The following is a 49,954-nucleotide window of genomic DNA, read 5'->3' as shown; positions in this document are numbered from 1 at the left end:
CCGCCTGGGCTTCAAGACGCCGAGCGAAGTCTTTGCTCGGTCCTAGCGGTGTTGCACTTCAAAGTTGACTTCAAGCAGCACGTTCGCCCCGCCGATAGATTTGGGCTACAAGCCAAGCGCCTAGAAGAAGTACACCAGGGTAGACGAGTGCCTCGAACCAAGACATGACCATGATGCGTGGCTCGTTCCTCCCCGCGTAGTGCAAGAGATCGCCGATGCGGATGACGATGAACGGGGCTGCAACGGCCAATGCTGACGGCCAGGCGCGACTGCCATAGAGCTTAACCATTGGCCATGAGGAGACAGCAGACCGAAGGCAGCCCTGCGACGAACACTTGTCTTGAGGTAGCCAACCCTCGCATATCAGCATGAGCAACCGTCGCGTTTGCATCCACATCGGATGGCATTCATCGGGCTCCGTCGCGTTCCCCGTCCGGCCACGGGTTCTACTCATTCATCATCTGCGGCGCAGAGGGTCAGGCCTTGTCTCCCGACAGAGAGAAGCCATATCCACGGGTGGACTCATGGCTTGGCGGCCGGGCCGCGAAGTGCGGCGAGCTGACGGGTAAGCCATAACCGGCTCTCGGCGGGGGCCTCACTGCCGCACTTGACTTGATAGGGCCTGCCCGACGAACTGCTTCTGGATGCCGCAAGCTCAATGAATTGCTCGGTGCTTCCGACGCCACTTTTGCCATCGAAATACTCGAGCTTGCGAAGCAGATGGTCTTTGGCTTCTGACCCGGTAAACCAGGAGCCATTGCGGTTGAACTGGCACCCGGAAGCCTGCAACTTGGTTAGCAAGGCATCGATTTCGGCTCGGACCGGCGCGGCGGTGGGGCCTGCCGGCGATAGGGTGCACCAAGCGGCAAGGACGATGGCAGAGAGCAGAGGTTTCATGGGCCTCGAGGTTTGCCGACGCATGTCGGCTCAAGTGATGGGATGGGCTCCCCGCCCGCGTCTTTCGATATCAACAAAGTACCGGCCGGTCTTATGTGGTGTGGGTTCGGCGCCAAGCGAAGGAGCCCGACATGGATGCTATCGCTGCCGCGCGCATTTCAGAACCTCCTCTTGGCACGGCCGCCGATGCCAGCGTGAGCGTCGGCGCGGACTTCGCCAAGTAGGTCTTCCAGCCCTTTCTCTCTGTCTCGCCGATTCGACATGGTGCGTGCGCGAAGCCCAGCGGCTCGGCCGCTCGCAGTTCGAGCGCTTCCTCCTGAACCGCGGCGGTGCCTTGGTCGTGATGGGGGCTTGTGGCTCGGCCCACCACCGGGCGCGCTGGCTCAACGGCCTGGGCGTCAAGGATGTACGACAGCAGGTGCTTCTTCCGTCGAGCCCCAATCGGTTAGATCTTTGCCCTTGCGGGGGAGTCCATATATGAAGGGTTGGCCCGTTGCCAGAGGCGCATTGCATCCAGGCGTGACCAGCGCTAGCCAACACACTTGAAGGTGACATCTGCGTTCTGCGGTGTCCAGCCCTGGGCGCCACTGGTTTCCATGTTTAGCACTTCGACCTTCTGATTCTTAGCCGCGCAGAACTCTGTGGCCCGCTTTACTGCCATGGTTTTGACTTCCGCCCAACTGGTGAGTCCACCGCGCACATGCGAGCCAACCATGTATCTGTCTGCACCGAGAGGAGTAACGTCGCTTACCGAAGCGCACCCGGACAACAGCGCGAAGGTGGCGATGTAAATGGCACGTTGCATGGTTCACTGCACACGAGCAGCCCCCTCAATCTTGCGACACAGCTCCTGAGCCCCAGCAGGACAGCGCCTCACGGAATTCTCAATGATTTGCTCAAGCTCCCCATGGCTCGCGCTGGCGTCGATATGCTTGACTACGAATACTTCGAACTGTGTGTCTCGCGCAAAGAGTTGCTTGGCTTCCGGCAAGGTCGCCCATTTGGTTGCCAGGTGATGCACCACCGACTGTGTAAATCCCGCAGCTATTGAGCCATCGTCGCAGTGAGCGTACATGCGGTATGCGGCGTGGATTTCGTCCCAGGTGCGGCGCGTTGCGGCAATTTCCTCGGCTTCACGTGCCTGCACAGGCGTGCACTCCGTCGCAGAGGCGAATTGCCAAAGCGCAATAAAGAACGCAGGTACGAGAAGCGATCGCATTTTTAGCGCTCTAATGTTCCAGATGAGCGGTAGCCAAAGGCTGGCCGAGCGAAGACAACAACGATGAGGTGCCGTAGCGAGGCCAGCTCTTGGCTGTCCGATCCATTGCAGGGTTAGCCAATACTTTCCAGCCTCACGGGTTTCCCGAGATCGCGTTCGAGCGACGCAATGGTGCGGCGGACCTGATCAATGACGTACTCCTCCAGGACAGTGGTGCAAGCCCTGTAGTCGCTGTACTCGTTCAGCGGAATTGCCATGGCATACCTGTGGGCAACCACAAATTCATCGTCGTTTTCTTCTACCTCAATGACCGCCTCGTCTAGCCCCGAGTAGTCGCTATGGGCGGCGGCCTTGTGACGAAGGGCCATGATGCGTTCATGAGTCTGCAGGGCTTCAGGCCGGTCATTAAACACTTTGCGGTGGTCCAGGGAACTTCTTCCCTTACCGCTTTCCGCAAAGCACTTCCCATAGGCCAATAAGAAGCCTCGGAACATTGCCTGCTGAACCAGGACCTCTTCAAGCGATGAACTTGGACTCAACTGGTACTTCGTCTCGGCCAAGTCAAGCAACGTCTTGGCCTCGAAAACCTGGCTCATCAAGAAAGTCCACCGATTCAATCTATCGAATCGAGCGTCCCGGATTCGGACGCCGGTGTCCGCGAGCTGTCTCATGTGCTGGCTAACGTGTTGTGGGGCGACAGGCATTGCGCCCCAACAGCACTAGCTGCTGCATTACAAGCCCGGGCCCAGCCTGTCTAAATACCTGACTCATCGGAGGTTCCCCCTCCTTGTGGGGTTCGGCGAGGGTACTAAAAATCCGACAAAAGCGGCAGCGCGTTACGACCTATCGTGGGTAGGCATGCAGATCAGCAGCGGCGTACTCACTGCGAGGCCAGAACCAAAGCGGCCCCGGGGCACGATTGCTGCCACCGCACAGCGGTGGCCTCGAGCCAGCCGTGTCCGCGATTGGCGAGGCCCGGCCCTGGCCGCGAAATGCGCAGGAGGCCCGCGGCTCAATCAATCAATCAAATCGACGGCGCCTGCGGCCTGCCGTCCACCAGCCGCCACAGCCCCAGCGGGTTGCCGTCCTGCAGCGCCGGTGGCAGCAGCCAGTCCGGCAGGTCCTGGTAGCAGACCGGGCGCAGGAAGCGCTCGATGGCGCTGGTGCCGACCGAGCTGTGTTGCGGGTTGCTGGTGGCCGGCCAGGGGCCGCCATGGACCATCGCGTGGCTGACCTCGACGCCGGTGGGGAAACCATTGGCGAGGATGCGGCCGGCCTTGCGCTCCAGCACCGGCAGCAGGCGCCGCGCGAGCCCGGCGTCGTCCGGTTCCAGCTGCAGGGTGGCGGTGAGCTGGCCTTCCAGGCGCTCGGCCAGGTCCAGCAGCTCGGCCGCGTCGCGGCAGCGCACGAGGACGGCGCTGGGGCCGAAGACCTCGTCCTGCAGCACCGGGTTGGCCAGGAAGGTGGCGGCATCGGCCACCGCTAACTGGGCGCCGGGGCCGGCGCAAGCCATCTGCACGCCGGGCTGCTCGCGCAGCTTGGCCGCGCCGGCCTCATAGGCGGCCCGGATGCCGGGCGTCAGCATGCTGCCCTGCGGCTTGGCGGCCAGCAGGGGCGCCGCGGCCGCCAGGAAGCGCTCGAGATCGGGGCTGTCGAGCGCCAGCAGCAGGCCGGGATTGGTGCAGAACTGGCCGACGCCCAGGGTCAGCGAATCGGCGAAGCCCTGGGCCAGGCTCTCGGCGCGCGCGGCCAGGGCCTGCGGCAGCAGGAACACCGGGTTGATCGCGCTCATCTCGGCGAACACCGGGATCGGCTGCGGCCGGGCCTGGGCCGCGGCCAGCAGCGCCAGGCCGCCGCGGCGCGAGCCGGTGAAACCGACGGCCTGGATGGCCGGGTGCCCGACCAGGGCCTGGCCCAGCGCGGTGCCGCTGTCATGCAGCAGCGAAAACACGCCCGCCGGCAGGCCGGCCTCGCGCACCGCCTCTTGAATCACGCGGCCGACCAGCTCCGACGTGCCGGGATGGGCCGGATGGGCCTTGACCACGACCGGGCAGCCGGCGGCAAGGGCCGAGGCGGTGTCGCCGCCGGCCACCGAGAAGGCCAGCGGGAAGTTGCTGGCGCCGAACACCGCGACCGGGCCGACGCCGATCTTGCGCAGGCGCAGGTCCGGGCGCGGCAGCGGCTGGCGCTCGGGCAGCGCGGGGTCCAGCACCGCGCCCTGCCAGCGGCCGTCGCGCAGCGCTTGAGCAAAGAGGCGCAGCTGGTTCATCGTGCGGCCGCGCTCGCCCTGCAGGCGCGCGATGGGCAGCGCGGTTTCCAGATGCGCGCGCTCGGTCAGCGCATCGCCCAAGGCCAGCAGGCCCTCGGCGATGGCCTCCAGCAGGCGCGCGCGCTGCTCGGGCGCGGTCTGGCGGAAGGGGTCGAAGGCGGCCCGGGCCAGCGTGCAGGCGGCGTCCACGTCGGCGGCGTCGCCGCCACCGAAGGTCTCTGGCAAGGCCTGACCCCGCACCGGGCTCCAGGCCTGCAGGCTGCCGGCCTGGCCGCGTTTCGCGCCGGCGCCGATCAGCTGCTCGCCGGTGATTGCGGCTGCACTCACAGCGTCGCGCCAATCTTGCGCAGCTCGGCGATCTGCGGCGCCTTGGGCAGCCAGATCTTGTCGAACTCGGCGGCCAGGGCCTTGGTATCCAGGCCGGGCTCGGTCTTGATCGCGAAGGGCACGGCCTTGAACTTCTCGATCAGGCCCAGCTCGGTGGTGACGATGTCCTTGATCTGGGCGTCGAGCGACTGGCGCACCAGGCCGCGGATCAGCTCCTTGTCCTTGGCATCCAGGTCTTTCCAGACGCGGCCCGAGACCAGGGGCGCGAAGGGCATGAACAGCGCGTTCATCTGCAGCATGGCCTTGGCCACCTTGTCGAAGCGCTGGTTCCAGGAGAACTCGATGTCGGCCTCCAGGCCGTCGACCTGGCCGTTGGCCATCGCGTCGAAGACCTGCGGGGTCGGGATCGGCGTCGGCGCGGCGCCCAGCGACTGGTAGAAATCGCGGTAGACCGGCGTCGGGTTGATGCGCAGCTTCATGCCCTTGATGTCCTTGACGCCGCCGATCTCCTTGGTCGAGAACACCACGCGCATGCCGGTGATGCCCCAGCCCAGGCCGATGGTGCCGGTCTCGCGCGGCAGCACCTCCAGCAGCTTCAGCGCCGCGTCATGGCGCACCAGCTTGGCCACGTCGGTGGTGGAGCGCACCAGGTAGGGCGCGTTGATCGAGGCGATGCTGGCCACCCGCGAGCCCAGCTCGGCGGCCTGGATCCAGCCCATGTCCAGCGCGCCGGTCTGCAGCTGCTGCATCATCGCGGCCTCGTTGCCGAGCTGGCCGGAATGGAACACGGTGGCGCTCAGCCGCCCGTTGGTCTCCTTCTTCAGCGCCTCGCCGAAGGCCAGCGCGGCGCGGTTCCAGGAATGGCCGGCCGGCGTGATCAGGCCGAGGCGGAACTCCTTGGCCTGGGCGCGGGCCTGGCCGATGAAGGCGGGAGCGGCCAGCGCGGCACTGGCTTGGACGAAATGGCGGCGGGTCAGCAGGGTCATGATGAAGGCCTTTCGATGGGGATCAATCAGTTCAGCAGGGCGAGAGACAGCGAGGGGAACAGCGACAGCAGCACCAGCGCGACGCAGCAGATCAGGAAGAAGGGCAGGGTGACCATGAACATCTTCCCGGGCTTGGCGCCGGTGACGGCGGCGGCCACGAAGAAGCTCAGCCCCACCGGCGGCGACATCAGGCCCAGCACCAGGTTCACCACCACGACGACGCCGAAATGGCGCGGGTCGATGTGGTAGACCTCGGTGGCGATCGGCAGCAGGATGGGCACGGTCATGATCAGGCCCGGGATGCCGTCGATCACGGTGCCGATGATCAGCAGGATCACATTGGTCAGCAGCAGGAAGCTGACCGGGTCCTTGGCGACCGACTGGATCCAGCTGGCCGCCGCCTGCGGCACCTTGCCGTAGATCAGCAGCCAGGAGAACACGGCGGCGGCGGCCACCAGGAACAGCACGATGGCCGAGTAGACGCCGGCGCGCAGCAGGATCTGCGGCAGCATCGCGAAGCGGAACTCGCGCGTCACGAAGCGGCCCACCAGGGCCGAGACCACGGCACCCACCGCGGCGGATTCGGTCGGGTTGGCGATGCCGCCGAGGATGGAGCCGACGATCACGATCGGGATCAAGAGGGTCGGCGAGGCATGGACGATGCTGCGGGCGCGTTCGCGCAGCGTCTTCTTCGCGCTGCGCGGGTAGTTGTAGATCAGTCCCATGCAGGCGATCACGACGAAGAACAGCAGGGTCAGCAGGATGCCGGGCAGCAGACCGGCCATCAGCATGTCGCCCACCGCCACCTGGGCCAGCACGCTGTAGACCACGAACATCACCGAGGGCGGGATGATCGGGCCCAGCATGCCGCCGTAGACGGTGATGCCGGCCGCGAAGGTCTTGTCGTAGCCTTGTTTCTCCATCTCCGGCACCATGATCTTGGACATGATGGCCACCTGGGCGGTGGCCGAGCCGATGATGGAGGCCAGCATCATGTTGGCCAGGATGTTGACGTAGGCCAGGCCGCCGCGCACCGCGCCGACGAAACCCATGGCCAGCTCGACCAGGCGGCGCGTGATGCCGCCGCTGCTCATGATCTCGCCGATCAGGATGAACAGCGGGATCGCGATCAGGCCGTAGCTGTCCACGCCGCCGAACATCTGGCTGGGGAAGGACTGCAAGAGCACGGTGTTGTCGTTGCTGTAGATGTAGACGATGCCCGCCAAGCACAGGCAGATGCCGATCGGCACGCCCAGCAGCATCACGACGAGGAAGAAGATGCCGGTGCTCATGTCAGTTCACTGCCTCTTCGGCGTTGTGGATGTCGAAGCCGCGGATCTCGGCGCGCGGCTGCAGGCCCAGGTCCTCGACCAGATTGGCCGCGGCATGCATGGTGAAGCCGAGGCCGAAGAGCGGCAGGATCAGCTGCACGAGCCAGGTGGGCCAGTTGAGGGTCTGGGTGCGTTCGGTGTAGAGGAAGTTGAAGCTGTCGGCCGCATATTCCTTGGCATCGAAGCCGTAGCGGGCGATGCCCAGCGGATCCATCCAGATCCAGCACATCGCCAGCAGCGCGAGGCCGAACAGCAAGACGCCGAAGGTGGCCAGGGCCTTGACGCGGCGGGCGACGGGTGGGCTGAGCCAGTCGGTCAGCAGGGTCACGGCGAAGTCCAGGCGCAGCCGCGTCATCGCCGAGGCGCCGACGAAGCACAGCCAGACCACGGTGTAGACCGAGGCCTCGTCGACCCAGTAGATCGGCACGCCGCTGTAGCGGGTGGCGACGTTGAGCAGGATCAAGAGGGTCAGCCCGCCCATCAGCCCCATCAGGGCCAGGCGCTCGACCTTGAGGATGGCGCCGGAGGCCTGCTGCACCCGGCGGGCCCAGCCATGTTTGTCGGGAGTTGCGGAGCTGTCTTTCACGGCGGAATCCTTTGTGGCGGGCACCGCCGATCCGGCCTGGCCGGGCGGACGGTGCCGCCCCCTCGAGGGGGCGCGCGAAGCGCGTAGGGGGTGGGCTCAGTCCACCGAACGGTATTGGGCCGGGCGCGTCGCCAGGGCCTTCTCGACCACGGCGGTGATGAAGGCGCGCTCCTCGCCGATCAGCGGCAGGCGCGGACGGCGCATGTGCTCGCTGCCGACGCCGGCCAGCACGTCGATCAGCTTCAGGTTCTGCACCAGCTTGTTGGACACGTCCAGGTGCAGCATCGGCGTCATCCACTGGTAGAGCTTCAGCGCCTCGGCCCATTGGCCGGCCTTCATCAGGTCATAGAGGGCCACGGTCTCGCGCGGGAAGCTGCAGCCCACGCCGGCCAGCAGGCCGTCGGCGCCCAGGGCCAGGGCCTCATAGGCCAGGTCGTCGACGCCGCAGAACAGCTGGTAGCGGTCGCCCAGGGCGTTGCGCAGGTCGGTGATGCGGCGGATGTCGCCGGTGCTTTCCTTGATCGCGGCGATCCACTTGCAGTCGGCCAGCTCCTGCATGTGCTCAGGTCTAAGGTCCACGCGGTAGGCCACCGGGTTGTTGTAGACCATGACGGGCTTCTGCGCGGCCTCGGCCATCGTGCGCACGTTCAGCATCGCCTCGCGGGCGTCGGCCACATAGATGACCGAGGGCATCACCATGTAGCCGGCCACGCCCAGCCTGTTCGCGCCCTCGATATAGCGCAGCGCCTCGCGGGTGCTGGTCTCCGAGACATTGGCCAGCACCGGCACGCGGCCGCCGGCGGCGTCCAGCGCGATGCGCGCGACATCCAGCTTCTCCTCCAGACTCAGGGTGCTGGCCTCGCCCAGCGAGCCGCAGGTGACGACGCCATGGATGCCGTTGCGGATCTGGAAGTCGATGTGTTTGGCCGTGCCCTCGGCGTCTAGCGACTCGTCGGCGAGGAACTTGGTCGTGACGGCCGGGAAGATGCCGGTCCAGCGGGGCTGATGGGGATGGCTCATGCGCTTGCTACTCCAGTCGGTGGGCCTGTTCGGCGGAAGAATTGGAGTAAATATATTTGCAGTATTTCAGTAATACATTGGCGTTTACCAGTACGTAGTCCCGCGTCGGCTGTGCCGTTAGGATGCGCCGATGCCGGCGCGAGACGGTGTTGCGGGGCGATGCGGGGTTAACCCTGGATGTATCAGGCGCTGTCGAAATCCCGCCCGCTTGCCCGTCGTGTGATCAGAGGTGTCCAAAGGCCCCTCGCCTCCCACCCACCAGGAGATCCGCGATGCGATTCATGATCATTGTTCGGGCCAATGCCCGGAGCGAGGCCGGCGTGATGCCGCCGCCCGAGGACGGCGTGATGGCCGAGATGGCCGCCTTCCACGAGGAGCTGGCCAAGGCCGGCGTGCTGCTGGACGCCAACGGCCTGCGGCCCAGCCGGGAAGGCTGGCGCATCCGCTACCAGGACAACAAGCGCAGCGTCATCGACGGCCCCTTCGCAGAGACCAAGGAGCTGATCGCCGGCTACACGCTGATCCAGGTGCGCTCGCGCGAGGAGGCGATGGAATGGGCGCGGCGCTTCCCGGCGCCCTTCGGCCGCCAGGGCGACGGCGGCGAGATCGAGCTGCGCCCGCTCTACGAGCCGGAGGACTTCGAGGACAAGGCCTCGGTGGAGCGCTTCCGCGAGCTGCCGCCTTACAACAAGAACTGAAAAACCGAACCACCACCCGGGAGAACACCTCATGCTCAAGACCGTTGCACTCGCCATCGCCGGCGCGATCGCCCTGCTGCTGATCTATGCCGCCACCCGCCCCGACAGCTTCCGCATCGAACGCAGCGCCCGCATCCAGGCGCCGCCCGACAAGGTCTATGCCCTGGTGGCCGACCTGCAGCAGTTCAAGCGCTGGAACCCCTGGGAACGCAAGGACCCGGGCCTGAAGGGTAGCTTTTCCGGTTCCGGCACCGCCGGCGTCGGGGCCGCCTATGGCTGGGAGAGCGAGAAGGTCGGCAGCGGCCGCATGGAGATCACCCAGGCCGTGCCGGCCCAGAAGGTGGCGCTGAAGCTGGACTTCATCAAGCCCTTCGAGGCGCAGAATCGCGCCGAGTTCAGCCTGAAGTCGGCCGGCGGCAATGCCACCGAGATCAGCTGGGCCATGGACGGCCCCTCGCCCTTCCTCTCCAAGCTGATCGGCGTGTTCATCAGCATGGACCGCATGGTCGGCAAGGACTTCGAGGACGGGCTGTCCAACCTGAAGGCGATCGCCGAACAGCCGGCCTGATCCCGATCCATTTCATCCACCTCACCGACCTTCACCCCATCATGAGCCAGCACGAACAGATCTTCGTCAACCTGCCCATCAAGGACATGGCCCGCTCGCAGGCCTTCTTCCGCGCCCTGGGCTACGAGTTCGACCCGCATTTCACCAACGAGCAGGGTGCCTGCCTGGTGCTGGGCAGGAACCTCTTCGCGATGCTGCTGGTCGAGCCCTTCTTCCGGGGCTTCACCGGCAAGCCGATCGCCGACGCGCACAAGAGCACCGAGGTGCTGACCTGCCTGTCCTGCGCCAGCCGCGCCGAGGTGGACGCGCTGGTGGCCAAGGCGGTGGCGGCCGGCGGCAGCGCGCCGCGTCCGCCGCAGGACCATGGCTTCATGTACGGCCATGGCTTCGAGGACCTGGACGGCCATATCTGGGAGCTGATGCACATGGATGTCAGCGCCGCCGCCAATCCGGACCGCGATGCCTGAGGCGATGAGCCCATCCCCTGAGGCCAAGCTTCAGGCCGAGGCACGCCGCGCGATCGAGGCGGTCTGGCGCATCGAGGCGGCCAAGATCATCGCTGGCGTGGCGCGCATCACGCGCGACGTCGGCCTGGCCGAGGAGCTGGCCCAGGATGCGCTGGTGGCCGCGCTGGAGCATTGGCCCGCGCGCGGCCTGCCGGACAACCCGGCCGCATGGCTGATGACCACGGCCAAGAACCGCGCGCTGGACCAGCACCGCGCCCGGGCCCTGCATGCGCGCAAGGAGGAGGAGCTGGGCCAGGACATGGCGGCCCTGCAGACCGACCATACGCCGGACTTCGTCGACGCGCTCGATGCCGCGCGCCAGGACGATATCGGCGACGACCTGCTGAGCCTGATCTTCACCGCCTGCCACCCCCTGCTCTCCACCGAGGCGCGCGTGGCGCTGACCCTGCGCCTGCTGGGCGGGCTCTCGACCGAGGAGATCGCGCGCGCCTTCCTGGCCAGCGAGGCCACGATCGCGCAGCGCATCGTGCGCGCCAAGCGCAGCCTGGCCGCCGCCGGCGTGCCCTTCGAGGTGCCGCGCGGCGCGGCCCGGGCCGAGCGCCTGGCCTCGGTGCTGGAGGTCATCTACCTGATCTTCAACGAGGGCTATGCCGCCACCGCCGGCGACGACTGGATGCGCGCCGACCTCTGCGAGGAGGCGCTGCGCCTGGCGCGCGTGCTGGCCGGCCTGGCGCCGGAAGAAGGCGAGGTGCAGGGCCTGGTGGCGCTGCTGGAGATCCAGGCCTCGCGCCAGCATGCGCGCCTCGACGCCGAGGGCCGGCCGGTGCTGCTGCTGGAGCAGGACCGCGGCCGCTGGGATCCGCTCTTGATCCGCCGCGGCCTGGCGGCGCTGGCGCGCAGCGAAGGTGCGGACCGCGGGCCCTACGCGCTGCAGGCCGCGATCGCCGCCTGTCACGCGCGCGCCAAGCGCGCCGAGGACACCGACTGGGCGCAGATCGTCGCGCTCTATGACGCGCTGCACCAGCTGATGCCCTCGCCGGTCGTCGCGCTGAACCGCGCGGTCGCCGTCGGCATGGCCTTCGGTCCGGCGGCGGCGCTGGCCATCGTCGACGAGCTGGGGCGCGACAAGCAGCTGCAGGGCTATCACTGGCTGCCCAGCGTGCGCGGCGACCTGCTCTTGAAGCTGGGTCGCGGCCCCGAGGCGCGCGGCGAGTTCGAGCGTGCGGCGCAGCTGACGCGCAATGCGCGCGAGCGCGCGCTGCTGATGGCGCGGGCGCTGGAGGCGGCGGCCAAGCGCTGAGTCTCGCCGAGTCTGCCTGTCCGGCTGCCGCTCGGCCGCTCGTGCGTGCGCGGCGGGGGGGCCGCCGCGCCGCTATTTGTCGCCCGTCTGGTCCTTCAGCAGCTTCTGCATCAGGGCGAAGAAGCGGTCGTAGAACTCGCCGGCGGGAATCGTCTCGGAGGCCACCTTGACCAGCGAATCCTGGGTGGAGGACAGCGGCATCGAGATCGAGCCGATCGCGCTGACGCCGATGCTGGTGGGGTTGGGGCTCTTCTTCAGCACATAGCGGTCCTGCTGCGCCGACACATAGGTGGTGGACAGGGTGTCGCCGCGGCCGTCGGCGACGCAGACGATGTTGAAGCCGATCTCCACATGCACCTCGCCCTCGGGCTGGAAGCGCTTGCTGCCGTTGACCAGGCCGCTGCCGGCCAGGCTGATCACATAGCCCTGGCTCAGCAGCGCGCGGCGCGCGGCCTCGCAGGTGTCGTCGACATTGGCATCGAACAGGCGCGAGAAGGTCTCGTCGGCCTGGAAGCGTTCGTTCTGGTAGACCGGCTTGCGCGGGCGCGAACTCCCGAGGGGGTCCAGCGCGGCGCAGCCGGCCAGCGTGACGGCGATCGCGAGACTCAGGGGAACGGACCACCGCGGCGGCGTCATCTTCGGCATGGCGCCATTATCCCGTGCCGATGTGGCTGCCCCGTAAAGCAGCGGCCCCTGCGCACGGCGGCTCGATCAAGGCGCGCGGGAGTGCCACCGGCCGGCCGCGCCCTGTTTACCTGCTGTTACGGTCTGCCCGGTTTTCAGCCTCGGGCCTCGGCCTCGGCCGCATCGACCTTGCCGCCTCCCTGGTTTCGTCGGCGCGATTTCGCTGCGCCCCAGCGGTTTTGGCCGGCGTTCTTCCCGCGGCCGCCGGCTCGGCCCGGTTTCTTCGTCGTCGTCTTCTTCCTGGCGACTGCGCCGCGGCCCCGGGTCCTCGCGGGCGGCCGGTTTCCTTTATGCAAGGAAGTAAGGAAATCCGCCGGCAAGGAGCGCTTTCCGGGCCATGCGGCTTCGCAGCATGGCCTCCTCGCGTCGCGGGTTCGCGCCGCGTGGCGCTGGCGCCGGCGCCCCGTTTTGACGCATCGGGTTTGCCCGCTGATACCGATTTGGTGCGCCGAGCGTAGACTGACCCGAGGAGCGGCTACCAGCCTGGCGCGACACGCATTTTGGGGTGGGCCTCGCTCCGCTTGAGCCCAGGAGGCATCCCATCGTGCAGCCCAGCGATATTGCGGACCCGGCCTATTTCCACAAGGTGGTCGACTGCCAATGGGCCTGCCCGGCCCACACGCCCGTCCCCGAGTACATACGCCTGATCGCCCAGGGCCGTTACGACGAGGCCTATATGGTGAACTGGGTGTCGAACGTGTTCCCGGGCGTGCTGGGCCGCACCTGCGACCGCCCCTGCGAGCCGGCCTGTCGACGCGGCCGGGTCGAGGAGAAGAATGCGGCCAAGCCCGAGGCGGTGGCGATCTGCCGGCTCAAGCGCGTGGCGGCCGACCACAAGAGCGAGGAGCTGCGCGCGATGCTGCCCACGCCCGCCGCCCGCAACGGAAAACGCGTCGCCTGCGTCGGCGCCGGGCCGGCCTCGCTGACGGTGGCGCGCGACCTGGCCACCCAGGGCTATGCGGTCACGGTGTTCGACGGCGAGGCCAAGGCCGGCGGCTTCATCCGCACCCAGATCCCGCGCTTCCGCCTGCCCGAGAGCGTGATCGACGAGGAATGCGGCTACATCCTGAACCTGGGCGTGGAGTTCCGCGCGGGCCAGCGCATCGATTCGATGAAGGCCCTGCTGGACGGACGGGCGTATGGGGGCTACGACGCGGTGTTCGTCGGCTGCGGCGCGCCGCGCGGGCGCGATCTGGCGTTGCCGGGGCGGGCCGAGGCGGCCGCGCATATCCATATCGGCATCGACTGGCTGGCCTCGGTGTCCTTCGGCCATGTGACGAGCGTCGCGCCGCGCGTCATCGTGCTGGGCGGCGGCAACACCGCGATGGACTGCTGCCGCTCGGCCCGCCGCCTCGGTGCGGCCTCGGTGACGGTGGCGGTGCGCAGCGGCTATGCGCAGATGAAGGCCTCGCCCTGGGAGAAGGAGGATGCCGAGCACGAGGGCATCCCGATTTTGGACTTCCACGAGCCGCTGGCCTTCCTGCATGAGGGTGGCCGCCTGGTGGCGCTGCGCTTCAGGCGCGCGCAGCAGGGCGACGAGATCGACATCCCCTGCGACGAGGTGCTGATCGCGGTGGGCCAGGAGAACGCCTTTCCGTGGATCGAGCGCGACGCCGGCATCGACTTCGACGAGCAGGGCCTGCCGGTGCTGGACGCGCAGAGCTTCCAGTCCAGCCGGCCCGAGGTCTTCTTCGGCGGCGACGCGGCCTATGGGCCCAAGAACATCATCTGGGCCGTGGCCCATGGCCACGAGGCCGCGGTGTCGATCGACCGCTTCCTGCATGGCGAGCCGGTGGCCAGGCGCCCGCCGCCGCATGTCAACCTGCTGTCGCAGAAGATGGGCATCCACGAGTGGAGCTACGACAACGCCGTCAGCCCCGAGCTGCGCAGCAAGGTGCCCTGGAGCGCGGCCGCGAAGGCCCTGGCCAGCATCAGGGTCGAGGTGGAGCTGGGCTTCGATGCGGCCACCGCCTTCAAGGAGGCGCAGCGCTGCCTCAACTGCGATGTGCAGACGGTGTTCACCGACAAGCTGTGCATCGAATGCGACGCCTGCGTGGACATCTGCCCGATGGACTGCATCACGTTCACAGCCAACGGCGAGGAGGCGGAGCTGCGCCAGCGCCTGAAGGCGCCCGCGCCGGACCCGAGCCAGGACCTCTATGTGTCGGGCCCGCTGAAGACCGGGCGCGTGATGGTCAAGGACGAGGACGTCTGCCTGCATTGCGGCCTGTGCGCCGAGCGCTGCCCGACCGGGGCCTGGGACATGCAGAAGTTTCTGCTGCAGACCACCAAGGCCGGGCCGGGCTGCCGCGACCATCAGGCCAGGAAGGTGGTGAGCGCATGAGCCGTATCGATGCGGTCAACGACTTCGTTGTGAAATTCGCCAATGTCAACGGCTCGGGCTCGGCCTCGGCCAACGAGCTGTTCGCCAAGGCGATCCTGCGCATGGGCGTGCCGGTCAGCCCGCGCAACATCTTCCCCAGCAATATCCAGGGCCTGCCGACCTGGTACGAGGTGCGGGTCAGCGAGGCCGGCTGGCTGGGCCGGCGCGGCGGCGTGGACATGATGGTGGCGATGAACCCGCAGACCTGGGCCCAGGACGTGGCCGAGATCGAGCCGGGCGGCTATCTGTTCTACGACAGCACCCGGCCCCAGCCGAGCGAGGCCTTCCGCCCCGACATCCATGTGCTGGCCATGCCGGTCACCGCGATCTGCAATGCCACCTACGAGGACTCGCGCCAGCGCCAGCTGTTCAAGAACATCATGGTGCTGGGCGCGCTCTCCCAGCTGATGGACATGGACCCGGCCGAGATCGAGAAGCTGTTCGCCGAGCAGTACCGCGGCAAGGAGAAGCTGCTGGACTCGAACGTGCGCGCGCTGCACGCGGGGCGCGAGTTCGCGCGCGACCACCTGGGCGATGCGCTGGGCCTGAAGGTGAAGCGCGCCGACCTGATCGGCGCGCGCATCTTCCTGGAGGGCAATGCCGCCACGGCGCTGGGCTGCGTCTATGGCGGCGCCACGGTCTGCGCCTGGTACCCGATCACGCCCTCCTCCTCGGTGGCCGAGGCCTTCCAGAAATACTGCGCCAGGTACCGCGTCGAACCCGGGACCGGCGCGCAGCGCTACGCCATCGTGCAGGCCGAGGACGAGATCGCGTCGATCGGCATCATCACCGGTGCCGGCTGGAACGGCGCGCGCGCCTTCACCGCCACCTCGGGGCCGGGCGTCTCGCTGATGACCGAGTTCCTGGGCCTGGCCTATTTCGCCGAGATCCCGCTCACCGTCATCGACGTGCAGCGCGGCGGACCCTCGACCGGCATGCCCACGCGCACCCAGCAGGCCGACCTGCTGGCCTGTGCCTATGCCTCGCATGGCGACACCAAGCATGTGCTGCTGCTGCCGCAGGACCCCAGGGAATGCTTCGAGCATGCGGCCGCCGCGCTGGACCTGGCGGACCGGCTGCAGACCCCGGTGTTCGTGCTCAGCGATCTGGACATCGGCATGAACCAGCGCCTGTGCGAGCCCCTGGAATGGGACGATGCGCGGACCTACGACCGCGGCAAGCTGATGACGGCCGAGGGGCTGGAGGCGGGCCGTGCCGATGGCCAGGACTGGGGCCGCTACAAGGATGTGGACGGCGATGGCATCCCCTGGCGCACCCTGCCCGGCACCCATCCCAGCCGCGGCGCCTACTTCACCCGCGGGACGACACGAGACGAGTACGCGCGCTACTCGGAGGCCGGCAAGGACTATGTCCGCAACGTCGAGCGCCTGATCCGCAAGTTCGCCACCGCCGCGACCCTGGTGCCGCAGCCGGTGCCGCGGCCCGCGGCGCGCAAGACGGTGCTGGGCGTCATCTACTTCGGCTCCACCAGTCCGGCGATGGACGAGGCCCTGCAGGCCCTGGCGGCGGACGGCATCCATCTGGATGCGCTGCGCCTGCGCGCCTTTCCCTTCCCCGACAGCGTGCGTGACTTCATCGCCGCGCACGCGCAGGTCTTCGTGGTCGAGCAGAACCGCGATGCGCAGATGCGCAGCCTGCTCGTCAACGAGCTGGAGATCGCGCCGGCCAAGCTCACCAAGGTGCTGCATTTCGACGGCACGCCGATCACCGCGCGCTTCATCACGCAGGCGATCACGCGCCATGTGCACGCGCTGGCGACCGCGCCGCGCTAGCAAGGCCGGGCGATATCCGGGAAAGCTGGAAGCGGCGTTGCAAGGAAGCAAGGAATCTGGACGAAGGGAGCGCGCATGACCTATCTCGCCAAGCCCAAGCTGCACCATCCATCGCTGCTGAGGAACGCGGTCGGCTACACGCGGCGCGACTACGAGGGCAAGGTCTCGACCCTGTGCGCCGGCTGCGGCCACGACTCGGTCTCTGCCGCCATCGTGCAGGCCTGCTGGCAGCTGGACATCGCGCCGCACCGCGTCGCCAAGCTCTCGGGCATCGGCTGCAGCTCGAAGACGCCGGACTACTTCCTCGGCGCCAGCCATGGCTTCAACACCGTGCACGGCCGCATGCCCAGCGTGCTGACCGGCGCCAACCTGGCGAATCGCGAGCTGCTCTACCTGGGCATCTCGGGCGACGGCGACTCGGCCTCGATCGGCCTGGGCCAGTTCGCCCATGCGATGCGCCGCGGCGTGCGCATGGTCTACATCGTCGAGAACAACGGCGTCTACGGACTCACCAAGGGCCAGTTCAGCGCCACCGCCGATCGTGGCTCGGTGGCCAAGAAGGGCGCGACCAACAACGATGCCGCGATCGACCTGGTGAGCCTGGCGCTGCAGCTGGGCGCCACCTATGTCGCGCGCGGCTTCTCGGGCGACAAGGGCCAGCTGGTGCCGCTGATCGAGGGCGCGATCCGGCATGGCGGTGCCGCCTTCATCGATGTGGTCAGCCCCTGCGTGGCCTTCAACAACCATGCCGGCAGCACGCGCAGCTACGACTATGTGCGCGAGCACAACGAGGCGGTGAACCGCATCGACTTCATGGACCTGGCGCCCGAGCAGGCCGCCAGCGGCGACGAGGCGGTGATCCTGGTTCCGCAGCCCGATGGCGGCCAGATGCGGCTGCGCCGCGTCAGGCCCGACTACGACCCGACCGACCGCATCGGCGCGATGAACCAGGTAGCCGCGCTGCAGGCCGCCGGCGAGATCGCCACCGGTCTGCTCTTCGTGGACCCGCGGGCGCGCGACATGCACCGGGGCCTGAACACCGTGGCCGCGCCGCTGAACCGGCTGGGCGAGCGCGAGCTGTGCCCGGGCGCGGCGGCGCTGGCGAAGATCAACAGCGCCTTGCGGTAGGGGGCGGCGTCCGGCGGCGCCAGGAAGCCTGCGCGCCTCCCTGGAGCCGCAGGAGCCGTAGGCCTCATCGCGGTTCCGGCCGGCCAGCATCCAAGGCCGTCTCGACAAGGACGCCCATCAGCCTGGCTTCACTGCCCGGCATCTGCAGCAGACTCCTGACGGTGCCGAGCCGGTCCTGCAAAGCCTCGTCCTGGCTGGCCTTGAGCTTGCCCTTGAGGCGGTCGATCGGTATCTCGATGCCGACGACGGCGCGCATGAGCTTGTCGATGAGGGGCGCGGGCGCGTCGGCAATGCGCCAGGGCTCGGTCCGCCCGGCCTCCTGCGCATCCGTGAGCCGGTCCAGCATGCCGAGCAGCCAGTCGCGGTCATCGATCGAGCGGGCGATGCCGTGGGCGTGCACGACGGCATAGTTCCAGGTCGGCACGACCTCCCCATGCTCCGCCTTGCCGGGATACCAGGCCGGCGTGACATAGGACTGGGGCCCCTGAAACATCACGACGGACGGCCGGCCCGGCGCCAGTTCGCGCCATACCCCGTTGGCGCGCGACACATGCCCGACGAGGGTTCCGAGCGGCCCCTTGCTGCGATCCAGGACGAATGGAATGTGGTTTGCGATCAGTTGCCCGTCCGCGCCCTGGCACACCCAGGCGCCCAGCGGGTGCGAGGCCATCAGCGCAAGGAGCGCCCGAGGGGCCGTGAGCGCGTGTTCCTTTCTGATGTACATACCTGCCTCAAGCAAACGAAGGGCCGCTCCCGAGTTTGCTTGCCCCCTCGGGGGCCTGGCGCGGAGCGGCAGGTTTGGGGGTGCTCAGAAGCCCCAGATCGCGTGCCGGACCAGCATGGCCGACAGCACCAGCATGGTCAGGCCGATCAGGCTGTCCAGCACCTGCCATGCCTTCGGCCGTGCGAACCAGGGCGCGAGCCAGCGGGCCCCGAAGCCCAGCAGCCCGAACCAGACCGCGCTGGCGACGCTGGCCCCGGCAATGAACCAGCCGCGCAGCGGCACGGGCTGCTGCGCGCCGATGCTGCCCACCAGCAGCACGGTGTCCAGGTAGACATGCGGATTCAGGAGCGTGAAGGCCACCGCCTGTGCCAGGACCGCGGCCCGGCCCAGCCCCTCGCCGCCTTCCGCCGCCCTCAGCTGACCCGGGCTCCTGGCGCGGCGCAGCGCCAGCCATCCGTAGCAGGCCAGGAACAGCGCGCCCACCAGGGCCAGCGCCCGGGCCAGGCCCGGGCGTTCCCCCAAGGCCTGGGCCATGCCCAGGACGCCCGCCGAGATCAGCAGGGCATCGGCCGTGGCGCAGAACAGCACCACGCCGCCCACATGCTCGCGCCGCAGGCCCTGGCGCAGCACGAAGGCGTTCTGGGCGCCGATCGCGACGATCAGGCCCAGGCTCAGGGTCAGGCCCTGGAGAAATACGGCGAAGGCCGGGGAGGTGGCCATGGCGGCCATGGGAGCGCTTGTCATGTACACAGCTTGCCAGCCCCCGCCAATGAAGACAAACTAACTTAACTAAGCCAAAGTTAGCAAAACTAATCTATGCTCGATTACGCCGCACTGTCTGCCCTGGCCGCTGTGGTGCGCGAAGGGAGTTTCGAGCGCGCGGCGCGCGCGCTCCACGTCACCCCTTCCGCCATTTCGCAGCGCATCCGCCTGCTGGAGGAGCGGGTCGGCTGCGCCCTGGTGGTCCGGGACCAGCCCTGCACGGCCACGGAGACGGGGCGCCGCTTGTGCCAGCACGTGGACCATGTGCGCTTGCTGGAACAGGAACTCCACACGGCATTGCCGGCGCTGTCGTCCGACGGACCGGCGCGCGTCCCGCTGCCCATCGCCGTGAACGCGGACAGCCTGGCGACCTGGGCAGCCCCGGCCCTCGCCGCTTTCGCGGCGGACAGCCCGGTGCTGCTGGAGGTGGCGGTGGACGACCAGGACCACACCAGCGAATGGCTGCGCAGCGGAGCCGTGCTGGCGGCCGTGACCGCGTCGGCGCGGCCGGCCGCCGGCTGCAACAGCCGCCCGCTGGGCGCCATGCGCTACCGCGCGGCCGCGAGCCCCGCCTTCGTGCAGCGCCACTTCGCGGACGGCGTCGGTGCCGGCGCGCTGGCTTCGGCGCCCAGCCTGGTCTTCAACACCAAGGATGAACTGCAGGCCCGCTGGGCGCGGCGCCAGTGCCATCGGCATGTGGAACTGCCGCGCCACACCCTGCCGTCCTCCCATGCCTTCGTGACCGCCGCCGTGGCCGGCATGGGCTGGGGACTCCATCCCGAGGCCATGATCGCCCGTGAACTGGAGGAAGGCACCCTGGTCGAACTCGTGCCGGACACCCCGCTGGACATTGCCCTGCATTGGCAGCATGCACGCGCGGCCTCGGGGCTGCTGGACCGCCTGACAAGCGCGGTGCTGTCGGCGGCGCGCGACGCGCTCCTGACGCCATGACGGCTTGAACGTCACCCGTTCCGCTGCATCCGCTGGGCCACCCAATCCACAAACACCCGCACCCGCTGCGACAGCTGGCGCTGATGCGGGTAGAGCACCGAGACCGGCATCGGCGCCGGCCGCCAGTCGGCCAGCACCTCGCGCAGCCGGCCCTCGGCCAGCGCGCGCACGACGTGGTAGCGCGGCAGCTGCACCAGGCCCAGGCCGGCCTCGCAGCACATTGCATAGGCCTCGGCGCTGCTGACCAGCACCGTGCCGGGCAGCTGCAGGGCCAAACGCTCGCCGCTGCCGGGGGCGATGAAGTCGAAGGGCAGGGCCTTGCCGCCGCTGCCCAGGTAGTTGACCGCACGGTGGCCCCGGGCGAGCAGGTCCTCGGGCCTCAGCGGTTCGCCATGCCGGGCCAGATAGGCGGCGCTGGCGCAGGTCAGCTGCTCCAGCCGGGCCACGCGCCGCCCCACCATCGATGAGTCCCGGGGTTCGCCGGCGCGCAGCACGCAGTCGATGCTCTCGCGCACCAGGTCGCTGAGCCGGTCGCCCAGGCCGATCTCCAGCTCGATCTCCGGATAGCGCTCGCAGAACTCGCCCAGATGCGGCAGCAGGAAATGCTGGGCCAGCGTGCCCTGCAGGTCCACCCGCAGCTTGCCGCGCGGCTTGGCCGCCGCCTGGCCGAAGACGGCCTCGGCCTCCTCGACATCGGCCAGCAGGCGCAGACAGCGCTGGTAATAGGCCTCGCCGTCCAGGGTGGCGCTGACCTGGCGGGTGGTGCGGTGCAGCAGGCGTGTGCCCAGGCGCTGCTCCAGCTGCTGCACCGCATGGGTGACGGTGGCGCGCGGCAGCTGCAGCGCTTCGGCCGCCCTGGTGAAGCTCTTCAGCTCCGTCACCCGCACGAACACCTGCATCGCATCAAAACGGTCCATGGCGGCCTGATTGTTTATATGAATTGGATAGTCATGGCAATCAAAGCCAGTTTATCGAATCCATCGAAAACAAAACAATGCCCTCACTGGTTCAGCAAAGCCAGACCGACCCAGATTTCAACCCGACAAGGAAATTCGCCATGAACAACGCCAAGGCCCAACAACAAGCCGCCATCGTCACCGGCGCCTCGCGCGGCATCGGTGCCGCCATCGCCGCCCGCCTGGCCGCCGATGGCTATGCCGTCGTCGTCAACTACGCCGGCCGGGCCGACGAGGCCCAGCAGGTGGTGGACGGCATCGCCGCCGCCGGCGGCCGTGCCGTCGCGGTGCAGGCCGACGTGTCCCGCCCGGCCGAGGTGGCCGGCCTGTTCGAGGCCGCCATCGCCGCCTTCGGCCGCGTCGACGTGCTGGTCAATAACGCCGGCATCATGCCGGCCGGCCTGCCCACCCTGGCGGCCACCGACGACGACACCTTCGACCGCCTGATCGCCGTCAATCTGAAGGGCAGCTTCAACACGCTGCGCGAGGCCGCGACGCGGCTGCACAGCGGCGGCCGCATCGTCAACTTCTCGACCAGCGTGATCGGCCTGGCCCTGCCCGGCTATTCGGTCTATGCCGCCACCAAGGCCGCGATCGAGGTGATGAGCAACATCCTCGCCAAGGAGCTGCGCGGCAGGCACATCACGGTCAACGCCGTCGCCCCCGGCCCCACCGCCACCGCGCTGTTCCTGGACGGCAAGACGCCCGAGACCATCGAGCGCCTGGCCAAGGCCGCGCCGCTGGAGCGCCTGGGCCGGCCCGAGGACATCGCCGATACCGTGGCCCTCCTGGTCAGCCCGCAGGCCGGCTGGATCAATGGCCAGACCCTGCGCGCCAACGGCGGCCTGGTCTGAGCCGCACGAGAGGAGCGCAAGGCATGCAAGCCAACAAGTCCTCCCCCGTCCGCTTCACGCTGCTGACCGCGGCGGCCGCCCTCACCGCCGCCGCGGCCGCCGGCCTCAGCGCGGCGCTGAGCCTGCCGGTCTGGGCCATGTTCATCGGCTGGGTTGCCTTCTTCACCCGCGGCCTGAGCGCCCGCGACGGCCTGGGCAACGCGCTGTGCGTGGCCTTGGGCCTGGGCATCGGCGCCGCCGCCACGCTGGCGCTGCGCAGCCTGGCCCCGTCGCTGGGCGCCGGGGCTCTGCCCCTGGTGGTGTTCGGCGTCGCAATGGCGGTGGTCTCGCTGCGGGCGCTGCCGGTGCTGAACAACGTCCTCGGCTACTTCCTCGGCCTGATCGCCTTCTTCGCCTCGCATCTGCAACCCACGCTGGCCTCCGTTGCCGAACTGGCCGGTGCCGCCGTGCTCGGCTCCCTGGCTGCCTGGACCGCCCATCGCGCCCAGCAGCGCCTGGCCCGGGCGTCCTGACCCTCAACTTGCCGAAAGCCCGTTCATCATGAAATCCGTCATCCTCGTCACCGGCGCCGCCACCGGCATCGGCCGGCTTTCCGCCCGCGCCCTCGCCCAGGCCGGCCACACCGTCTACGCCAGCATGCGCGACACCGCGGGCCGCAACGCGCCCAAGGCGCGCGAGCTGCGTGACTGGAGCTTCGCCCAGGGCCTGGACCTGCGCGCCGTCGAACTGGACGTGCTGTCCCAGGCCTCGGCCGATGCCGCCGTCGCCCGCATCCTGGCCGAGCAGGGCCGGCTCGACGCGGTGATGCACAACGCCGGCCACCTGGTGGTCGGCCCCGGCGAGGCCTTCACGCCGGAGGAGATCGCCAAGGTGCTGGACAGCAATTTCCTCGGTGCCCAGCGTGTCAACCGCGCGGCCCTTCCGGCGATGCGGGAACGCGAACGCGGCCTGCTGCTGTGGATCAGCAGCACCACGGTGCGCGGCGGCTTCCCGCCCTTCCTGGGGCCCTACGCGGCCGCCAAGGCAGCGATGGACTCGATGGCCGTCAGCATGTCCTACGAGCTGGCCCGTTTCGGGATCGAGACCTCGATCGTCGTGCCCGGCGCCTTCACCCGTGGCACCGCGCATTTCCCCAGTGCCGGCAAGCCGGCCGACGCGGCCACCGCGGCGGCCTATGCATCACGCTATGACGGCGTGATGGACCGGGTCGGCGAGCGCCTGGCGGCGCTGACGCCCGGGCATGCCGACCCGCAGGCGGTAGCCGACGAGGTGGTGCGCATCGTCGGCCTGCCGCAGGGCGAACGGCCCTTCCGCGCGCTGATCGACTTCATCGACGATGGCGCCGGCGCGGTCACCGAGGTGGCGGAGCGCGTGCGCGAGGAGTTTGCGCTGCGCATCGGCATCGCCGACCTGCTCAGGCCTGCTGCTGCACCGGCAGCCCCAGCAGGCGCTCCAGCCCGGCGTGCGTGAGCCCTTCGACCCTGTCGATCAGGCGCAGGCCCTGGGGCGTGCACTCCAGGGTCGCCAGATCGCCGTAGACGCGCTTGACGCAGCCGATGCCGGTCAGCGGGTAGCTGCACGCGCTGACCAGCTTGCTGCGGCCCTGCTTGTCCAGGAGGTCCATCATGACCCAGGTCTGCTTGGCGCCGATGGCCAGGTCCATCGCGCCGCCCACCGCGGGGATCGCGTCGGGCGCGCCGGTGTGCCAGTTGGCCAGGTCGCCGGTGGCCGAGACCTGGAAGGCGCCCAGCACGCAGATGTCCAGATGGCCGCCGCGCATCATGCCGAAGCTGTCGGCATGGTGGAAATAGGCCCCGCCGGGCAGCAGGGTGACCGGCTGCTTGCCGGCATTGATCAGGTCGTAGTCCTCGTCGCCGGCGGCCGGCGCCGGGCCCATGCCCAGCACGCCGTTCTCGCTGTGCAGCAGCACCTCCAGCCCGGCCGGCAGGTGATTGGCCACCAGGGTCGGCATGCCGATGCCCAGGTTCACATAGGCGCCGTCATGGATGTCCTGCGCGACGCGGCGCGCCAGTTCGTCCTTGCCGCGTTTCCGATACGGGTTCGTCATGCTGCCCCCTTGAAGCCGCCAGCCTGGGTGGCGACGCGTTCGATCTTCACGATGCGCGAGACATGGATGCCCGGCGTGACGATGGCCTCCGGGTCCAAAGTGCCAAGCTCGGCGATCTCGTGCACGCTGGCGATCGTGCGCCTGGCTGCGGTGGCCATCACCGGGCCGAAGTTGCGCGCGGCCTTGCGGTAGACCAGATTGCCCCAGCGGTCGCCGCGTTCGGCCTTGATCAGCGCCAGGTCGCCGTGGATCGGGTACTCGAGCACCTGCGGCCTGCCGTCGATGACGCGCGTTTCCTTGCCCTTGGCGAGTTCGGTGCCGTAGCCGGTGGGCGTGTAGAAGGCGCCGATGCCGGCGCCGGCGGCGCGCAGGCGTTCGGCCAGATTGCCCTGCGGCACCAGCTCCAGCTCGATCCTGCCGGCGCGGTACAGCGCGTCGAAGACCTGGCTGTCGGCCTGGCGTGGGAAGCTGCAGATGATCTTGCGCACCCGGCCGGTCTTCAGGAGCGCGGCCAGGCCGGTCTCGCCGTTGCCGGCGTTGTTGTTGACCACCGTGAGGTCGCGCGCGCCCTGCTCGATCAGGCCCTCGATCAGCTCGGCGGGAATGCCGGCGGTGCCGAAGCCGCCGATCAGCACGGTGGCGCCGTCCGGCGTGCCGGCCAGCGCCTCGGCCACCGAAGCGGCGATCTTGTTGATCACATGGGGCTCCGGAAGTTCAGTCCAGCTTGATGTTGCGTTCGGTGATCAGCTGGGTCCACATCGCCGACTCGCGCGCCAGGTGCGCGGCCAGGGCCTCGGGCGTGGAGCCCACCGGCTCGGCGCCGATCGCGTCCAGGCGCTCGATCACCTCGGGCTGCTTCATCGTCTCGAGCAGCACCTTGTTGAGCCTGGCGATCACGGGCTTGGGCGTGCCGGCCGGCGCGAACACCGCGAACCAGGGCGAGACGTCGTAGCCGGCCACGCCGGCCTCGGCCATGGTCGGCACGTTCGGCAGGCTCTTCGAGCGCTTGGGCGTCGTGACGGCCAGCGCGCGCAGCTTGCCGGACTGGATATGGTTGCGTGCCGAGGTGATGCTGTCGAACATGTAGTTCACCTGGCCACCCAGCAGATCGCTGACCGCCGGCCCGCTGCCCTTGTAGGGCACATGCATCATCTCGACCTTGGCCAGCGAGGTGAACATCTCGCCCGCCAGGTGGATCGAGGTGCCGTTGCCGGCCGAGGCATAGGTGAGGCTGTCCGGTGCCTTGCGTGCGGCGGCGATCACGTCGGCCACGCTCTTGATGTTCGGCTGCGTGCCGTTGGTCACCAGCACATTGGGCACCACGGCCAGCAGGCTGACCGGCGCGAAGTCCTTGACCGGGTCGTAGGTGAGCTTCTTGTACAGCGGCTTGTTGGTGGCCATGCCGATCGAGGTGATCATGATCGTGTAGCCGTCGGCCGGAGCCTTGGCCACCAGGTCGGCGCCGATATTGCCGCCGGCGCCGGCCTTGTTCTCGATCACGAAGGTCTGGCCCAGGGCCTGGCCGGCCCGCTCGCCGAGGATGCGCGCGATCGCGTCCATCGCGCCGCCGGGCGGGAAGGGTACGACCCAGCGCACCGGCTTGTTGGGCCAGTCGGTGGCCGACTGGGCTTGCGCGAAGCCGGCGGCGCTCAGGCCGGCGATCAGGGTGGCGGCCAGCAGGTGGCGTCGTTGCATGGTGGGCTTGTCTCCGGAATGCGTTGTGAAAAGTCAGGCGATCGCCGAGGGGTGCTGCGCCAGCGGCGTGACCTGCAGCTTCATATAGGGGAACAGCGGCAGCTGCGACAGCAGCCGGTGCAGCTCGTCGTTGGAGGCGACGTCGAAGACGCTGTAGTTCGCGTACTCGCCGACCACGCGCCACAGATGGCGCCAGCGGCCGTCGCGCTGCAGCTCCTGCGAGTAGGCCTTCTCGCGCGCCTTGATCTCATTGGCCTGCTCGACGGGCAGCTCGTGGGGGATGTTCACATCCATGCGGACCAGGAACAGCATCGCTTGTCTCCTCTCAGGATTTGGTCCCGGGCGCGTGGCCCAGGTCGATATGGGTGGGCGTCAGGCCCGTGCGGGCGCGGTCGAAACGCTCCAGCTGGGCCAGGTCGACCTCGACGCCGAAGCCGGGCCCGTCGGGCAGCTGCAGCTCGAAGTCGCGGATCTCCATGCGCTGGGCGACGAGGTCGTCCACCAGCAGCTGCGGGCCGAACAGCTCGCAGCCATGGTGGCGCGGGCCTAGCGTTGAAAACACATGGGCCGAGGCGGCGCTGCCGATCGAGGTCTCCAGCATCGTGCCGCCGTACCAGCCGATGTCGGCGGCCTCGGCCACCGCGGCCACCTCGCGGGTGCGCAAGAGGCCGCCATGCTTGGCCACCTTCAGCGAGAACACCTGGGCCGCCTGCTCGCGCGCCAGCACAAAAGCGTCCTGCGGCGTGCAGACAGTCTCGTCGGCCATGATGGCGGCGCGGTCGCCCAGGGTGGCGGTGAGCGTCTTCAGCGCCGGCACATTCCACTTCGCCACCGGCTGCTCGATCAGGGAGACGCCGGCCTCGATCAACGCGGGCAGGTAGCGCCGCGCGCTAGCGCCGTCCCAGGCCTGGTTGACGTCCACGGTCAGCGTGGCCTGGCCGGCCAGGCCGCGCGCGATCTGCGCCACATGGGCCAGGTCCTGCTCCGGCGCGCGCGCGCCGATCTTCATCTTGAAGATGCGGTGGCGTTTCTGCTGCAGGCGCAGCTGGGCTTCCTCGAGGTCGCGCGCCACGTCGCCGCTGGCCAGGGTCCAGGCCAGCGGCAGGCTCTGATGGCGCTTGCCGCCCAGCAGCTGCCAGGCCGGCAGGCCGAGCGTGCGGGCCACCGCGTCGATCAGGGCCATCTCGACCGCGCTCTTCGCGAAGGCATTGCCCCTGCAGGCCGCGTCCATGCGCGCCAGCGCGGCGCCGAACAGGCCGCCGTCCTCGCCGATCAGCACCGGCGCCAGATAGGCGTCGATCGCATGCTTGATGCTCTCGGGCGATTCCTCGTTCCACGAGGGGCCGCCTATCGTCGCCGCTTCACCGAAGCCGCAGGCACCGTCGGCCAGCCACAGCTGCACGATCACCGGGCTCTGGCGGCTGATCGCGCCGAAGGACAGCTTGTGCGGCCGGATCGTGGGGATGTCCAGGATGCGAGCCGTGATGCGCTCGATCCGCTGGGGAGCCGTCATGGGTTCTGACCTCGTGCTTGGCGTGAATACGGGCCAAGACTAGGGCCGATGAAGACCGATGAAAAATGATTTATTTAGGATCGACCGTTCGGTAACTTCGATGAGTGGCACTAGCATCGGCCCATGGAGATCCGCCAGCTGCGCTACTTCCTCGACATCGCCCGCACCGAGCACCTGACGCAGTCGGCGCAGAACCTGTTCGTCACGCAATCGACCCTGTCGCATGGCCTGCGCCAGCTGGAGCAGGAGCTGGGCGTGGCCCTGTTCGACCGGCTGGGCCGCGGGCTGAAGCTTTCGCAGGCCGGCGAGGAATTCCGCGCCTATGCGCTGCGTGCGCTGAAGGAGGTCGAGGCCGGCCGCATGGCGCTGGCCGAGCTGGACGGGCTGCGCTCGGGGCGGTTGACGATCGGCGCCTTCCCGACCTTCCTGAACAGCGTGGCCGCCACGGTGGCGGCCTTCAACGGCGCGCATCCGGGCGTGGCGATCGAGGTGCGCTCGCTGCGCGCCGCGCCGATCGAACAGCTGCTGCTGGACGGCGAGCTGGATCTGGGCATCGCCTCCTACCCGGCCGAACATGCCGACATCGAGGCCGAGCCGCTGTTCGACGAGCGCCTGCTGCTGGTGGTCGGCCCCGGCCACCCCCTGGCCGGGCGGCATAAGAGCCTGGCGCTGAAGGCGCTGGACGGCGTCGCCCTGGCCCTGCTGCCGCGCAGCTTCGCGATGCGCCGCCAGATCGACGAGGCGCTTCGCCAGGCCGGCGTGGCCCGGCCGCGGGTGCAGGTGGAGATGGAGCCGGTGGAGTCGCTCTTGAGCCTGTGCCGCCACGGCAGCCTGGCCAGCATCGTGCCGGAGCGCGCGGCGCGCCAGCAGGCGCCGGACCTGCACGCGGTGGCGCTGAGCGGGCCGGCGCTGCTGCGCCATGCCGGCATCCTGTGGCGCCGCGGCGCCTCGCGCAGCGCGGCGGCGCGCGAGTTCGCGGCCCTGCTGCACGCCGGAGCGCCGCTGGGCTGACGGTGTCTCGCGCGGCCTGCGCTCAAAAGCACCGGAAGCAGGAGCACTCGCCGTCGGGTGGCGGCACGAAGCGGCTGTTGAGCAGGCCAAGGGCATCGGGCGAGGAGCTTCGTTCGCGTCCCCCGGACCGGGCCTGCGGTCCGGCCCTCATCCTTGACCTCACTGCGCCCCTCACCCGACACCCTTGGCGGGTCGGTGCACTGCCTGTCACGCAGAAAACCAGCGCCACCAGATCAGGACGGCTGGGTGGTCTGTGAAGCGAGGTTAAGGAGGAGGAGCAGGCGCGGCCTGGTTCGGGGGACAGGAGCGGAACAGAGCACCCAGGTGGCCTGATCCCGCCCACCGTGACCGACCGGCCGCTTCGTGCCGCATGCAGTCCAGCGTGCTTCGACGGCTCAGAGCCTCGACCAGAACTCCGCCAGCAGCGCCGCGAAGGCCGCGGGCCGCTCCACCGCGCTGAGGTGCGCGGCGTCCAGGGTGGCCAGGCGCGCGCCCGGGATCTGCGCGGCGATGGCCTCGGACATCGCGGGCGGCGTGGCCTCGTCGCGCGTGCCGGCGATCACCAGCGCGGGGCAGGTGATGCGCGCATTGCCGGCCGCCAGATCGATATGGGCCACGGCCGCGCAGGCGTCGGCATAGGGCGCGGCCGGCGTGGCCTCCAGCACCGCGCGCAGCCTGGCGACGCGGGCCGCACCGCCGTTGGCTTGGTCGGCGCGGAACTCGGGCGTGAACCAGCGCTGCAGCGCGCCCTCGGCGATCGCGGCCACGCCCTGGGACAGCACCATGTCGATGCGGGCCTGCCAGAGGGTGCGCGCGGCGGCGTCGTAATGGCTGGCCGAGTTGGCGATCACCAGGCTGCGCAGCAGGCCCGGATGGCGCGCCCCCAGGGCCTGGGCGGTCATGCCGCCCATCGACAGGCCGGCGAAATGCACCGGCCGGCCGCCGGCCTGGGCCTGGATCAGCGCGGCCGCGTCGTCGGCCAGGGCGTCGATGCCGTAGGCGCCGTCGCCGGCCGGCGAGCTGCCGTGGCCGCGGTGGTCGTAGCGCAGCACCGTGTAGCGGTCCTGCAGTGCGGCGGCCACGCCGTCCCACATGCTCAGATCACAGCCGAGCGCATGGCTCAGCACGACGACGGGGCCCTGGCCCTGCTTGATGAAATTCAGAGAAGAAGGTGACTGCATGAGTGGAATCTAACGCGTGCGCCATGCGCCCGCCTTCTTGCCCTGTCGCGTCACAAGGGGGTGAGCAGCTCGCGCCCTTCGGACCAGGCCTCGACATTGGCGATGAACAGCTCCACCGTCGCGCGGATCGCCTCGGGCGACCAGCCGGCGATATGCGGCGTCAGGATCACGTTCGGGAAACCCAGCAGCGCCTCGGGCGGCTTCGGTTCGGTCTCATAGACGTCCAGCGCCGCGCCACCCAGCCGCCCGGCGGCCAGCGCCGCGGCCAGCGCGGCCGTGTCCACCAGGCTGCCGCGCGCGATGTTCACCAGATGGCCCTGCGGCCCCAGCGCGGCCAGCACCTCGGCGTTGACGATGTGCCTGGTGTCGGCGCCGCCGGGCGCCGCGACCACCAGGAAATCGGCCCATTCGGCCAGGGCCGTCACGCTGTCGAAATACTGGCAGTCCGACGCATCGGCGCGCGGGCGGCGGTTGTGATAGCCGACCTGCATCTCGAAGGCCAGCGCGCGGTTCGCGATCTTGCGGCCGATCTGCCCCAAGCCCAGGATGCCCAGACGGCGGCCGTTGACGCTGGGGCGCAGCGGCAGATCGTCGCGCCAGACGCCGGCGCGCAGCGCCTTTTCCTGCTGCGGCAGCGCGCGCACGCTGGCCAGCAGCAGGGCCAGCGCGTGGTCGGCCACGCAGCTGTCGTTGCTGCCGGCGCCGTTGCACACGGCAATGCCGCGCGCCTTGGCCGCGGCCAGGTCCAGGGTCTCGTGGCCGGCGCCCTGGGCGGCCGCGAGCTTCAGGTTCGGCAGCGCGTCCATCTCGTCGGCGCGCAGGCCGGTGGCGCCATTGGTCAGCACCAGCTCGATCTCGGCGCCGCGCGCGGCGATGGCGGCGGCGCGCAGCGCGGCGGTGGGTGCATCGATCAGCTCGAAGCGTGCGCGCAGCAGGGCCTTGTACTCGTCGGCCAGCGCGACCAGCAGCAGCAGCGGGCCCGGTTTCGTTGTCGTCGTCATGCGCCCATCATAGGAGTCGGACCGCGCGAGCCGCGGCCGGCCGGCGCCCGTCGTCCGCGATGCGCACCCGCGTCAGTCATCAGCGTTCGGCGGCCATGAGCAGCTGCTCGCGCAGGGCCCTGCGGTCGGCCGTGTTGCTGGCGCGCCAAGCGGCCAGCGCCAGCGCCATGAAGCTGCGCTCCGCCGGGCTGGGCGGCGCCTCGGGATGGTTCTCGTCCAGCCAGCCGACCGGCTTGCCGCATAGCACCTCGATCTGGCGCGCCAGCTTGTCGCCGATCGGGCGGGCGCTCTTGATCTGGCTCCACATGCTGGGCGAGATCTGCAGCACGGCGGCGAAGGCCTGCTCCAGGCCCTTGGGCGGCGCGCCGGCGGCGAGCGCCTGCTCGGCATGGGCCTGGAACAGGGCCAGGGCGTTCTGTCTGCGAAGAAGGGTGGTATCGGGCACGGCGGTGCAAAACAACAACAGCGGGGACGGACGCGATTGTCGCAAGCGCTTGACGCTGGAGTAAAGACTATTTACAGTGCGCTCCAACGTTCAACCGGCGCCGCTCGACATCCAGCTGCGAGCGGCCCAGATCCAGCCAGGAAAGAAAGGACCCATCGTGATTACCCGCCGCCCCATCATCAACGCCAGCAAGACAGTCGCCGCTCACGCGGGGCGTCCGGCGTCGATGCTGTTCGCGGCGTCGCACGACGGCGAGGTGTTCCTGCATCCGGGAGAGGATGGCGCGTAGCAGGCGCCAGCACTCCAAGCTCTGTACCCCAGAGGCCCGGATTCCGAAAGGATCCGGGCCTCTTGCATTTGCGCTCAGCGCAGCGCTGTTTGAATCGTCCGACTTCGGCTGTGTCCTTGCACTCCGTTGCCGCACTTGCGATGGTGTTGGCGGCACGGGATGTGCGCGGGGCCGATCGCAATGGGCCAGCCCCACGTGCAGCGACACACCAGCTCCGACGGGAGCGTCGCGCTCGGGCACAGCCGAAGTCGGATGACGTGGCGCCGTCAAGACGCTCCGGGTTGCGTTCGTCCAGTGGTCAGGACACCAGGCTTTCATCCTGGTGACGCGGGTTCGATTCCCGCACGCGATACCAACAACATTTACCGAAGTCCCGCGTTGAGCTCGCGCTTTTCGGGACGCAAACCGGCCGCAAGGATTGGGCGGCGCCGGAACCCGTGACCGGCAAGCACATGTCTCCTTGGCTCAGGGGATTCGGCCCTTGCGCTTGCAAGCGCCGGGACCCTCGCCTGCCGTCGAGACCAGAATCGTTCGCTCGTTCATTCATTCAAGGCCGGCCAACCCCGTCGTCCTGCGCATGAAGGAGCTGGAAACGCTGGAGCGCGTGGCCGAGCGCATCGACAAGATCTCGGTCTTCGGCGGGCTGGACCAGGTGCTCAATGGCCTGATCAAGCTCAGGCCTTAGTCCGTCCGGTCACACTCATGTCCTACGCGCCCGCATGCGGTGACGCGCAGGTCCTCAAGGACAAGAATCATGGATACGAATCAAGACAGCCACGTCGTCGAGACTGTGCCCGGCGGTGTGCCGCTGAAGATGTGGACCCAGGGCGTGCCGGTCGAGGACGAGGCCAAGCGCCAGCTCGCCAATGCGGCGCGCCTGCCCATCGTTTTCAGGCATATCGCGGCCATGCCCGATGTGCATGTGGGCATCGGCGCCACCGTGGGCTCGGTGATCCCGACCTTGCGCGCCATCATCCCGGCGGCGGTGGGCGTGGACATCGGCTGCGGCATGATGGCCTGCAAGACCACCTTGCGCGCCGAGGACCTGCCGGACAATCTGGCGCCGCTGCGCGCGGCGATCGAGCGTGCCGTGCCGCATGGCCGGGTTCCGGGTTCGCGCGACCCCGGCGCCTGGCAGAAGACGCCCGGCGCGGTGAACAGCGCCTGGGCGCAGCTGGAGCCCGAGTTCACCGAGCTGTGCCGCGACTACCCCAAGCTGGCCAGGACCAACCATCTGAACCACCTGGGCACCTTGGGCGGCGGCAACCATTTCATCGAGGTCTGCCTCGACGAGACGAGGGCCGTCTGGTTCATGCTGCACTCGGGATCGCGCGGCGTCGGCAATGCGATCGGCACGATGTTCATCGAGCTGGCCAAGCAGGACGCGCTGCGCCACAACATGAACCTGCCGGATCGCGACCTGGCCTACTTCGAGGAAGGCGCGCGCTACTTCGGCGACTATGTGCGCGCCGTCGGCTGGGCGCAGAAGTTCGCGGCGCTGAACCGCGAGGTGATGATGCGCCGCGTGATCGAGGCGGCCAAGACCGTGCTGCACAGGAACTTCCAGTCGCATATCGAGGCGGTGAACTGCCACCACAACTATGTGCAGAAGGAGCGCCATTACGGCGCGGAGGTCTACGTCACCCGCAAGGGCGCGGTCAGTGCCAGGCTGGGCCAGCTCGGGATCATCCCCGGCAGCATGGGCGCGCGCTCTTACATCGTGCGCGGCAAGGGCAATGCAGAAAGCTTCGAGAGCTGCTCGCATGGCGCCGGCCGCACCATGAGCCGCGGCGACGCCAAGCGCCGCTTCACCTTGGCCGAGCATCGCGCCGCCACCGAGGGCGTCGAATGCCGCAAGGACAAGGACGTCATCGACGAGACGCCCGCGGCCTACAAGGACATCGATGCGGTGATGGCGGCGCAGCGGGAGCTGGTGGAGGTGGTGCACACGCTGAAGCAGGTGGTGTGCGTGAAGGGCTGAGGTCGGCACAACAGGGCGGGGCCGCTTTCCTCCCTGCCGCGTCCGCCCTACAGTTGCTGCTCCACCCCGCGCCACAGGAGACCGCCATGCGCATCGATCCCTATCTGTTCTTCAACGGCCGCTGCGAAGAGGCGGTCAATTTCTACAAGTCCCAGCTCGGCGCCGAGCTGCAGATGATGATGCGCAACTCGGAAAGCCCCGAGCCGCCGCCGCCCGGCATGCTGCCGCCGGGCAGCGAGAACAAGATCATGCATGCGTCGATCCTGATCGGCGGCGCGCTGGTGATGATGTCCGACGGCATGTGCGACGGCAGCGAGAGCGCGTCGGCCTTCAAGGGCTTCTCGCTGTCGCTGGACTGCGCCGACGAGGTCGAGGCGCGCCGCGCCTTCGACGCGCTGGCCGGCCAGGGCGGCCAGGTGACGATGCCGCTGGCCAAGACCTTCTGGGCGCCGCTGTTCGGCATGGTGAGCGACAAGTTCGGCGTCGGCTGGATGGTGGGCGTGTCGGGCGAGGCAAAAGCCTGACAGCCCCTGGCAGCCTTGCCTGCCTAGCATTCGCAGCCTGCGTTCGGCTCGATGGGCGAGCCGGCGCCAGCCACGACCCGGCACGAACGGAGGCCTGCGATGTCCGACCCCATTCCATCCTTCTCACCCTCTCCATCATTATCATCATCCCAAGACGAGCGGGCCGAGGCAGCGCCCCTGCTCGGGCGCACGCCGGGCCGGCCGGGCGACTTCGACTTCCTGAGCGGCCACTGGCGGATCGCCCACCGGCGCCTGCTCGGCGAGACCCCCGCCGGCGCCGAGCACTGGGACGAGTTCGAGGGCGAGGCCAGCTGCTGGGGCATCCTGGGCGGCGTCGCCAGCGTCGAGGAGCTGCGCATTCCGGCGCGCGGCTTCAGCGGCATGGGGCTGCGGCTGCTGGATCTTGAGCGGCAGCGCTGGAGCGACTTCTGGGTCGACGCCAAGAGCGGCGTGCTGACGCCGCCCGGCATGCCCGGCAGCTTCGAGGGCGGCGCGGGCATCTTCCTGGCGGAGGAGATCGACGAGCAGGGGCGGCCGATGCTGGTGCGCGGCGTCTGGGATCGCATCACGCCGCGCTCCTGCCGCTGGCAGCAGGCGCTCTCGTACGACGCCGGCAGGAGCTGGGCGATGAACTGGGAGATGGCCTGGGTAAGGCGGGAGTGATGGCGGGCATGTCGGCGGACGCCTCCCGGCGCCGCCGGCCGCCCCGCCCCGATCCGGATTCAACCTCATGAAGCATTGCTTACATCTTGTGCGTCGGCGCGGCCGGCCTCTTGAGCGTTGTACCGGGTACAAGGACATGGCGGCGCGGCGGCCAGCAAGGCTGTCGCCCGTCGGCAAGGAGTCAAGCATGACCACGATGACGACGATGAACAAGGGACGGCGCAGCCTCAGGACGCTCGCGGTGGCGGCCCTGGCCCTGGGCGCGGCGCTCGGCACCGGCCTGGCCCAGGCGCGCAGCAATGTGCAGTGGTCCATCTCCATCGGCGCGCCGGTCTACTACGCCCCGCCCGTCTATGTGGAGCCCGCGCCGGTGGTCTACCTGCCCCCGCCGCGCCCGGTTTATGTGCAGCCGGCCCCGGTCTATTACTACGGCCCGCCGGCCTATGACTATGGCCAGTACCGGCACCATCACCACCGCCGTCACGGCGGCCATCGCGACAGCGACCGCGACGGCGTGCCTGATCGCTACGACCGGCGCCCGGACAACCCCTACCGGCAGTAGCAAGATCGGTCAGCCGGCCCGCCCGCCGCGGCCGGCCGCCCTCACGCCCTCAATCGGAGCGGCGGGCGCAGTAGACCAGCACCTTGAGCGCGCGCTCCTCCGACACATCGGCAAAGGCAGGCGGGTTGGGCAGGCGCCGCTCGAACGCGAGTTCGGGCGCCAGGGTGCGCATCTGGTCCTGCAGGAAGGCCGGTCCCAGCTTGGGCGTGTTCAGGCACAGCAGCGCCCGCCCGCCCGGGGCCAGCAGCTCCGGCAGCCGGCGCATCAGGCGCGCATAGTCCTTCTCGGCCACGAAGCTGCCCTTCTGATGGCTGGGCGGGTCGAGGATGATCAGCTCGTAAGGCCCCAGGCGCGTTATCTTGCCCCAGGAATTGAAGACGTCATGGGCCATGAAGCTGGCAGTCCCGGCTCCGCCTAGGCCGTTGAGCCGGTGGTTCTGCTGCCCGATCGCCAGCGCGCCGGGGCTCATGTCCATGTTCAGCACCTGCGTGGCGCCGGCCTGCAGCGCCACCACCGAGAAGGCGCAGGTGTAGGCGAACAGGTTCAGCACCTTGAAGCCCGGCCCGGCAGCGGCAGCGGTAGCAGCGTTCACATGCTCGCGCACCCAGCGCCGGCCCTCGGCCATGTCGAGGAAGAGGCCGTGGTTCTGGCCCTTGAGCACATGCACCTTGAAGCGGGCGCCCTGCTCGCTCACCACATGCGGCTCCTCCGGCACGCTGCCGGCCATCAGCCGCGTCTCGCTGCGGCCGCCCTCCTGGCGGCACTGGAACACCCAGTTCAGCGCCTGCCCGGGGGCCAGGACCTGCCAGCGCTGCGCCAGCGCCCGGTGGACCGCGGCCAGTTCTTCCTCGGCGGCTGGCTGGAAGGAGGTCAGCACGAAGACCGGCGGGTAGAAGTCCAGCGTCCATTGCTCGCAGCCGGGGTAGAGGCCGCCGCGGCCGTGGAAGAGGCGGCAGGCGTCCTGCTGTCCGGGTGGGGAGGCGAGGTCCAGCGTGGCGATGGCGTGGAGCAGGGCTTGCATGGGTACGGCGGATCCGAGGGGAAGGGGCGAGGGTGGAGAGAAGGAAGACAGGCAGGCAGTTCGGCCTTGCGATCTCCGGCCCGCAGTGTAGGCAAGGGTGCCGCGAGGGATGCTCTCGTAAGAGCCTCAATCGATCGCGCGCGTTCCCCGACAGCCCGGATAGGCTGTGCAACCCCAGAAGGACCTGCCGGCGTTGGCGCCCTGCTTGGCCACGCGCCGCGCCATCGGCTTGCTGCATTTGGGACAGGCGGGCGTCGTGGTGACTGCCTCCGCTTGAGGCGGGGCCGCTGCCGCTGGAGCGCCCGACCTCGCAGCCCGTGCCTGCCTCAGCATGGCCTGCAGTTGCGGGCCGTCCACCAGCTTCAGGTTGCGCCCGCTGGCAAAGCGCGTCGCCTCATCCGTGAAGCGCCCCGAAGTCACGACAAAGCCGCCGGCCGCGCCGTTGGCAGCCATCAGGCCGTAGAGCTCGCGTGCCACCTCGACGCCGACCTTGTAGGCGCGCCACTGCTTGCACTGCACCAGGAACTTTTCTCCGCCGCGGCTCAGCACCAGATCGACTCCGCCGTCCGCGCCGCCGCCGCCGTTCTCCAGAACGCGGTAGCCCTGCTGGCGGAACGACTCGCCGACCAGCAGTTCGAACTGCTGCCAGGACATGCCGGAGATCGCGTCGGCGGCTTCAGGGGTGCGGGTGGCCTGCTGCAGCAAGGCCCGGCGCTGGTGGCGGCGCCAGGCCGAGAGAGCGGCACCGATGAGGCACAGCAGCGGCAGCACATACTGGCCAACTCCGGCCAGCGCATGAATCATGCTGCGCGCCGCCACATCGCCCAGCTTGCCGGGCACTGCGGTGAGGGTGAGCGGCTGGATGGCGATGCTATGCAGCCACAGGTAGAACAGCAGCGCCAACAGGAGGCCCGCCCACCAGGGGGCAAGCGCCACGAGATCGATGAAGTCCTCGGCGGGACTGGTTTTCTTGTTTCTTCTGGCCATTTGCGGCTCTCCCTGAAGATATTGCGGCCATGATCCTGCCGCGGCGTGCCGATATCGCCAAGCCGCGGAGCGCACATGACGGGGCCCTCATGTGGCATGCGTCACGGGCCCGGGTGGCCGGCTTCTGCCGTAGCTCTATGATCGCCACCCAGGCAGGGAAAGACATGGCGGCGCGGGGCGCCGCCGGCCGCCATGATGGGCTGGCTCGATGCGTGTTCGAGCGGTTTCAGGGCGGGGCCGCGCGGCCCTGCCGGATGCTGCGATACGAGTCCATGAACCAACAAAACCTTGCCGATTTCTCCGGAATGCGGCCGATACCCTGCGCGGTCCGTTCAAGCCCTCGCTCTACGGCCGCATCATCCTGCCCTTCACCGTGCTGCGTCGGCTGTAATGCGTGCTGGAGCCCACCCGCGACGCCATGCGCAAACAGCGTGCCGCGCTGAAGGCAGCAAGGACGACCTGGATATGGCGTTGCCGCAGGTGGCCGGCGCGCCGTTTTATACAACCTTTCGAAGTTCGACCTGGCCACACGCTGGGCTCGACCAGCACCCGCGCCAATCTGGAGGACGATCTGGCCAAGTTCTCGGCCAATGCCGGCCAGATAATCGGCCACTTCGGTTTCGATAACTGGCTGGCCAAGCTGGAAGAGGCCAATCTGCTCTATCTGGTGACGGCGCATCAGAAGAGCGTGACGCATCTGCTCAGCGACGAGGAGTCGCGACGCCTGTTCCTGGATGTCGTCTACGAGCTGCTGGTGGGCGACAAGGCGGCGCCCTTGATGCAGCGAAGCCGGCCGGCCGCCGAATAATGATGCGTCAGGCGCTATCGCCCATTGCGTCAAGCAGTGCGGCGATGGCGCCGCCGAGAGGCGCCAGGTGCTGCTCCACCACCCCCCAGACCAGCCTGTCATTGACCGTGGCGTAGGCATGGATCAGCACATTGCGCAGGGCCACGGCCTGCGGCAGATCCGGAATCGTCGCGGCGGTGGCGGGGTCGGCCTTGCGCAACTGGTTCAGGGCTTCGCCGACGATCTCCAGCTGGCGCTCCACCGCCGAACGCAGCAACTCGTCGGCCAAGTAGTCGTCGAAGGTCTTGCCCTGCACAAAGCGCAAAGCCTTCTCGGCGGCCTGCTGTGCGTCCCAGAGGTACTTGGCCGAGTCAGGCGACATAGACCGGCACCTGTTCGGCCTCGATGCGCCGGCGCAGATAGGGGTTGCGCAGCGCCTCCGGCGTCAGCAGGTCGACGGGCCGGCTGAACAGGGCTTCCAGGCCGGCCTTCAGCGAGAAGAAGGCCTGGGAGTAGGCCGCCGGTGCCAGCGCTTCGTCAAACTCGACCAGGAAATCCAGGTCGCTGTCGGTCGGCCGGAAATCGGCCCGCGTGGCCGAACCGAACAAATGCAGGCGGCGGGCATGGCTGCGGCGGCACAGCTCGGTGAGCTGTGCCTGGCGTTCGGTGATGAAGGTCTGGGCAGCCATGCCCCGTATTCAACCTGCGGCGCGCAGCGACGTCAAACGTCAATGTTGGCCGCACGCAGCGCATTGGTCTCGATGAAATCCCGCCGCGGCTCCACCTCATCCCCCATCAGCATCGTGAACACCCGATCCGCTTCGATCGCGTCCTCGATCTGCACGCGCAGCAGGCGGCGCACATTGGGGTCCATCGTGGTTTCCCACAGCTGTTCGGGGTTCATCTCGCCCAGCCCCTTGTAGCGCTGGCGGCCCACCGAGTTCTCGGCCTGCTGCATCAGCCAGGCCATCGCGGCGCGGAAGTCGGCGACCTGGCTTTCCTTGGCCTTCTCGCCCTCGCCCTTCTTGACCAGCGCGCCTTCGCCCACCAGGCCCTTGAAGGTGCGGCCGGCCTCGGCCAGCACCTCGTAGTCGGCGCCATGCACGAAGTCGGCATTGATGATGCTGGAGCGCACATTGCCGTGGTGGCGGCGGCTGATGCGCAGGAACAGCTTGTCGGTGCGGGCGTCGTATTCGCTCGTCACCTCGGCGTCGTGCAGCGCGGCCTGCATCGCGGCCGCGGCGGCCTCGGCGGCCTCCTTGCCGTCGAGGTTGATCGCCAGGCCGCCGGCCAGCACGCGCAGGGCCTCGAAGTCCATCCAGTTGGAGAGGCGCTCGATCACGTTCTCGGCCAGCACATACTTGCGGGCCAGGGTCTCGAAGGCCTCGCCCTTCAGCACCGCGCCCTCGCCGTTGCCGCCCTCGGTCTTGCCGGTGTGCAGCTCGGCGTCCTGCAGCGCCACCTTCAAGAGGAAGGCGTCCAGTTCGCTGCCGTCCTTCAGGTACTGCTCATGCTTGCCGACCTTGACCTTGTAGAGCGGCGGCTGCGCGATGTAGATATGGCCGCGCTCGCAGAGCTCGGGCATCTGGCGGTAGAAGAAGGTCAAGAGCAGGGTGCGGATGTGGGCGCCGTCCACGTCCGCGTCGGTCATGATGATGATGCGGTGATAGCGCAGCTTGTCGGGGTTGAAGTCGTCGCCGCCGGCGCCGCGGCCGATGCCGGTGCCCAGGGCCGTGATCAAGGTCAGGATTTCATTGCTTGTGAGCAGCTTTTCGTAGCGCGCCTTCTCGACGTTCAGGATCTTGCCGCGCAGCGGCAGGATGGCCTGGAACTTCCGGTCGCGGCCCTGCTTGGCCGAGCCGCCTGCGGAGTCGCCCTCCACGATGTAGATCTCGCACAGCGCGGGATCCTTCTCCTGGCAGTCGGCCAGCTTGCCGGGCAGACCCAGGCCGTCCAGCACGCCCTTGCGGCGCGTCATCTCGCGCGCTTTCCGAGCCGCTTCGCGGGCGCGGGCGGCGTCGAGGATCTTGCCGCAGATGGTCTTGGCGTCCAGCGGGTTCTCGAGCAGGTAGTCGGTCAAGAGGCGCGAGACGATGTCTTCCACCGGCGCGCGCACCTCGGAGCTGACCAGCTTGTCCTTGGTCTGCGAGCTGAACTTGGGCTCGGGCACCTTGACGCTGACCACGCAGGCCAGGCCTTCGCGCATGTCATCGCCGGCCACCTCGACCTTGGCCTTCTTGGCCAGCTCGTTGTCGACGATGTACTTGTTCAGCACGCGCGTCATGGCCGCGCGTAAGCCGGTGAGATGGGTGCCGCCGTCGCGCTGCGGGATGTTGTTGGTGAAGCAGAGGACGTTCTCGTTGAAGCCGTCGTTCCACTGCATCGCCACTTCGACGCCGATGTTCGTGCCCTGCTCGCTCAGCTTGTCGCCCTGGGCATGGAAGATGTTCGGGTGCAGGGTGGTCTTGCCCTTGTTGATGAACTCGACGAAGCCCTTGACGCCGCCGGCATAGGCGAAGTTGTCTTCCTTGTTGTTGCGCTCGTCGACCAGGCGGATCTTGACGCCGTTGTTCAGGAAGCTCAGCTCGCGCAGGCGCTTGGCCAGGATCTCGTAGTGGAACTCGCTGTTCTGCGTGAAGATCTCGGTGTCGGGCAGGAAATGCACCTCGGTGCCGCGCTTGTCGGTGTCGCCGATGATCTTCATCGGGCTCACTTCGAAGCCCTCGCGCATCTCCAGCAGGCGGTCCTGCGGCACGCCCTTCTTGAACTCGATCTGGTGGATCTTGCCGTCGCGGCGCACGGTCAGGCGCAGGTTCTTCGACAGCGCGTTGACGCAGCTGACGCCCACGCCGTGCAGGCCGCCCGAGACCTTGTAGCTGTTCTGGTTGAACTTGCCGCCGGCATGCAGCTCGGTCAGCGCGATCTCGGCGGCCGAGCGCTTGGGCTCGTGCTTGTCGTCCATCTTGACGCCGGTGGGGATGCCGCGGCCGTTGTCGATGACGCTGATCGAGTTGTCGGTGTGGATCGTGACGATGATGTCGTCGCAATGGCCGGCCAGGGCCTCGTCGATCGAGTTGTCCACCACCTCGAACACCAGGTGGTGCAGGCCGGTGCCGTCGGAGGTGTCGCCGATATACATGCCGGGGCGCTTGCGCACGGCCTCCAGGCCTTCGAGGATCTGGATCGAATCGGCGCCGTACACGGTGCCCGCGCTGACGTCAGCCTGGGCCGCCGCCTGCTGCTTGTCCGTCAGGCCTTCGGGGTTGGTTTCGTTGCTCGGAACATCACTCATCGGGGACTCTCTCTCACAGGCGGGCGGCGTTTTCTGCGGCCCTTTAAAAGCGCATAAGCGGGCACGAGGCCCGCTGAAGGTTTACTTGTCTACCGTCGCTCAGATCCGCATCGGCATCACGACGTACTTGAAGCCGGTCTGTTCCGGGATCGTGATCAGCGCGCTGGCGGCACTGTCGTTCAGGTCGATGCTGACCATGTCCTGGCTCATGTTCGACAGGGCGTCCATCAGGTAGGTCACGTTGAAGCCGGTCTCGATCAGGTCGCCGCCGTAGTCGATCTCGATCTCCTCCTTGGCCTCCTCCTGCTCGGCATTGCTGGAGGCGATGCTCAGGAGGCCCGGCTCGAAGGAGAGGCGCACGGCCTTGAACTTCTCGCTGGTCAGGATGGCGGCGCGCTGCAGGCTGGCCAGCAGCGGCTGGCGGCCCAGCGTGACGTTGAATTTGTGGTTCTTCGGGATCACGCGGTTGTAGTCGGGGAACTTGCCCTCGACCAGCTTGGTGACGAACTCCATGCCGCTGAACGTGAACTTGGCCTGGTTGCCGGCGAAGCGCATCTCGATCGGCTGCTCTTCTTCCTCGCCCCCCTTGTCACCTTTACTGCCGTCCTTCAGGAGGCGCATCAGCTCCAGCACCGTCTTGCGCGGCAGGATCACCTCCTGCTTGGGCATGTCGGTCTCCAGCGTGGCCTGGGCCAGCGCCAGGCGGTGGCCGTCGGTGGCCACCAAGGTGAGGGTCTTGCCCTCGGCGACGAACAGGATGCCGTTCAGGTAGTAGCGGATGTCATGCACCGCCATCGCGAAGTGCACCTGGTTGATCAGGTGTTTCAGCGTCTTCTGCGGCACGGCGAAGGCCGGGCCGAAGTCGGCCGCCTCCTGCACCAGCGGGAAGTCGTCGGCCGGCAGGGTCTGCAGGGTGAAACGGCTCTTGCCGCCCTGCAGGGTCAGCTTGCTGGCGTTGGCGGTCAGGCTGACGGTCTGGTCGGCAGGCATCGAGCGCAGGATGTCGATCAGCTTGCGCGCGCCCACCGTGGTCGTGAAGTTGCCGGCGTCGCCGTCCAGCTCGGCCGTGGTGCGCACCTGGATCTCCAGGTCGGAGGTGGTCAGCTCGATCTGCGGGCCCTGCTTGCGTATCAGCACGTTCGCCAGGATCGGCAAGGTATGGCGGCGCTCGACGATGCCGGCCACGGCCTGCAGGGCCGCGAGCACCTTGTCCTGGGTGGCTTTCAACACAATCATGTTCAACCTCTCTCCACTGGTTTTGGCTGGACTGCCGCCTTTTGGGCAATCCGCCTATTTTCACCTAGTTAGGTGTCGTTTCCCGCTGTGGGAAACCTGCCCCCGGGCCGCTTATCCCTTCAAGGTCTGTTCCAGCACATGCAGCTGCTGGTTCAGCTCGGTGTTCTTCTGGCGCTCGCCGCCGATCTTGCGCACCGCGTGCAGCACGGTCGTGTGGTCGCGCCCGCCGAACAGCTCGCCGATCTCGGGCAGGCTCTTCTGGGTCAGCTCCTTAGCCAGGTACATCGCGATCTGGCGCGGCCGCGCGATGCTGGCCGGACGCTTCTTGCTGTACATGTCGGCGACCTTGATCTTGTAGAAGTCGGCCACGGTCTTCTGGATGTTCTCCACCGAGATCTGCCGGTTTTGGATCGACAGCAGGTCCTTCAGGGCCTCGCGGGCCAGCTGGATATTGATTTCCTTGTGCGAGAAGCGGCTGTAGGCCAGCACCTTGCGCAGCGCGCCTTCCAGCTCGCGCACGTTTGCGCGCACGTTTTTCGCGATAAAGAAGGCCACGTCCTCGGGCATCGGCGCGGCCTCGGCCTCCGCCTTCTTGATCAGGATGGCCACCCGCATTTCCAGCTCGGGCGGCTCGATCGCCACCGTCAGGCCGGCGTCGAAGCGGCTGGTCAGGCGCTCGTCGATGTCCACCAGGCCCTTCGGATAGGTGTCCGAGGTCATGATGATGTGGGCGCGCTTGGCCAACAGGGCCTCGAAGGCGTTGAAGAACTCCTCCTGGGTGCGATCCTTGCCGGCGAAGAACTGCACATCGTCGATCAGCAGCAGGTCCAGCGAGTGGTACTTGGCCTTCAGCTCGTCGAAGGTCTTGCGCTGGTAGTTCTTCACCACGTCCGAGATGAACTGCTCGGCGTGCAGGTAGAGCACCCGCGCGTCCGGCTTGTCCTTCAGCAGGGCATTGCCCACCGCGTGGATCAGGTGGGTCTTGCCCAGGCCCACGCCGCCGTAGATGAACAGCGGGTTGTACATCGCGCCGGGCGCGCCGGCCACATGCAGGGCGGCGGTGCGCGCCATCTGGTTGGCGCGGCCGGGCACCAGGGTGTCGAAGGTCAGCGCATGGTTGATGCGGTGGCGGCTCGCGCTGGGCGGAGGATTGGGCGGCGGGCTCGGCTGCACCGCGGCCGACACGATGACCGGCGCGGCGGTCTGGCCCGCGACCGTCGCCGGATGCGCCGCCATGGGCTGGGGCCGCAGCCCGTTGTGCAGCACCTGGCCGACGGCCACCGGCTGGTTGGCCGGCAGGGCCACGCGCGCCAGCGGCTCGCGCGGTGCCAGCGCCAGCTCCAGCCGCGCCGGGCGTCCGGCCAGTTCGCTCAGGATGGTTTCGATGCGTCCGGCATACTGGTTGCGGATCCAGTCCAGCTTGAAGCGATTCGGCACGCGCAGCGACACCACCACGCCGTCGGCACCGCCGTCGGCCACGTCGGCCGGGGGCAGGGGGCGGATCCAGGTGTTGAATTGTTGTTCGGGCAGTTCCGCGGCCAGCCGTTCGCAGCCGCGCTGCCAGAGATCAGCGCTCATTGTGGAAAACTTGTTCTTGAGCGGCCGGATTGTACGGATCTTGGGGCCGCCAGACCGCCGGTTATCCACAGAATTTTCGGGCCGGTCAATCCCCTGCAAACCCGACTTGCTGTCCACAGCGCATTGACCGGGTCGGCAAATTTTGGTGTAATCGCGGGTTTTCCGGGCGCTGGAGGCTGTGGCGCGCGGGTACCGGCTGGCGAGTTCTGTGGATTTCACGAAGCTTGCGGCCGGTGCGATGGCTCCCCATCTCCTCCAAGCTAACCGACCGAGGGCTGTTTGGCGGCCCCAAGGCGCAGTTAGCGCTCCTAGCATCAGTCGCCTTTGTAGAGGTTCCAGCATGAAACGCACTTACCAAGCTTCCAAGACCCGTCGCGCCCGTACCCATGGCTTCCTGGTTCGCATGAAGACCCGCGGCGGCCGCGCCGTGATCGCCGCGCGCCGCGCCAAGGGCCGCAAGCGCCTGGCCGTCTAAGTCGGGACACGGACGTGATCGGCCGCATCCAGCGATCGGCCGACTTTGAGCGCGTGCTGGGTACCCCCAGCCGGGCGCGCAGCGCCCATTTCGCCGCTCACCATGTCGCGGCTCCGCCCAGCCTGCCGGGTCGACGCTTATCCACAGCGCAACCCGAGTTATCAACAGACCGTGCACCGGTCGTCCACATGCTTGTGGATGACTCGTCCGATGCCTCCCCGGATCGGGCGCCGCTGCAGGGCTGCTGGCTGGGCATGGTGGTGCCCAAGCGCCATGCGCGCCGCGCCGTGACCCGCTCCCTGCTCAAGCGCCAGATCCGCGCCGCTTTCGCTTCCCTGGAAGTCGCGAGCGGAGGCGGCTTGCCGCCCGGCCTCTGGGTCGTGCGCCTGCGCGCGCCCTTCGATCGCAAGCAGTTCCCCAGCGCCTCGTCCGACGCGCTGCGCCTGGCTGCGCGCGCCGAGCTGGCGCAGCTGGTGGACAAGCTGGCGCGGCCGCGGCCCGGCCGTTCCAACGCCGTGCCGCCCCTGCCATGAGCCTGGCGCAGCGCCTCCTCAAGGGTCTGGTGCGCGGCTACCAGCTGCTGTTCAGCCATTGGCTGCAGGCGGGCTGCCGCTACCAGCCCAGCTGTTCGAACTATGCGATGCAGGCGCTCGAGCGCCATGGCGCCGCGGCCGGCAGCTATCTGGCGGCCGCGCGCATCCTGCGCTGCAACCCCTTCTGCCTGGGCGGGCATGATCCCGTGCCGGACCATCCGCCGCGCCTGTTCAGCCGTTTCGGCGGCGGGCTCGGGCGATCTCCCTCTTCTTCCAATCCTGAAGCTTCCCCATGACTGATATACGCCGCACCGTGCTGTGGGTGGTGTTCACCATGTCGCTGGTCCTCCTGTGGGACGGCTGGCAAAAGCACAACGGTCACCCCTCGATGTTCAGCCCCGCGCCGGCCAAGCCGGTGGCCGCGGCCGGCTCGGCACCGGGCGCCGTTCCCGCGCCGGCGGCCCTGCCCGGCACCGCTGCCGTCGCCGCCGCCACGCCGAGCGCCGCGGCCTCGGTGCCGGTGGCCAGCGAGAGCGTGGTGATCAGCACCGACGTCATCAAGGCCACCCTGGACAGCCAGGGCGGCAGTCTGGTGCGCGTCGAACTGCTGCAGCACAAGGACGACACCGACCCCAGCGGCCATGTGGTGGTGCTGGACCGCAGCGCCAAGCGCGTCTACACGGCCCAGACCGGCCTGGTGGGCGTGGCCGGCGCGCCCTCGCACCTGAGCAATATGGCGCTGCAGCCCGGCGCCCGCACGCTGGCCGACGGTGCGCAGGAGCTGGTGGTGCGCTTCGAGTCGCCCGAGATGGGCGGCCTGAAGCTGATCAAGACCTACAGCTTCAAGCGCGGCGACTATGCGATCGCGGTCAAGCATGAGGTGCAGAACGTCTCGGCGGCGCCGCTAAGCCCGCAGCTCTATGTGCAGCTGCTGCGCGACGGCAATGCCGGTCCCGGCGAGTCGAGCTTCTACTCGACCTTCACCGGCCCCGCGATCTATACCGAGAAGAGCAAGTTCCACAAGGTCGACTTCAAGGACATCGAGAAGGGCAAGGCCGAGTACGAGAAGAACGCCGGCGACGGCTGGGTCGCGATGGTCCAGCATTACTTCGCCAGCGCCTGGCTGCGCAACGCGCAGAGCCCGCGCGAGTTCTACGCGAAGAAGGTCGACGCCAACCTCTATTCGGTGGGCATGGTGTTTCCGATGGGCCAAGCCGCCCCGGGCGCCAGCGTCAGCGCCGAGGACCAGCTATTCGTCGGTCCGCAGGAGGAGAACAAGCTCGCCGCGCTGGCCCCGGGCCTGGAACTGGTGAAGGACTACGGCTGGTTCACCATCCTCTCCAAGCCGCTGTTCTGGCTGCTCGACCAGTTGCACAAGATCCTGGGCAACTGGGGCTGGGCCATCATCGCCCTGGTGGTGCTGCTGAAGATCGCCTTCTACTGGCTGAACGCCAGCGCCTACCGCAGCATGGCCAAGATGAAGGCGGTGAATCCGCGCATCATGGAAATGCGCGAGCGCCTGAAGGACAAGCCGCAGCAGATGCAGCAGGAGATGATGCGCATCTACCGCGAGGAGAAGGTCAATCCGATCGGCAGCTGCCTGCCCATCTTCCTGCAGATGCCCTTCTTCATCGCGCTGTACTGGGTGCTGCTGTCCAGCGTCGAGATGCGCCATGCGCCCTGGATCAGCTGGATCATCGACCTCTCGGCCAAGGACCCCTACTTCATCCTGCCGCTGCTGATGACGGCCACCAGCCTGCTGCAGGTCTGGCTGAATCCGGCCCCGCCCGATCCGGTGCAGGCCAAGATGATGTGGATCATGCCGCTGGCCTTCAGCGTGATGTTCTTCTTCTTCCCGGCCGGCCTGGTGCTGTACTGGTTGACCAACAACATCCTGTCGATCGCCCAGCAGTGGATGATCAACAAGCGCATGGGCGTGCAGAAGTAATCGCCCGTTCCGACAGAAAGTCACGAAGCCCCCTACATGGGGGCTTTTTTCATGGGCGATCCACGCCTTTAATCAAGCCATGCGGGGCAGTGATCCATCGACCGGGCCTGCATGGCCGGAAAGGTGGACGTGGCTGGCGAGCAGGACTCACGAGAGCGCTGTTCCGGCCTCCCCCGCGCCACTCATCGAATGGCGCATCGGCGAGAATCCTGCCCATGCTGTCGCGCCACCAGGACCCCATCGCTGCCATTGCCACCGCCCCCGGACGCGGAGCCGTCGGCATCGTGCGCGTCTCGGCCCAGCAAGACCTGACCCCGTTGATCGCCGCGGTCTGCGGCCGGCCGCTGAAGGCCCGCGAGGCCAGCTACCTGCCCTTCAAGGCCGCCAGCGGCGAAGCGATCGACCAAGGCCTGGCCCTGCATTTCCCGGCCCCCCATTCCTATACCGGCGAGCATGTGCTCGAGCTGCAGGCGCATGGCGGTCCGGTGGTGCTGCAGCTGCTGCTGGCGCGCTGCCTGGAGGCCGGCCATGAACTGGATGAGCGCACCGGCCGGGCGCGTGCGCCCGGTATGCGCCTGGCCGAGCCCGGCGAGTTCACCCAGCGCGCCTTCCTGAACGGCAAGCTGGACCTGGCCCAGGCCGAGGCCGTGGCCGACCTGATCGACGCCAGCACCGAGGCCGCGGCGCGCAGCGCCAGCCGCGCGCTGTCGGGCGCATTGTCCGGCGAGGTGGGCGAGTTGCGCGACGCGCTGATCAAGCTGCGCATGCTGGTCGAGGCGACGCTGGACTTCCCCGAGGAGGAGATCGACTTCCTGCAGCAGGCCGACGCGCTGGGCCAACTGGCGCGCCTGCAGGCGCGGCTGGCCGCCGTGCTGGACCGCACCCGGCAGGGCGCGCTGCTGCGCGAGGGCATCAAGGTCGTGCTGGCGGGCCAGCCCAATGTGGGCAAGAGCTCGCTGCTGAACGCGCTGGCCGGCGCCGAGCTGGCCATCGTCACGCCGATCCCGGGCACCACGCGCGACAAGGTCAGCCAGACCATCCAGATCGAAGGCGTGCCCCTGCATATCAGCGACACCGCCGGCCTGCGCGAGACCAGCGACGAGGTCGAGCGCATCGGCGTGGCGCGCAGCTGGGACGCTATTCGCGAGGCCGACGTGCTGCTGTTTCTGCACGACCTGACCCGCCTGGGCCAGCCGGACTACGAGGCCGAGGATGCGCAGATCCGCGCGCGCCTAGCGGGCATCGCGCCGGAGCGCATCCTGCAGGTCTTCAACAAGGCCGATGCGGGCACCGCGCAAGACCTGGCCCCGGACGCCATCGCGCTCTCGGCCAAGACCGGCGCCGGCCTGGCCGAGCTGCGCGCGCGCCTGCTGCAGCAGGTCGGCTGGCATGCCACGCCCGAAGGCCTGTTCATCGCCCGCGAGCGCCATGTGCAGGCCCTGAGGCGCACCCGCGAGCATCTGGAACTGGCCTTGGGCGTGGCGACCCAGGAGCCGCCGGCGCTGGATCTGCTTGCCGAGGAGCTGCGCCTGGCCCACGACGCCCTGGGCGAGATCACCGGCGCCTTCTCGGCGGACGATCTGCTGGGCGTGATCTTCAGCAGCTTCTGTATCGGCAAGTGAGCACTCGTCCACGGGCATCTCAGGGCGGCCCTGGGAAGCCTACTTTCCCATGGTTATTCAAGGGCTTAGAGTAATTCTGGTCCGACGTCGTCCAACGATGTGCGTCGGCAGCCAATGGTTCTTGAGTCCAAGTAAGAACTTGGACTCAGCGAGGCAGCCATGGCCCTCGCCGACATTGCATTGAAGGCCGTGAAGCCCAAGGACAAGGCCTATACCCTATACGCTGGCCGATGAGCGCGGGCTGTATGTCGAGATCTTCCCCACGGGCGGCCACGCCCGCGGACCGCGCCCAGCTGCCGCTGGCCAAGCTGCGGGATGGCCACCGCCTGGCCTGCAATCTGCCCGTGACATCCGATCTGGAGATCGAGATGCCAGGCGGCGTCGACCTGTGGGCCCAGCATGGGGCGCAGGTGGAAAGCGTGAATGCGCTGTCACCGACCCTGCGCGAGATCGTTCTGCTTCCTGCCGACCATCGCGCCGCGTGGGCGGCCTGGCGCCTGCCATCGAGCCGGATGAACATTGCGCCATTGCGTCGCTCCTATTCGCTGTCGGCCCCCGTGGAGCAGATCAACGGGCGCATCAGTCTGCTGGTGCGCTTCCTCCATGGCCCGGCCGACGCGTCGCACCACCCGCCAGGCAAGGGCTCGTCCTATAGGTACAGCCTGAAGCCGGGCGACCGGGTTCGGTATGCAGGCCCCTTCGGTGAGTTTGCGCTGCATCTGGGACATCGCGAAAAAGTGTTCATCGGTGGCGGTGCGGGCATGGCGCCCTTGCGCGCGATGATCCGTTCGCTGCTTGAAGCTGGCGCCAGCGAACGCGTGCACTTCTGGCATGGCGCACGCACGCAAGCCGATGCGCCCCATGTTGAGGAGATGCAGGCCCTGGGTGCCCGGTTCGGCAATTTCAGCTGGCATCTCGTCCTGTCGGGTGACGCCGCTGAGCCTGCTGGTGCCGGCGACAGCTTGCCCAGGGCCCTGGCGCACGACGCGGTGCGCGAGCAGTTGCTGGAATCGCATGCCAACCTGGCGGCCTGCGAGTTCTATCTCGGCGGGCCGCCGGCCATGCTGAGCGCCACGCGCAAGATGCTCCGCAAGCTCGGCGTTGCGGACGCCCAGGTATCGCTCGACGACTTCAGGATCTGAACAAACGACGGGAACGGCGCGGCCGGTCAGCCGCCATGACCGTCGCGCAGCAGATGCTCCAAGCGGGCCACTTCATTGCCGACCGCCGTGATCTGACGGCCGTCTCTTGCGGTGATGAGCTCGCCCGGGCGGATCATGACGGCGCGGCCATGGGCGTCTTCCTTGGCCATCTTCCCATCGTTGAAGATGTAGAGGGTCGCACCCGCCGGCAGATCGACCTTGGCTTGAATGGCGTTTTGCAGTGCATGGCTTGCGAATGCCGGTGCCGCGGCAACGGTGGTCGAGATGGCGAAGGCAATGGCGAGGGATTTCATGATCATCGGTCCTTTCCTGGGGGAACGTCTCGCCGGCGACTCGCAGCAAGCACATCCGGACTCTAGGCACGGCCCGCCGTCGTCCGGCCGTCTTCGTCATTACGGTTCGCGGTTTGGCAAGGTAAGTGCAACACCGTCTCCAAAGAAGGTAGGGAGCTGGCCATAGTGCAGAGACCCTCAACC

The 49,954-nt window shown here is 68.3% G+C and carries 54 protein-coding genes, 1 tRNA gene and 1 pseudogene; 27 read left to right on the top strand and 29 right to left on the bottom strand.

Features of this window, described 5'->3' with window-relative positions:
- Nucleotides 1-522 precede the first annotated feature (522 nt).
- The 9 genes from AC07OQ_RS21125 to AC07OQ_RS21085 form a co-directional block, all read right to left on the bottom strand.
- Nucleotides 523-897 (bottom strand): DUF5329 family protein, encoded by a 375-nt coding sequence (locus AC07OQ_RS21125; RefSeq protein ID WP_495055113.1) that lies wholly within the window; start codon nt 895-897, stop codon nt 523-525.
- A gap of 529 nt (nt 898-1,426) precedes the next feature.
- Nucleotides 1,427-1,702: a hypothetical protein gene (locus AC07OQ_RS21120; RefSeq protein WP_495055112.1), complete on the bottom strand. Its 276-nt coding sequence runs from the start codon at nt 1,700-1,702 to the stop codon at nt 1,427-1,429.
- 3 nt (nt 1,703-1,705) lie between these two features.
- Entirely contained in the window at nt 1,706-2,116 is a 411-nt protein-coding gene (locus AC07OQ_RS21115; RefSeq protein WP_495055111.1) for a hypothetical protein, read from the bottom strand.
- Between the two features lie 113 nt (nt 2,117-2,229).
- Nucleotides 2,230-2,712 carry a hypothetical protein gene (locus AC07OQ_RS21110; RefSeq protein ID WP_495055110.1) on the bottom strand — a complete coding sequence of 161 codons (483 nt, stop codon included), beginning with the start codon at nt 2,710-2,712 and terminating at the stop codon, nt 2,230-2,232.
- Between the two features lie 428 nt (nt 2,713-3,140).
- On the bottom strand, nt 3,141-4,712 hold the full coding sequence (locus AC07OQ_RS21105) for an aldehyde dehydrogenase (NADP(+)) (RefSeq protein ID WP_495055109.1): 1,572 nt from the start codon (nt 4,710-4,712) through the stop codon (nt 3,141-3,143).
- Entirely contained in the window at nt 4,709-5,698 is a 990-nt protein-coding gene (locus AC07OQ_RS21100) for a TRAP transporter substrate-binding protein (protein ID WP_495055108.1), read from the bottom strand. The genes AC07OQ_RS21105 and AC07OQ_RS21100 overlap by 4 nt, the downstream gene beginning before the upstream one ends.
- A 26-nt stretch (nt 5,699-5,724) precedes the next feature.
- A complete protein-coding gene (locus tag AC07OQ_RS21095; protein ID WP_495055107.1) occupies nt 5,725-6,990 on the bottom strand; it encodes a TRAP transporter large permease in 1,266 nt (421 codons plus the stop codon).
- 1 nt (nt 6,991) lies between these two features.
- On the bottom strand, nt 6,992-7,615 hold the full coding sequence (locus tag AC07OQ_RS21090) for a TRAP transporter small permease (protein ID WP_495055106.1): 624 nt from the start codon (nt 7,613-7,615) through the stop codon (nt 6,992-6,994).
- A gap of 96 nt (nt 7,616-7,711) precedes the next feature.
- The gene (locus AC07OQ_RS21085) at nt 7,712-8,635 is read right to left on the bottom strand and encodes a dihydrodipicolinate synthase family protein (RefSeq protein WP_495055105.1); all 924 of its coding nucleotides are present in this window, start codon (nt 8,633-8,635) and stop codon (nt 7,712-7,714) included.
- A gap of 272 nt (nt 8,636-8,907) precedes the next feature.
- Between AC07OQ_RS21085 and AC07OQ_RS21080 the strand changes: the two genes are divergently transcribed.
- The 4 genes from AC07OQ_RS21080 to AC07OQ_RS21065 are packed head-to-tail and all read left to right on the top strand — an operon-like array spanning nt 8,908 to nt 11,668.
- Complete coding sequence (locus AC07OQ_RS21080; protein ID WP_495055104.1) at nt 8,908-9,333, top strand: YciI family protein; 426 nt, start codon at nt 8,908-8,910, stop codon at nt 9,331-9,333.
- Between the two features lie 31 nt (nt 9,334-9,364).
- Nucleotides 9,365-9,901 (top strand): SRPBCC family protein, encoded by a 537-nt coding sequence (locus tag AC07OQ_RS21075; RefSeq protein WP_495055103.1) that lies wholly within the window; start codon nt 9,365-9,367, stop codon nt 9,899-9,901.
- 41 nt (nt 9,902-9,942) lie between these two features.
- A complete protein-coding gene (locus tag AC07OQ_RS21070) occupies nt 9,943-10,368 on the top strand; it encodes a VOC family protein (protein WP_495055102.1) in 426 nt (141 codons plus the stop codon).
- A 4-nt stretch (nt 10,369-10,372) separates the two neighbouring features.
- The gene (locus tag AC07OQ_RS21065; RefSeq protein WP_495055101.1) at nt 10,373-11,668 is read left to right on the top strand and encodes an RNA polymerase sigma factor; all 1,296 of its coding nucleotides are present in this window, start codon (nt 10,373-10,375) and stop codon (nt 11,666-11,668) included.
- Nucleotides 11,669-11,740: 72 nt separating this feature from the next.
- Here the strand turns inward: AC07OQ_RS21065 and AC07OQ_RS21060 are convergent, their stop codons facing one another.
- Nucleotides 11,741-12,313 carry a DUF2242 domain-containing protein gene (locus tag AC07OQ_RS21060; RefSeq protein WP_495055100.1) on the bottom strand — a complete coding sequence of 191 codons (573 nt, stop codon included), beginning with the start codon at nt 12,311-12,313 and terminating at the stop codon, nt 11,741-11,743.
- A 583-nt stretch (nt 12,314-12,896) separates the two neighbouring features.
- On the opposite strand from AC07OQ_RS21060, the gene AC07OQ_RS21055 reads away from it, so the two are divergent.
- The 3 genes from AC07OQ_RS21055 (at nt 12,897) to AC07OQ_RS21045 (ending at nt 17,656) form a co-directional block, all read left to right on the top strand.
- Nucleotides 12,897-14,696, top strand: coding sequence for an FAD-dependent oxidoreductase (locus tag AC07OQ_RS21055; protein WP_495055099.1), 1,800 nt, complete (start codon nt 12,897-12,899; stop codon nt 14,694-14,696).
- Nucleotides 14,693-16,528, top strand: a complete 1,836-nt coding sequence (locus tag AC07OQ_RS21050) for a 2-oxoacid:acceptor oxidoreductase subunit alpha (protein WP_495055098.1) — start codon at nt 14,693-14,695, stop codon at nt 16,526-16,528. Before AC07OQ_RS21055 ends, AC07OQ_RS21050 begins: the two co-directional genes overlap by 4 nt.
- Before the next feature lie 75 nt (nt 16,529-16,603).
- The gene (locus tag AC07OQ_RS21045; RefSeq protein ID WP_495055097.1) at nt 16,604-17,656 is read left to right on the top strand and encodes a 2-oxoacid:ferredoxin oxidoreductase subunit beta; all 1,053 of its coding nucleotides are present in this window, start codon (nt 16,604-16,606) and stop codon (nt 17,654-17,656) included.
- A 64-nt stretch (nt 17,657-17,720) separates the two neighbouring features.
- Here the strand turns inward: AC07OQ_RS21045 and AC07OQ_RS21040 are convergent, their stop codons facing one another.
- Both AC07OQ_RS21040 and AC07OQ_RS21035 read right to left on the bottom strand, forming a co-directional pair.
- Nucleotides 17,721-18,380: an FMN-binding negative transcriptional regulator gene (locus AC07OQ_RS21040; protein ID WP_495055096.1), complete on the bottom strand. Its 660-nt coding sequence runs from the start codon at nt 18,378-18,380 to the stop codon at nt 17,721-17,723.
- Between the two features lie 84 nt (nt 18,381-18,464).
- Nucleotides 18,465-19,109, bottom strand: a complete 645-nt coding sequence (locus AC07OQ_RS21035; protein ID WP_495055115.1) for a LysE/ArgO family amino acid transporter — start codon at nt 19,107-19,109, stop codon at nt 18,465-18,467.
- An 87-nt stretch (nt 19,110-19,196) separates the two neighbouring features.
- Here AC07OQ_RS21035 and AC07OQ_RS21030 point away from each other — a divergent pair, with 87 nt between their 5' ends.
- Nucleotides 19,197-20,093 (top strand): LysR family transcriptional regulator ArgP, encoded by an 897-nt coding sequence (locus AC07OQ_RS21030; RefSeq protein ID WP_495055095.1) that lies wholly within the window; start codon nt 19,197-19,199, stop codon nt 20,091-20,093.
- A gap of 11 nt (nt 20,094-20,104) precedes the next feature.
- On the opposite strand, the gene AC07OQ_RS21025 is transcribed toward AC07OQ_RS21030, so the two are convergent.
- On the bottom strand, nt 20,105-21,010 hold the full coding sequence (locus AC07OQ_RS21025) for a LysR family transcriptional regulator (RefSeq protein ID WP_495055094.1): 906 nt from the start codon (nt 21,008-21,010) through the stop codon (nt 20,105-20,107).
- Between the two features lie 140 nt (nt 21,011-21,150).
- On the opposite strand from AC07OQ_RS21025, the gene AC07OQ_RS21020 reads away from it, so the two are divergent.
- The 3 genes from AC07OQ_RS21020 to AC07OQ_RS21010 are packed head-to-tail and all read left to right on the top strand — an operon-like array spanning nt 21,151 to nt 23,373.
- Nucleotides 21,151-21,903, top strand: a complete 753-nt coding sequence (locus AC07OQ_RS21020; protein ID WP_495055093.1) for an SDR family oxidoreductase — start codon at nt 21,151-21,153, stop codon at nt 21,901-21,903.
- A 23-nt stretch (nt 21,904-21,926) separates the two neighbouring features.
- Nucleotides 21,927-22,415 carry a DUF1097 domain-containing protein gene (locus tag AC07OQ_RS21015; protein WP_495055092.1) on the top strand — a complete coding sequence of 163 codons (489 nt, stop codon included), beginning with the start codon at nt 21,927-21,929 and terminating at the stop codon, nt 22,413-22,415.
- 28 nt (nt 22,416-22,443) lie between these two features.
- Complete coding sequence (locus AC07OQ_RS21010) at nt 22,444-23,373, top strand: SDR family oxidoreductase (protein ID WP_495055091.1); 930 nt, start codon at nt 22,444-22,446, stop codon at nt 23,371-23,373.
- Here AC07OQ_RS21010 and AC07OQ_RS21005 read toward each other — a convergent pair.
- The 5 genes from AC07OQ_RS21005 to AC07OQ_RS20985 are packed head-to-tail and all read right to left on the bottom strand — an operon-like array spanning nt 23,318 to nt 27,179.
- Nucleotides 23,318-23,971 carry a 3-oxoacid CoA-transferase subunit B gene (locus AC07OQ_RS21005; protein WP_495055090.1) on the bottom strand — a complete coding sequence of 218 codons (654 nt, stop codon included), beginning with the start codon at nt 23,969-23,971 and terminating at the stop codon, nt 23,318-23,320. The two genes, AC07OQ_RS21010 and AC07OQ_RS21005, sit on opposite strands and share 56 nt — an antisense overlap.
- Nucleotides 23,968-24,669 carry a 3-oxoacid CoA-transferase subunit A gene (locus AC07OQ_RS21000; protein WP_495055089.1) on the bottom strand — a complete coding sequence of 234 codons (702 nt, stop codon included), beginning with the start codon at nt 24,667-24,669 and terminating at the stop codon, nt 23,968-23,970. Before AC07OQ_RS21000 ends, AC07OQ_RS21005 begins: the two co-directional genes overlap by 4 nt.
- 16 nt (nt 24,670-24,685) lie before the next feature.
- Nucleotides 24,686-25,666: a Bug family tripartite tricarboxylate transporter substrate binding protein gene (locus AC07OQ_RS20995; protein WP_495055088.1), complete on the bottom strand. Its 981-nt coding sequence runs from the start codon at nt 25,664-25,666 to the stop codon at nt 24,686-24,688.
- Between the two features lie 33 nt (nt 25,667-25,699).
- Complete coding sequence (catC, locus tag AC07OQ_RS20990) at nt 25,700-25,978, bottom strand: muconolactone Delta-isomerase (RefSeq protein WP_495055087.1); 279 nt, start codon at nt 25,976-25,978, stop codon at nt 25,700-25,702.
- 13 nt (nt 25,979-25,991) lie between these two features.
- On the bottom strand, nt 25,992-27,179 hold the full coding sequence (locus tag AC07OQ_RS20985; RefSeq protein ID WP_495055086.1) for a muconate/chloromuconate family cycloisomerase: 1,188 nt from the start codon (nt 27,177-27,179) through the stop codon (nt 25,992-25,994).
- 123 nt (nt 27,180-27,302) lie between these two features.
- Between AC07OQ_RS20985 and AC07OQ_RS20980 the strand changes: the two genes are divergently transcribed.
- Nucleotides 27,303-28,190, top strand: coding sequence for a LysR substrate-binding domain-containing protein (locus AC07OQ_RS20980; RefSeq protein WP_495055085.1), 888 nt, complete (start codon nt 27,303-27,305; stop codon nt 28,188-28,190).
- 395 nt (nt 28,191-28,585) lie between these two features.
- Here AC07OQ_RS20980 and AC07OQ_RS20975 read toward each other — a convergent pair whose 3' ends face one another.
- The 3 genes from AC07OQ_RS20975 to AC07OQ_RS20965 form a co-directional block, all read right to left on the bottom strand.
- On the bottom strand, nt 28,586-29,371 hold the full coding sequence (locus AC07OQ_RS20975) for an alpha/beta fold hydrolase (protein WP_495055084.1): 786 nt from the start codon (nt 29,369-29,371) through the stop codon (nt 28,586-28,588).
- 50 nt (nt 29,372-29,421) lie between these two features.
- Nucleotides 29,422-30,372, bottom strand: a complete 951-nt coding sequence (locus tag AC07OQ_RS20970; protein WP_495055083.1) for an NAD(P)-dependent oxidoreductase — start codon at nt 30,370-30,372, stop codon at nt 29,422-29,424.
- Between the two features lie 79 nt (nt 30,373-30,451).
- Nucleotides 30,452-30,817 (bottom strand): hypothetical protein, encoded by a 366-nt coding sequence (locus AC07OQ_RS20965; protein ID WP_495055082.1) that lies wholly within the window; start codon nt 30,815-30,817, stop codon nt 30,452-30,454.
- Between the two features lie 76 nt (nt 30,818-30,893).
- Between AC07OQ_RS20965 and AC07OQ_RS20960 the strand changes: the two genes are divergently transcribed.
- The 7 genes and pseudogenes from AC07OQ_RS20960 (at nt 30,894) to AC07OQ_RS20930 (ending at nt 34,836) form a co-directional block, all read left to right on the top strand.
- The gene (locus AC07OQ_RS20960; RefSeq protein WP_495055081.1) at nt 30,894-31,106 is read left to right on the top strand and encodes a hypothetical protein; all 213 of its coding nucleotides are present in this window, start codon (nt 30,894-30,896) and stop codon (nt 31,104-31,106) included.
- Between the two features lie 280 nt (nt 31,107-31,386).
- A tRNA-Glu gene (locus AC07OQ_RS20955) sits at nt 31,387-31,461 on the top strand.
- A 204-nt stretch (nt 31,462-31,665) separates the two neighbouring features.
- Nucleotides 31,666-31,791 (top strand): annotated as a pseudogene (locus AC07OQ_RS20950) (slipin family protein); the annotation flags it as partial.
- 69 nt (nt 31,792-31,860) lie between these two features.
- A complete protein-coding gene (locus AC07OQ_RS20945) occupies nt 31,861-33,087 on the top strand; it encodes an RtcB family protein (protein WP_495055080.1) in 1,227 nt (408 codons plus the stop codon).
- A gap of 86 nt (nt 33,088-33,173) precedes the next feature.
- On the top strand, nt 33,174-33,611 hold the full coding sequence (locus AC07OQ_RS20940) for a VOC family protein (protein ID WP_495055079.1): 438 nt from the start codon (nt 33,174-33,176) through the stop codon (nt 33,609-33,611).
- A 99-nt stretch (nt 33,612-33,710) separates the two neighbouring features.
- On the top strand, nt 33,711-34,274 hold the full coding sequence (locus AC07OQ_RS20935) for a hypothetical protein (protein ID WP_495055078.1): 564 nt from the start codon (nt 33,711-33,713) through the stop codon (nt 34,272-34,274).
- 187 nt (nt 34,275-34,461) lie between these two features.
- On the top strand, nt 34,462-34,836 hold the full coding sequence (locus AC07OQ_RS20930) for a hypothetical protein (protein ID WP_495055077.1): 375 nt from the start codon (nt 34,462-34,464) through the stop codon (nt 34,834-34,836).
- Nucleotides 34,837-34,885: 49 nt separating this feature from the next.
- On the opposite strand, the gene AC07OQ_RS20925 is transcribed toward AC07OQ_RS20930, so the two are convergent.
- The gene (locus AC07OQ_RS20925; RefSeq protein WP_495055076.1) at nt 34,886-35,857 is read right to left on the bottom strand and encodes a class I SAM-dependent methyltransferase; all 972 of its coding nucleotides are present in this window, start codon (nt 35,855-35,857) and stop codon (nt 34,886-34,888) included.
- A gap of 126 nt (nt 35,858-35,983) precedes the next feature.
- The gene (locus AC07OQ_RS20920) at nt 35,984-36,844 is read right to left on the bottom strand and encodes a restriction endonuclease (protein WP_495055075.1); all 861 of its coding nucleotides are present in this window, start codon (nt 36,842-36,844) and stop codon (nt 35,984-35,986) included.
- Nucleotides 36,845-37,052: 208 nt separating this feature from the next.
- Here AC07OQ_RS20920 and AC07OQ_RS20915 point away from each other — a divergent pair, with 208 nt between their 5' ends.
- Nucleotides 37,053-37,235, top strand: a complete 183-nt coding sequence (locus AC07OQ_RS20915) for a type I restriction-modification system subunit M N-terminal domain-containing protein (RefSeq protein ID WP_495055074.1) — start codon at nt 37,053-37,055, stop codon at nt 37,233-37,235.
- Nucleotides 37,236-37,262: 27 nt separating this feature from the next.
- Nucleotides 37,263-37,652, top strand: coding sequence for a hypothetical protein (locus AC07OQ_RS20910; protein WP_495055073.1), 390 nt, complete (start codon nt 37,263-37,265; stop codon nt 37,650-37,652).
- Nucleotides 37,653-37,659: 7 nt separating this feature from the next.
- Here the strand turns inward: AC07OQ_RS20910 and AC07OQ_RS20905 are convergent, their stop codons facing one another.
- The 5 genes from AC07OQ_RS20905 to dnaA all read right to left on the bottom strand — a co-directional run bounded on the left by AC07OQ_RS20905 (nt 37,660) and on the right by dnaA (nt 43,737).
- Nucleotides 37,660-38,013, bottom strand: a complete 354-nt coding sequence (locus AC07OQ_RS20905) for a HepT-like ribonuclease domain-containing protein (RefSeq protein WP_495055072.1) — start codon at nt 38,011-38,013, stop codon at nt 37,660-37,662.
- Complete coding sequence (locus tag AC07OQ_RS20900; protein WP_495055071.1) at nt 38,003-38,320, bottom strand: nucleotidyltransferase family protein; 318 nt, start codon at nt 38,318-38,320, stop codon at nt 38,003-38,005. Before AC07OQ_RS20900 ends, AC07OQ_RS20905 begins: the two co-directional genes overlap by 11 nt.
- A 32-nt stretch (nt 38,321-38,352) precedes the next feature.
- Nucleotides 38,353-40,923 carry a DNA topoisomerase (ATP-hydrolyzing) subunit B gene (gene gyrB / locus AC07OQ_RS20895; RefSeq protein WP_495055070.1) on the bottom strand — a complete coding sequence of 857 codons (2,571 nt, stop codon included), beginning with the start codon at nt 40,921-40,923 and terminating at the stop codon, nt 38,353-38,355.
- Between the two features lie 99 nt (nt 40,924-41,022).
- Complete coding sequence (dnaN, locus tag AC07OQ_RS20890; RefSeq protein WP_495055069.1) at nt 41,023-42,159, bottom strand: DNA polymerase III subunit beta; 1,137 nt, start codon at nt 42,157-42,159, stop codon at nt 41,023-41,025.
- Nucleotides 42,160-42,270: 111 nt separating this feature from the next.
- The gene (gene dnaA, locus AC07OQ_RS20885) at nt 42,271-43,737 is read right to left on the bottom strand and encodes a chromosomal replication initiator protein DnaA (RefSeq protein WP_495055068.1); all 1,467 of its coding nucleotides are present in this window, start codon (nt 43,735-43,737) and stop codon (nt 42,271-42,273) included.
- Nucleotides 43,738-44,077: 340 nt separating this feature from the next.
- Here dnaA and rpmH point away from each other — a divergent pair, with 340 nt between their 5' ends.
- From rpmH to AC07OQ_RS20855, 6 genes are all read left to right on the top strand, one after another.
- Nucleotides 44,078-44,212, top strand: a complete 135-nt coding sequence (rpmH, locus tag AC07OQ_RS20880; protein ID WP_054021782.1) for a 50S ribosomal protein L34 — start codon at nt 44,078-44,080, stop codon at nt 44,210-44,212.
- Nucleotides 44,213-44,226: 14 nt separating this feature from the next.
- On the top strand, nt 44,227-44,745 hold the full coding sequence (locus AC07OQ_RS20875; protein ID WP_495055067.1) for a ribonuclease P protein component: 519 nt from the start codon (nt 44,227-44,229) through the stop codon (nt 44,743-44,745).
- A 2-nt stretch (nt 44,746-44,747) separates the two neighbouring features.
- Complete coding sequence (gene yidD, locus AC07OQ_RS20870) at nt 44,748-45,041, top strand: membrane protein insertion efficiency factor YidD (protein WP_495055114.1); 294 nt, start codon at nt 44,748-44,750, stop codon at nt 45,039-45,041.
- Entirely contained in the window at nt 45,038-46,693 is a 1,656-nt protein-coding gene (gene yidC / locus AC07OQ_RS20865; protein ID WP_495055066.1) for a membrane protein insertase YidC, read from the top strand. Before yidD ends, yidC begins: the two co-directional genes overlap by 4 nt.
- Before the next feature lie 215 nt (nt 46,694-46,908).
- Nucleotides 46,909-48,315, top strand: coding sequence for a tRNA uridine-5-carboxymethylaminomethyl(34) synthesis GTPase MnmE (mnmE, locus tag AC07OQ_RS20860; protein WP_495055065.1), 1,407 nt, complete (start codon nt 46,909-46,911; stop codon nt 48,313-48,315).
- 245 nt (nt 48,316-48,560) lie between these two features.
- Entirely contained in the window at nt 48,561-49,457 is an 897-nt protein-coding gene (locus tag AC07OQ_RS20855) for an FAD-binding oxidoreductase (protein WP_495055064.1), read from the top strand.
- Between the two features lie 26 nt (nt 49,458-49,483).
- Here AC07OQ_RS20855 and AC07OQ_RS20850 read toward each other — a convergent pair whose 3' ends face one another.
- A complete protein-coding gene (locus AC07OQ_RS20850) occupies nt 49,484-49,777 on the bottom strand; it encodes a CopK family periplasmic copper-binding protein (RefSeq protein WP_495055063.1) in 294 nt (97 codons plus the stop codon).
- Between the last annotated feature and the right edge of the window lie 177 nt (nt 49,778-49,954).

It is taken from the genome of Roseateles sp. GW821-FHT09B06, from assembly GCF_059418245.1.
The sequence above is the reverse complement of the archived record's forward strand: the minus strand, read 5'-3'. Positions and strand labels throughout refer to the sequence as shown.

Coding starts and splice junctions, on each gene's coding strand:
- AC07OQ_RS21010 (WP_495055091.1), top strand. CDS start 22,444: ATGAAATCCGTCATCCTCGTCACCGGCGCCGCCACCGGCATCGGCCGG.
- AC07OQ_RS20905 (WP_495055072.1), bottom strand. CDS start 38,013: ATGTCGCCTGACTCGGCCAAGTACCTCTGGGACGCACAGCAGGCCGCC.
- AC07OQ_RS20995 (WP_495055088.1), bottom strand. CDS start 25,666: ATGCAACGACGCCACCTGCTGGCCGCCACCCTGATCGCCGGCCTGAGC.
- gyrB (WP_495055070.1), bottom strand. CDS start 40,923: ATGAGTGATGTTCCGAGCAACGAAACCAACCCCGAAGGCCTGACGGAC.
- AC07OQ_RS21100 (WP_495055108.1), bottom strand. CDS start 5,698: ATGACCCTGCTGACCCGCCGCCATTTCGTCCAAGCCAGTGCCGCGCTG.
- AC07OQ_RS20850 (WP_495055063.1), bottom strand. CDS start 49,777: ATGATCATGAAATCCCTCGCCATTGCCTTCGCCATCTCGACCACCGTT.
- AC07OQ_RS21040 (WP_495055096.1), bottom strand. CDS start 18,380: ATGTACATCAGAAAGGAACACGCGCTCACGGCCCCTCGGGCGCTCCTT.
- AC07OQ_RS20930 (WP_495055077.1), top strand. CDS start 34,462: ATGACCACGATGACGACGATGAACAAGGGACGGCGCAGCCTCAGGACG.
- AC07OQ_RS20925 (WP_495055076.1), bottom strand. CDS start 35,857: ATGCAAGCCCTGCTCCACGCCATCGCCACGCTGGACCTCGCCTCCCCA.
- AC07OQ_RS21120 (WP_495055112.1), bottom strand. CDS start 1,702: ATGCAACGTGCCATTTACATCGCCACCTTCGCGCTGTTGTCCGGGTGC.
- AC07OQ_RS21115 (WP_495055111.1), bottom strand. CDS start 2,116: ATGCGATCGCTTCTCGTACCTGCGTTCTTTATTGCGCTTTGGCAATTC.
- AC07OQ_RS21045 (WP_495055097.1), top strand. CDS start 16,604: ATGACCTATCTCGCCAAGCCCAAGCTGCACCATCCATCGCTGCTGAGG.
- AC07OQ_RS21080 (WP_495055104.1), top strand. CDS start 8,908: ATGCGATTCATGATCATTGTTCGGGCCAATGCCCGGAGCGAGGCCGGC.
- AC07OQ_RS20920 (WP_495055075.1), bottom strand. CDS start 36,844: ATGGCCAGAAGAAACAAGAAAACCAGTCCCGCCGAGGACTTCATCGAT.
- AC07OQ_RS20940 (WP_495055079.1), top strand. CDS start 33,174: ATGCGCATCGATCCCTATCTGTTCTTCAACGGCCGCTGCGAAGAGGCG.
- AC07OQ_RS21065 (WP_495055101.1), top strand. CDS start 10,373: ATGAGCCCATCCCCTGAGGCCAAGCTTCAGGCCGAGGCACGCCGCGCG.
- AC07OQ_RS20855 (WP_495055064.1), top strand. CDS start 48,561: ATGTCGAGATCTTCCCCACGGGCGGCCACGCCCGCGGACCGCGCCCAG.
- dnaA (WP_495055068.1), bottom strand. CDS start 43,737: ATGAGCGCTGATCTCTGGCAGCGCGGCTGCGAACGGCTGGCCGCGGAA.
- AC07OQ_RS20935 (WP_495055078.1), top strand. CDS start 33,711: ATGTCCGACCCCATTCCATCCTTCTCACCCTCTCCATCATTATCATCA.
- AC07OQ_RS20975 (WP_495055084.1), bottom strand. CDS start 29,371: ATGCAGTCACCTTCTTCTCTGAATTTCATCAAGCAGGGCCAGGGCCCC.
- AC07OQ_RS21110 (WP_495055110.1), bottom strand. CDS start 2,712: ATGAGCCAGGTTTTCGAGGCCAAGACGTTGCTTGACTTGGCCGAGACG.
- AC07OQ_RS20945 (WP_495055080.1), top strand. CDS start 31,861: ATGGATACGAATCAAGACAGCCACGTCGTCGAGACTGTGCCCGGCGGT.
- yidC (WP_495055066.1), top strand. CDS start 45,038: ATGACTGATATACGCCGCACCGTGCTGTGGGTGGTGTTCACCATGTCG.
- dnaN (WP_495055069.1), bottom strand. CDS start 42,159: ATGATTGTGTTGAAAGCCACCCAGGACAAGGTGCTCGCGGCCCTGCAG.
- AC07OQ_RS20985 (WP_495055086.1), bottom strand. CDS start 27,179: ATGACGGCTCCCCAGCGGATCGAGCGCATCACGGCTCGCATCCTGGAC.
- AC07OQ_RS20970 (WP_495055083.1), bottom strand. CDS start 30,372: ATGACGACGACAACGAAACCGGGCCCGCTGCTGCTGCTGGTCGCGCTG.
- rpmH (WP_054021782.1), top strand. CDS start 44,078: ATGAAACGCACTTACCAAGCTTCCAAGACCCGTCGCGCCCGTACCCAT.
- AC07OQ_RS21035 (WP_495055115.1), bottom strand. CDS start 19,109: ATGGCCGCCATGGCCACCTCCCCGGCCTTCGCCGTATTTCTCCAGGGC.
- AC07OQ_RS20980 (WP_495055085.1), top strand. CDS start 27,303: ATGGAGATCCGCCAGCTGCGCTACTTCCTCGACATCGCCCGCACCGAG.
- AC07OQ_RS21005 (WP_495055090.1), bottom strand. CDS start 23,971: ATGACGAACCCGTATCGGAAACGCGGCAAGGACGAACTGGCGCGCCGC.
- AC07OQ_RS21025 (WP_495055094.1), bottom strand. CDS start 21,010: ATGGACCGTTTTGATGCGATGCAGGTGTTCGTGCGGGTGACGGAGCTG.
- AC07OQ_RS20915 (WP_495055074.1), top strand. CDS start 37,053: ATGCGTGTTCGAGCGGTTTCAGGGCGGGGCCGCGCGGCCCTGCCGGAT.
- catC (WP_495055087.1), bottom strand. CDS start 25,978: ATGCTGTTCCTGGTCCGCATGGATGTGAACATCCCCCACGAGCTGCCC.
- AC07OQ_RS21030 (WP_495055095.1), top strand. CDS start 19,197: ATGCTCGATTACGCCGCACTGTCTGCCCTGGCCGCTGTGGTGCGCGAA.
- AC07OQ_RS21060 (WP_495055100.1), bottom strand. CDS start 12,313: ATGCCGAAGATGACGCCGCCGCGGTGGTCCGTTCCCCTGAGTCTCGCG.
- mnmE (WP_495055065.1), top strand. CDS start 46,909: ATGCTGTCGCGCCACCAGGACCCCATCGCTGCCATTGCCACCGCCCCC.
- AC07OQ_RS21075 (WP_495055103.1), top strand. CDS start 9,365: ATGCTCAAGACCGTTGCACTCGCCATCGCCGGCGCGATCGCCCTGCTG.
- AC07OQ_RS20910 (WP_495055073.1), top strand. CDS start 37,263: ATGCGCAAACAGCGTGCCGCGCTGAAGGCAGCAAGGACGACCTGGATA.
- AC07OQ_RS21085 (WP_495055105.1), bottom strand. CDS start 8,635: ATGAGCCATCCCCATCAGCCCCGCTGGACCGGCATCTTCCCGGCCGTC.
- AC07OQ_RS21015 (WP_495055092.1), top strand. CDS start 21,927: ATGCAAGCCAACAAGTCCTCCCCCGTCCGCTTCACGCTGCTGACCGCG.
- AC07OQ_RS21125 (WP_495055113.1), bottom strand. CDS start 897: ATGAAACCTCTGCTCTCTGCCATCGTCCTTGCCGCTTGGTGCACCCTA.
- AC07OQ_RS20900 (WP_495055071.1), bottom strand. CDS start 38,320: ATGGCTGCCCAGACCTTCATCACCGAACGCCAGGCACAGCTCACCGAG.
- AC07OQ_RS21095 (WP_495055107.1), bottom strand. CDS start 6,990: ATGAGCACCGGCATCTTCTTCCTCGTCGTGATGCTGCTGGGCGTGCCG.
- AC07OQ_RS21020 (WP_495055093.1), top strand. CDS start 21,151: ATGAACAACGCCAAGGCCCAACAACAAGCCGCCATCGTCACCGGCGCC.
- AC07OQ_RS21050 (WP_495055098.1), top strand. CDS start 14,693: ATGAGCCGTATCGATGCGGTCAACGACTTCGTTGTGAAATTCGCCAAT.
- AC07OQ_RS21070 (WP_495055102.1), top strand. CDS start 9,943: ATGAGCCAGCACGAACAGATCTTCGTCAACCTGCCCATCAAGGACATG.